This window comes from Sphingobium amiense (genome assembly GCF_003967075.1).
Classification (GTDB): Bacteria; Pseudomonadota; Alphaproteobacteria; order Sphingomonadales; family Sphingomonadaceae; genus Sphingobium; species Sphingobium amiense.
On sequence record NZ_AP018665.1, the window covers coordinates 109,730 to 165,621 of the forward strand.

The following is a 55,892-nucleotide window of genomic DNA, read 5'->3' on the forward strand; positions in this document are numbered from 1 at the left end:
GACGAGTCGACACAAAACCGACATAGCCATTCGGCGCTACTTGCCTAACTTCCAGAAGCTCCGCGAAGACGGCTTAGAGCCGATTCGCAGTCTCGGGGTGTCGAAAAAGCGCAGCCCTGGGCATCGGTATGGTCAAGCGGTCCGACGCAGAGTGGAGCGGCTCTCGCCATAAGGTCCTTCCCGGCAGCAACGGCTTCAGCAATCCAAGTCGCCCACGTGGAGGGATGCATCGCCAGCGCCAGACTTTGTTCAGGCGGAAAACGGATTGAGACGCTCCCAGGCACCACTCGCCACGACACCTTACTTGCACGTAAGTAAGCTATCGGATAAGCCTGCGGAGGTTTTGAACAATCGCCTCCACAAGGGCCGCGGCATTCTTGGAAGAGAGTCTGCGGAGGGGGACGAGCGAAACTGCAGCCGAGGGGCCGTCGTCACGGCTTCCGGCTGCCACGCCTTTGAACGGGGTGCGCCCTCTTGCGAGTTGATTCGGCGGCGCCCGATGAGTCCGACTGTTGCAGGCATCAATTATACGGAGGCGACATATGGGTGAATTGGCTTTCATGGTCGGAGCGGCGACCGGCATCGGCGAAGCGACTGTCCGACAATTGGCCGCTGAAGGGGTCAAGATCGCCCTGTGTGACGTCAACAAGGCAGCCGGCGAAGCACTCGCCCAGGAAGTTGGCGGTGCCTATCTACACTGCGACGTTCGCAGCTACGATTCAGTCGTGAACGCCGTGACCGCTTGCGTCGAACAATTTGGCGTTCCCGATTTCGCGCATCTCAATGCCGGCCTGATGACGGTCCCGAAGGACGATCCATTTCTGGCGCTCGAGGATGTCACGCTCGAGCAATACCGAAACATCATGAGCGTCAACGTGGACGGGGTGTTTCACGGCTTGAAAGCGCTCATTCCGCTCATGCGGCCGAAGTCCGGAACGATCACGGTCACCGCGAGCGTTGTCGCTTTTGAGCCGGTCCCTATCGATCCGCTCTATGTCGCCACAAAACATGCGCTGGTCGGCCTTGTCCGCAGCGTGGCGCAGGCAAACGAGGGATCGGGCTTGCGGGTGAATGCGATTTGCCCCGGCGTCGTCGACACCCCTCTCCTGCCGCCTCCCTTCCGTGATCCCTCAACCACGATGCCCGCTGAGGTGATGGCCCGGGAAGTTGTTTATCTGCTGCGCAAGGGGGCGAATGGTGAGGTCCGCGTAAAGAACTCGGCGGACCAGCACTCCTTCGTCATGCCGATGATCGACATCATGAAGGGCGCTCTGGAGAACTCACTGAACCGGTCAGGGTTTGGCACCCCTGCCTCCTAGTCGACAGCTTACATCTAGGGTTCGGCGGGGTGATGGCATCATCGACGCCTGCTGCCCCGGAGTGAAGAAGCCGCCGCTGGTATCGGCTACGCTTTTTGTGATAGCATCGGCCGACGGGGGGCGCGATCCACGAATATCGGCAATTCTGAATGACTTCCCGGCATTCAGGTCGTGCGACGCTTTCATTCCGAGTCATAGATAAAAACTTAGGATTGGGGAGACAAAGGTGAGTGCTAGCCAAGAAATCAAGTCGTGGGACACCGACTATGAGTGGAAGGTGGTGCTCCTGCTCGCCTTGGGGTTCGGTCTGGTTGGGCTGGATAGATGGATCCTGGCACCCTTATATCCCTTCATCGCAGCCGATTTGGGTCTCGCAGAGGGCGATATTGGCTACCTCGCCGGCGTCCTCGGCATCGTGTGGGGGCTTTTCGCGATATTCGCCGGGCGTTTGTCAGACCGCATAGGACATCGAAAAGTTCTCATTCCATCGATCATCCTGTTCTCGCTGATGTCGGGATTTTCCGGGCTAGCCCACAGTCTGACTTTCCTGGTGGTTATCCGGTCGCTGATGGGAGCGACGGAAGGTGCCTTTTGTCCAACAAGTTTCGCAGCGACGGCTGCCGCCTCGAAACCGGAGCGGCGCGGCTTCAACCTGGGCCTGCAACAAAGCGGCTTTGCCTTGTTCGGCTTTGCCTTGGCGCCGATGGTCGCGACACAGTTGCTCACCGTTGTTCCGTCATGGCGAGAGGTTTTCTGGGTCGTCGCGATACCGGGCTTCCTGGTCGCACTTCTTTTGTATTTCGTCCTGCGCGATCCTGGAAATGCACCTGCTGCCGGTCTGGTGGGGATTGAGGAAGCAGCACCCGTCAAATGGATGGAAGCTCTGAAAAGCCGTAACATCATTGTCTGTATGATGGCGCTGATATGCGCAATGGCATGCGTCTTCGTTCTTGGCGCAATGGTACCGATCTACCTGATGAACGTCATCCGACTGTCTCCGCAGGAAATGGGCATCGTGACGTCGGCCATGGGTTTCGGCGGGTTTATCGGGCAGTTTAGCTGGCCGGGACTCTCGGACAAGTTCGGCCGCAAACCGCTCGCCATCATCGGTTTTCTGGCTGCAGCGGTCTCGGTATATTGGTTTTCGCAGATCGGTGCCGACACAACCTTGCTGTTCGTCGCCCTGTTCATAACTTCCTTCTTCTGCCTCGGAAACGTCGCCTTGATAACCGGTCCCATTGCCACTGAATCGGCTCCAGCAGGGTTGGTAGCCGCATCGATCGGCATTGTGGTTGGCGCAGGTGAGATATTCGGCGGCGGTGTTGCGCCTGCTATTGCCGGGTTTGTGGCCAATAATTTCGGGCTACCGAGCGTCCTCACCGTCGCTCTGACAGGCGTTTCCATTGGGGTGTTCGTCTGCTTGCTCCTCAAGGAAACGGCGCCTCTGAGGGTCGGCAACCGCCCCGCGACGACTTGACCTACTAAAGCCGAACGTGGTGCTTGGTGCTGGGTGAGCGCATCGGCTCGGTCGGAATGGTTCAGCAGGTTCCGGCGGCTGCAGATCTCGCGAAATCGTCTTGAGGTGCGAGGCCGGCGCCGTCGGCGAATGAATAATCCAGGCGACGGGCGAGTGTCCGTCGCCTGGATATTGCGCCTTATAGCGGCATCAGGTGCCCCGCCCGGAGAAGCCGAGGCTGCGACGCTTGCGCCCATGGAATGCATTTGCGTCTTCGCTGAGCGCCCACGCCGGACCGAGCCTTTACCCCACTCCGATCAGGGTCTTTCCACAAGGTGTTGACCTTGTTCGACCCGCTCCGAAACGATCGAGCCAGAGAAGGGGAGCTAAGCTATTCGGCCAGTCCCAAGCGTTTGGCTATATTGTTCTTCTGCATGTTTGATGATCCGCCAATGATCGGCATTCCGATCAAATCGATCACGATCTGTGGCATATCGAATTCGTCGGACAAGCCGTAAGCGCCAAGGACCCTCTGGCACGCGAGACCGATTTGAACTGAGACGTCGGCAACGAACAATTTGGCCATGCTCGTCTCAACGGAAGCCGGGCGGCCCTGGCTGACAAGCCATGCCGCATGGTAGAGCATATGACGACAGGCCTGCAATCGCGTACGCGCGTCCACCAGTTCATGGCGCACTGCCTGGTGCCCGCTGATCGGCCTGCCGAACTGTTGCCGTTCCTGGGCATACTGCCAAGCTTCTTCCACCGCGGCCTGCGCCAGGCCGTAAGTGATTGCGGCGACTTCAACCTTCTCGACATCGAGCGACTGTCCCGCCAGCACGCGCCAGCCTTCGTTCCAGGCCTGAGGACCGCCCAAGATGTTCTCCGCGGAAACCCGCACATCGTCAAAATGCACATCAAAGCTGTGGGTGTAGACCATGTTGCGATGGCTCAAGGCCGCCCGGGTGATGCCGACCGCATCTGTCGGAACGAGCACCAGGGTCAGATTACGATATTTACTCCCCTCAGGATCGGAGTTCACGAGGCAGATGATATAATCTGCCCAATCCGCGCCCGTGCACCAGCGTTTGGAGCCGTTGATGACCACCGTGTCGCCACCATCCTCCAGATGGGCGCGAGTCTGCACCGATGCGAGATCGCCGCCGACGTCGGGTTCGGAGAATCCGTAAGCGAACTGCACCTTGCCTTCCGCTATTTTCGGTAGCAACACCGCTTTCTGTTCCGGCGAACCGCTCTCGGCGACGTTGCCTCCACCATAGAAGGCGCAATGAATATAAGGCCCTGCGAGAAAGGAACCGCACCGGCTTAATTCCTCGATCACGGCCGTTGCCGCGTACCAGTCCGGCCCCTGGCCGCCAAACTCCGCCGGAACCGTCAGAGCGCAGACTCCCAGTTCTGACAGCTTTGCGAAAACGTCGCGCGGCCACGCTTGCGCTCGCCGCCATTCCTCCCTTTTCGGCCGCGGCGCTTCCTTTTCGATGAAGCGGCGCAGGGTTGCGCGCAACATCTGAATGTGATCGGGTTCATCAGAAAAATACATAGTCATTCGCCCCGTCGTCTGTTTGCAGGCTCGCTCGGGCTCTCACCAATAAGCCAACGGCGCACTGGAGCTGCTACCGACCTCGTCACGCCGGCGATAAAAAGGATCTTCTGGTGGCCGAGTTTGCGACCGTTTCAGGCAATCATCTTTGCCGTATACCAGTATATGCCGAAGATCATCACGGAGCAGGTGATCACCCAGCAGTTGAAGAACCATCGAAACCCGGGCGGCACCGTGCCAAGGTCCATGAAGTGGTACAGCACCAAGCGCACCTTGAAGCCGGCGATAGCCATCACGACGGCGACGGCCAACATTCTGGCATGGTGATATTCTGCCATCAGAAAGCTGGCCAGCGAAACCGCGATGAGCAGCGCCCAAATGCCTGTCAGGCGTATAGAGTGTGTCATGTGAGTGAGCCTCTACCAAAGCAGGTAAAGCATTGAGAACAGGAAGATCCATAACAGATCAACGAAGTGCCAGAACAAGCCCCCGGACTCCAGCCAGATGGCAAAACGAGGGTCTGTTGCTTCCCGCGACGAGGTGCCCCAGGCCAGATAGGCCAGAACGACCATGCCAAAGAGATAATGAACGAAGTGAAGGCCGGTGAGCGCGAAATACAGCGTGAAGAAATCATTCGTAACGAGCGTGATGCCCGACCCGAATTTCTCAGCATATTCGGTGATTTTTATCAGGCCGAAGCAGCTGGATACGGCGATCGCCGCTACCAGCAGCCGTCGGGTTACACGTTCGCCCTGGCCCCTACGATGTGCGTTCACAGCAAGCGCTACCAGCAGGCTGCCACTGATCAATATCAACGTATTGACGAAGCCGAGCCACGGATCCAGGTGCTTGGCGGAAGCCGAAAAAAGGCCCGGCTGCGCCAGCCGCTCGACCATGAATACAAGAAAGAAAACCCCGAAAATGACGCTGTCAAGGACGATAAACGCCCAGATCGAGGGGTAGGTCTGGAGGGCAGACTTGCCCTCCGAACCTTGTAAAGTTGTCTCAGACAACGAACGTTCCCTTCTTCGAACCAAATGTCCCTAGGCGCGCCGCGGCTCAAGTCCGGATGCTGCTGGACTCGCGATGCTCCCGAACCAGGCGCCCGCTTGCTCGTACGATCGCAATCGACACGACAAGCCAGTAGAAGAAAAACACCGAGAACTGAGCATAATAGTTCAGCGAACCGCTGCGTGACAGAGGCCCTTCGTAGACGAAAGGCATCAGCGAGAGGAGCAGGAACGCGACTCCATCGGCGATGGAAACCCAGCACACCCAGCGCGGAACCAGCGGCTTTTCGCGCCGGTCGGACATCAAGCACACGCCCATGGCGACCATGCCAAGGGTTGTGAGAGAATAGGACGTGTCGAACAATATCCATGACCAGTCATACAAGAGCATGAGGGTTTGAGGTTCCATGACCTCCGGTCGATACGAAATGGTCAGCCACATGCTGCAGGGCATGATGAAGATCATGACGGTGAGCGCCCAGCTGAAATACGCCATGGTGGATAGGACGTTGTTGTCCTTGTTTTCCCGCTCCACGACCTCCATGACCTTCGCGACCGCCACGCCCCAGACGAAATATAGGATTGCCAGCAGCATCATGATTGCCATGCCGATGCGAACTTCGGTCGCGTTGGCGATTATCTTTTGTGCCACTTCGTCGGCGCTCAGACCTGCCGAATAGGGCGGTATATTGTGGCCCAGCACACCCCAGAACAGGACGGTCGCCGCGAGCATGAAGGGGCCGCCGGCCCAAGCGCTCGCACGCACATATCGATAAGGCCCAGTCGGCCCGAAGCTGCGATTTTGGCCATGTTGAAGAACAAAGATTGAACATGGCGATCTACCAGGCTCGCTCTTGTCCTCCAATCTCGTAAACATCGGTCTCGATCGAGCACCTGTAGCTCTCTGCGATGTTGAACATCTCTGTCTGGAGAGATGCGATCTCATCATCGAGGCTGACGCCATCGGCACCCTGATCATAGGCGACGGTCAGCGTGTAATCGCAGTTCCCGGTCTTTTGCATCTGGTAATCCCGCTCCAGCATCGCCTCAATGCGCTCGCGAGCGGGCTTTCTGCCACGACCATGCTTGTTGAAGTTCTCGATGGTCAGATGCAGGGCGATGGTGACAGAAGGCGGCTTTTCCGGCAGCCCGATCCTTGAAGGAATGACGTCAAGCGCCCGATAGACGGTCATTCTTGAGATCTTGAGGTCGCGCGCGACGCTGGCCTTGCTCGCGCCGGCGGTGATCCGGCGTCGGATTTCATCGTCATCGATGTTTTTCTTCCGGCCTTTGTAGACGCCTTCGGCGCGCGCCGCCTCGATCCCGGCGCGCTGCCGGTCCTTGATGAACGTCAGTTCCATGTCCGCGACCATGCCCAGAATGGTGATCACCATCCGCCCCATGCTTCCGGCCGTCGTCACCTCCGGCTCAAGCACCCGCAATGAGGCTCCCTTCTGGTCGAGTTCATGAACCAGATTGAGAACATCGCGTGTGGAGCGACCGAGCCGATCGAGACGCAGGACGACGAGTTCGTCATCGGCGCGCAGGAACTGCATGATCGTCTCAAGCTCCGTGCGTCCAGTGCGCGATGCGCCCGAGCCTGTTTCGGAGCGGAGGATTTCACAGCCCGCTGCCTTCAACCGGGCAACCTGGATGTCGAGATCCTGGTCGATGGTGCTGACGCGGGCGTAGCCGACGCGGGTCATGGGCAAATCCGTCACATTAGGGTGGCTTTGCCCTCGTACAGTAACATTGGTGACGGAACCACCCTTTTGTGACATGTCGTATATGTCACTTCCGATCGTCACGTTCGGGTGCACCCAAATGGTGCGAGCGGAAAGGCCCCGGTCAGGCAGCAAGCCGCCCAAAATCGATCCGGCTATTCAGATCGAGGTCGAAGCGGCCATAAGGATTGACGTGGCTGTAAATCAGCGGTGTGAGGCCGCGATAATCATCCGGCGTCATCCGGCCCGTCCATTTCGGTTCCACCAGCACGCTCTGAAGCATTCGGGTGTTCACATAGACAAGCGACGCTTGCAGCAAATGTAGCGCCAGGACCGAGAGCTGCTGCTCATCGATGCGGTTAGTGGCGATCTCGCCGCCCTTGCCGAAGAAAACGAACCCATTGGCACTGTTCCAGTTTTCAACGACATTCAGGCCTTCATGAATTTCGCGGCGGAAGGACTCCTCGCGCAGATACCGGCACAGGAAGATCGTCTTGACCGCGCGGCCCAGCTCACTCAACGCCTTGTAGGTCGGGTGCATCACCTCGGAGCGGCTAAACCGGCGCAGGATCGCCTCCGGGTCGGCGGTTTTTGTCTGCATCGCGGCTGCATATTTGACCATCTCGTCATATTGCTGCTCGATCTCATCCCAGTTGATCGGACTGGAGAGGATCGGCTGCAAGTGGGGAAGCCGCGTTCGCATGCCGACATCGGGAAGAGCCAGCTTCTGGCGAGCGATCGCTTTCAGGCGGGGTGCAAGCTCAAATCCGAGAAGCCGGCAAAATGCAAAGCCAACCGCGCTTTGGCCATGACTATCAACATATTGTCGCTGGATTTCCATGTCGGTGCAATGGCGCAGCACGCCCTCGATCATGGAGGCGACCTCGGAGGAAGAGCAGCGCTTGAGCTGGGAATAGACGCATGTCGCGCGTCGTTCGACATGCCAGTAGATCATGACGCCCCGTCCACCATAACGCGCATGCCATTCCGTCATCAGGTTGCGATCCCAGGCTCCGAACTTTGTGGAATCTGACGCACAGGCCGTGCCGGCGTCCCCCCAGACTGCAGCATTGCGGATTGCCAGGGTCGCATTCGCAACCCTGGCACACGCCTCCTTGAGCGCCGCGGCATGAACGAAGCGGCGATGGACATGCAGCAGCTCTTCATAGCTGACATCGGGGGTGGCGCCGGCGATCCGCTTGAGCCCGGCATTCGTTCCCAGGCCGTAGAGGCATAGCAGGAGACGTTGATCCAGCGCGGTTTTCGGCAGTGCAACACGCGAGGCCGATGTTTCGAACGCTTCGAGAAGTCCCGTATCAAGGGCAGCCTCCTTCAGTACGTCGAGCAGCCCGGTCATCGGCCAGCGTTGGCCGATCTCGGTCTTGATCGAGGCGAGACCCCTGGGTTCGGGCAAGGGTTTGAACGGGGTGAGAGATATACGGTTCTCGCCGCGCCACAGCAGCCGAACCTTGTCGTTCCGGGGAATATTGGCATTGAGGAGCAACAGTTCCTGAGCAAGCTCTTCCCGGATGGCGCTTGAAAATGCACGCGCATCCGCCGTCAGGTTCAATCCTGTGTAATATGCTTCTCGCCGCGCATCGAAGTCCTTGGGAAGATCGTCATCGGGATTGCGGTATCGGTCCGCCCCGACAACCCAGATTTCCTTAGAACGGATGCGATCGCGCAGTTGCGCGAGGACACAAAGCTCATAACTGATCCGGTTTACGCGCCCCTCTTCATCAATGACGGAACTGCGCCATCTCGCCGGAATGACCTCGTCGACCGGCACTGCGTGCGGCGGCACGTAGCGGCATCCATCATCCACTTTGCTTCTGATCCAGTCCAGGGCCGCCAGCACCGGACGCCACACGGCGTTGTTCGACCGGAACTCCAGTGCCGAAAGCAGGCTTGGCAGCATACGGCGATAATGATTGGCCCATGACCTCCGCATCACCTTGTAGATCCGCCGATCCAAGGCGCCCTTTGCCTGGCTTTCCTTGATGATCGCCGCCAGTTTGTCCTTGCCGGCGATTGGGAAAATGACATCGCAGATGCGCCCGGATGGATCGTCGATCGAAGCGCTGGCAATCTCGACCAGGAGTCGCTCCTTGCCATAGACCCGCTCGATGTCTTTCGCGATATCGCCCACCACCTTGCGTTTCGAGCGCGATCCGATCTTATGGACCGTCTCGATCAGCAGGTCGACCATCGCATCCGTAAGCTGAGCTTCCCGCGCCATCAGATAAACGGCATAGAGCCCGAGCTGGCGCGCCGGTACATGCCGGCGCATCTCCGAGGCTTTCTCGCCGGCAACCCGGCGAACGATCTGATCGACCCATGCCTTGCCCGTGACCGATAGGAAATCTCGGGGAAGAGCAAGCCGTTGGATAAAGGCGAGTTTGGCGGTCACGCCAAGAATGTTTTCGAGCGTCGCCTGACCTGCATCCCCCTTCATCGTGTTGAAGCCGGTCGGGCCATCGGGATCGGCGAGCGAGGCTTCCAGCAAGGCGACCGCATCCGGCGCAAGCCGATCGCGGACTCGGGCCAACAGGGCCTCCAGATAGAGGTGTCGTTGCGAACGGACGAGGCGTTCCAGCTCCTTGCGCGACGGCCCATAGATACGGCGGTCGCGGCACCACAGGAAAACATGCTCGAGCATGGCATTGATCGGCTGCCCGCCCGCACAAAGATCGTCGGAAATCCACCTCGACAACGCCCTGCGATCCGTCTGCGTCATACGGCGGAACCCGAGATGCCGCAAAATCTCCGCGCAATGCCGGCGGGCGGTGCGCCCGGAAAAATCATAGTGGTTCACGGATTTGGCATCGAGACCAAGTTGCTCCGCCAGATACAAGACACCGTCGGAGGGTATCGACGCATGATCCGGCACAAAGAAGCCATGCCCGGCGAAAAATCTAAGCTGAACCGCCAATCCCAGTCGTGCCGTCTCCGCTTTGCCGGTCACGAACGCGATGTCCGAAAAACTCAGGCTCCAGGAGCCGATCAGATCCCCACTCGAAACGCCAAGGCTCATAACGCCGCTCCCTTATCGGAGCGGAACGTCGTTCCTCGCATGGGCGATCGTCAACAACAACCAGCCCGTTCCCGACGTGTTCTCCAAGATGACCAAAATCGCAGCTTCGGGCCGACTGGGCCTGATTCCGATAACCTCACCGCGCATGTTGATGAGCGGCCCTCCGGAATTGCCTGGATTGATCGGTGCATCGGTCTGGATGAGGCCGACCGGGCTTTGCGGCGTCAGGCCGCGGCCCAGCGCACTGACGATCCCTGCCGTGACGGTTTGCCCGAGGCCGAAGGGATTGCCGACTGCGACGACATAGTCGCCGACCTCGGCGGTATCGGCACTGGCAAGCGGCGCGGCTTTCAGGTTCCGAGCCGGAATCTGCAAAACCGCGATGTCCGCGTCGGGACTGACGCCGACCAGCCGGGCTTCCAGCTTGCGCTGGTCCTGGAGCATGACAACGATCATGAGGCCGTCCTTGACGACATGAGCGTTGGTCAGAACCAGCCCGCGTGCGGCATCGACGATGACCCCCGAGCCGGCGGACAGGCGCGGCTCGAGCGCCACGTCCGGGACCCCGAAATGACGGCGAAAATAGGGATCGCGAAGCAGGGGATTTTGCGCATAGGGGGAGGGATAGGCCACCGCGATGTTCACCACTGCCGGCGAGATGCGCTTGACCAGCGGAGCGACGGTGAGTCGGCTGATCGGCACCGGCTCTGCTGCGGGAACGGGAGGGATATCCCGCGCTGCGCCGCCCCATGAGAACCCCCAGCCGAACAAGAGGTCAGCCAGCAAGGCACAGCCGAGGGCGCCGATAAAAAGCCCCCCACGCTTCATGACAGGCCCGCGTGGTGATGCGGATCGGCTGCGGTGCCTCTGCCTTGAATGGGGCCGGGGTCTGCAAGCACTGGATAGTTTCCACAACAGCGGGCATGGGGCCCCGTGGGCCAGCAGCAAAGCGGCGCCATGGCACTAAGCTGGAAGGCCTGAAGGGCGGGCTGGACGGGGCGCCGGCGGGGCTTGTCATGGGTGATGAAGCTTAGCCCGCGCCCACGGCAATAGGCCTCCGCAGCCTCGCGCGTGGCAAATTCGAGCATCAGGGAAGAGAGTGGATCTCCTGCCCCGGTCCATCCCGTCAGCGGATCGGGCAAGGGCGCGAACCGCTCCCTAAAGCGCATCCGCCAGCGGCCCCGCCGCGCGCGCCCGGGGTGGTCGGCATAGGGATCGGGCTCGATGATCGCCTGCGCATCAGGCGGCAGCGCGCTGGTATAGCGCTGCCATGTCGGCTGCATGGCGATCGCATCTTCATTGTCGTTGGCCCCTTTGGGAGTCGGCCGCACCCCGGGGGCGGCGGGTAGCGGACTGGTCAGACTTGGTTGCGTTGCCATCCTATCCTCCAAGATGAGGGCGGCCCGATCAGGCCGCCCTCTCTTCCTGGTCAGTTCTTGTTGATCGGAATGCGCCGGACGCTGTCGACGTCTCCCTCCTTGCGCGGGATGGTGACGGTCAACACGCCGTTGCTGAAGCTGGCCTGCGCCTTGTCGGGTTCCACGCCCTTGGGCAGGTGAATCCGCCGTTCGAACCGGCCATAGCTCCGTTCCGAATAGCCGCGATCCTTGTCCTCGAGCTCGGACTTCTTCTCGCCCTTCAAGGCGAGGACGCCGTCCGCGATCGAGAGATCGACCTGCGACTCGTCCATGCCGGGCAGTTCGGCCGTGACGCGGATGTCCTCGTCGGTTTCGCTGAGTTCGATACGCGGATAGTCGATGACATGGCCCAAGGCCGTGAGCGACGACGGCAGGCCCCGCCACAGATCGTCGAACAGGCGATTCACATCGCGGTGAAGCGACATGAGCGGATGGGTGGTCCGATCCCGCTCCGGCTCAGCGCCTACGACCGCGGGTAGCCGGTTTTCCTGCCGGCTCCAGGGAATGAGATCACGAAGAGACATGATGATCATCTCCTTTTGAGGCTGGATTGTGGGGTATGGCCTGCCGGCCGCCGTTTCCGAAGGAACGACGCCGGCAGAACCACTTGGAGCGCGAGATCAGGCCGCCTTGGCTTCCTGGTGCTGCGTCTCGATCTGCGCGGGCTCGGGGGACGACCCGCCGATCGCGATACGCCGGGGCTTCATCGCCTCGGGCACGACGCGCTTGAGGGCAATGGTCAGAAGACCATTGTCGAAGGAAGCCTCGCCGACTTCGATATGATCGGCGAGCTGGAAGCGGCGTTCGAAGGCCCGCGCGGCAATGCCGCGGTGCAGATACTCGCTCTTGCCGTCGTCATCGGCGCGCTTGCCCGTGACGGTGAGCTGGTTCTGCTGCGCCACGACCTCGACGTCCTCGGGACGGAAACCCGCCAGGGCGAGCGTGATCTGATAGCTGTCCTCGCCGTTCCGCAGAATGTCGAACGGTGGATAGCCATCGGAGCCATCGCCCCGCATGCCCGTCTCGAGCAGATCGAAGAGTCGGTCGAAGCCGACGGTGGAGCGCCGATAGGGCGCAAAGTCAAAATTGGTTCTCATTTCCAAATCCTCCGGTTGAGCAATTTGGGCATGAGAAGCGCCGGTACAGTAGAGCCGACGCTCTCTATGTCCAACCGGACCCGAACGGCGTCCGGCACCCCAGACGTAATTTCGGCAAACGCAGATTCAAGAGATAAAAAAGGAAAGGAAACAGAGGTCTGAAGAAATTTGGGCTCACTGAACCTGCGGATTTAGTCTCTGGCGATCACCCATCGGGATCCCGCGAAAACGGGAGCTGCGCACGTAGGCCGAACACTGCGGGATCAGGATAATGTTAACCAGACTCGCTTACCCTTGCCGCAAGGCAAAGGGTTCGTGTGCGTATGAATGGGCAGTGGTTCTGCTGATCGTCAATGCGGTGGTGGCAGGCCTCTTTGCGCTCAGCTATTTCCTGATCGCCCGCATCAGTCGGGGACAACGTCCGGTCATCGCGTTCGGGGTCAGCTACCTTTTGGGCATGGTGACGCCGATCAGCGAGATTGCGATCCGGCTGACCGATTATCCCGCGCCCTTCATGCTGGCGAGCTACATGGCGCTGTTGGGCGGTTTCCTCGCCATGGCGGCCGCGCTCAGCATCTTTCATCGCAAGCGCCCACCCTGGACAGCGATCGCCACTCTTGCCGTGCTGGGCCTGATCACGCGCATTGCGATCTGGGGCGGGACGCGAGACGATCTCATTTATGAGCTGGCCTTCCAGCTGCCCTTGGCCCTCGGCATTCTCCTGTGCAGCCATACGGCCTTTCGCACCGGCAAGGGCCAGCTCAACCACACCCTGGCCGGGCTGTTTCTCCTGAGCGGTCTCAACTTTTTCATCAAACCCTTCGTTGCTGCCGCCCTGGGGTCGGGACAAACCGCAAGAGACTATGCCGGGAGCGCCTATGCGCTTTATTCCCAAGCCAGCACGGCCATCCTACTGACGGCTGCCGGGCTCACCGTTCTGCTGATCGTCATCCAGACGACCATTCAGGAATATGTGCGCACGGCGGAGACCGATCATCTCTCAGGCCTCCTCAATCGCTGCGGTTTCGACCGTCAGGCGCAGGCGCTGCTGGCATCGGCTCCAATCGGCAAGCGCCAGCTCTGTGCCGTGATGATCGACCTCGACCATTTCAAACGGATCAACGACTGCTTTGGGCATGATATGGGCGACCGGGTTATCCAGGCCTTTGCCGATATCCTGCGCAGTACGGCGCCCAAGTCCGCCCATCTTGCGCGCACCGGCGGCGAGGAATTCGTGATCCTGCTCAATCGGGTCTCCGCGCCCGCGGCTGGCCTTATCGTCGAGGCCATGCGCGCCCATACGCGCGAACATGGCCAGGCCGACCTGCCCACTTTCAGCTTCAGCGCGGGAATTGCGCAATACCAGGCGGGAGACAGCCTAGCCGACCTCATGCGCCGCGCCGATCAGGCATGCTACCGACCCAAGACCTTGGGACGTGATCGTATCGAGACCGACGACGGGATAGCGAAGGCAGTGAATGCCTGAAGGCCAGCACCCGGCCCTGGAACCACTTCGATTTTTGAAAGACAGCATGCGCCGCCTTCTCGCCCTTACAATCGCCCTCGTCTCGTCGAGCTTTCCGGCCCTTGCGCGGGCCGCCGAGCAGACCGCCGCGGCTGCCCCTATCATCGTCACCGCGCAGAAGATCGAGCAGCGCGACCTAGAGTGCCGATCACCCTTTCGGTCGCGACCGCGCCGCGCCTCCACGAGCTCGGGGTGACGGACATCGGCGAACTCTCGGCCTATGTGCCGGGCCTCAATATCCAGATCCAAAGCCCGCATAGCCCCGGTGTCGTGATCCGCGGCATCACGTCGGACAATGGCGCCGCGCAGCAGCCGCCGCGCGTCAGTGTCTACTATAACGGGGTCGACATCTCCCGCGCGCGCGGCGCCTATCAAGGCCTCTTCGACCTTGCACGGATCGAGGTTGCCAAGGGACCGCAGGCGACGTTGTTCGGCACGGCCGCCACGATCGGAGCGGTCAGCCTGGTCCCCAATCTTGCGCGGCCGGGTTTCTCGGCCGGCCTCACGAGCGCCATCGGCAATCTCGGCGCCCCGCGCGAGGAAGGCTTCATCAACATCGGTTCCGAGCGGATCTCCGCTCGCGTCGCGGGGCAGTGGAAGAAGCGCGATGGCTACGTCCCAAATCTCGCGCCGGGCCAGGATGATCTCTATGCGCAGGACCAGCTCGGGCTGCGCGGCGCTCTCCATTTTCAGCCGACGGAGAGTCTTTCCGCGAATCTCGTTCTTACCTACGACCGGCAGCGCAATTCCGGAACGCCCTTCCTGTCGCGGCGGCTTGGCTCGACGGCGGCGCAAGGTATCTTCGGGGCAGCCTATCTCGGTGGCTCGCCAGCGTCCGGGGCAGTGCTCGGGGGCGATAAGCTCGGGATCGACCGCCACGTCTATGATGTGAACCTCTCGGTGACCGCGAACATCGCCGATGGCTGGTCCTGCACGACGACCAATGGCTATCGCCGGTTCAATTCGCGCGAGGTGCTCGACGCCGACGGGTCGGCAGCATGGTATCTGGAATTCGCCGAGCAGGCCAAAGGCTGGCAGGCAAGCCATGAAGGCCGTTTCACATATCGTGACGCTCAATGGCGGGCGATCTTCGGCTGGAACGCTTTCATCGAAAACGGATCGCAGACAGTCCCCTTCTCCACCGAGGTCGGCACCTATCTGCAGTGCACCGCCAATCTGGTCCCGGGGCTTGGCTGTGTCGATGCGAACAACCAGGTCACTGCATCGCGGGCAACCGCGCTTCTGTCGCGAGGGCTGGCGACCGTCATTCCCTATTCGAGCTGGTACCGCAACTCGGGCCGCAATACGACCTGGTCGCTGTTCGGCGATGTGAGTTGGAAGGCAGCGCCGCGTCTGGAGTTTCTAGCCGGCGCTCGGCTGCTGATCGAGGACCGGCGCTCGGGCTATACCGCGCAGCAGCCCAATGCGCCGCTCTACGGCCGCCCGCTGCTGCCACTTGTCGACACGGCCGGGGCCACCTATACCGCCAAGCGCAGCTTTACCGCTCTCCTTCCGCGCTTCAGCCTGGTCTATCATCTGTCGCCCGCGAGCACGCTGTTCGCCACCATCTCGCAAGGCCGTCGCTCACCCGCTGTGCAGCTTTCGGCTGCGACGGGGCCTGTACCCGACCTGTCGATCGTCCCGGCCGAGACGGTCTGGAACTACGAGGCGGGTCTGAAGATCGCGCGCGGCGCCATCAGTGGCGCGGTTTCGGTCTATTATGACCGCTATCGCAACTTCCAGGTCACTGTCATCGATGTCTCGAGCGGCGCGGTCCGCATCGACAATGCCGGGTCGGCGGGCAATGCGGGCGTCGAGGCGGAACTGGACGTGCGTCCGGTCCGGGGCGTTCGCTTCTTTGGCAACATGGCTTACACGGGCGCGCGGATCGACGATCGGCCTGCCAACGGTATCTATGCTGGCGATCGCTTTCGGCTCCAGCCCCGCTGGCAGGCGTCGGCAGGGATAGATGATCGAACACCCCGTATCAGATGTCGTCAGCCTCTTTGCCGCGCCGAACGTCACCTACCGCTCCAAGCTCTATTTCGAACTGCCCAATAGCGAGGCCATCAGCCAGTCCGCAGTGACCCTGATCAACGCTCGGGCGGGAGCGCGCCTGTGGAGCGACCGCCTCTAGATTGCCGGGTTCGTGCGCAACCTTACCGACAGGCGCTACCTGCTCGACGCCGGGAATGTCGGCGGCTCGTTCGGCTACCCGACGTTCATTCCGGCCGAGCCCCGCACCTGGGGCATCGAGATATCGGCCCGCTACTAGCGGCGGAGGCAGGCAAAGCGCCCGAGAGGGGAGGTGAGGCGGGTGGCACCCTCTGTGCATCCGCCCGCGGTCAATGGCCTTTGCGTGCCTGGTTCTCCCTGCGTCCGCCCAGTTTCGCGATGCGCTGCTCATCATCGATCCGGTGCATGGCGCGGCTGAGCTTTTCGAAGGCCCGAACCTCGATCTGGCGGACGCGCTCACGGCTCACTTTATAGACGAGGCTCAGATCCTCGAGCGTTTTGGGTTCATCGATCAGACGACGCTGGACCAGGATATCCCGCTCGCGGTCGGAAAGCGTGCCGAGCGCCTCGAACAGCATGTTCTGGCGGCGCTGGCGCTCCTGCGCGCCGGCAAGCGCCTCGTCCTGGAGCGGACTGTCGTCGGTCAGCAGGTCCTGCCACTGATCCTCGCCCGTTTCCCCGAGCGGCACGTTGAGCGAGGCGTCGCCGCCCTGCATCATCCGCCGGTTCATGCTGGTGACTTCGGTTTCCGAGACCCCGAGCGTGTCGGCGATCTGGCGGACCTGATCAGGTTTCAGATCGGTGTCGTCATAGGCCTGGAGGGAGTTCTTGATCCGGCGGAGATTGAAGAACAGGCGCTTTTGCGCGGCCGTCGTGCCGAGCTTGACCATGCTCCAGCTGCGCAGGATGAATTCTTGGATCGAGGCCTTGATCCACCACAGCGCATAGGTCGCAAGACGAAAACCGCGATCAGGGTCGAATCGCCGGACCCCCTGAATCAGGCCGACATTGCCTTCCGCAATGAGGTCGGCAACAGGCAGGCCGTAGCCCCGGTAGCGCATTGCCGCCTTCGCAACCAGGCGAAGGTGGCTGGTCACGAGCTTGGCGGCCGCTTCCGGATCGCCATGCTCCTTGAAGCGCTTGGCAAGCATATATTCGTCTTCGGGCGAGAGGATCGGGAATTTCCTGATCTCCGCCAGATACCGGTTCAGTCCATCCTCACTGGCCGGCGCCGGAATAACGGCGTTCTTGAGTGCAATGTCTGTCATGGCTCTTCACGCAATTACCTGTTTGGCGGGCGAACCTTGCCGCCGGCCAGTCTGCGTGGGTCCTGTGTCCAGGGCCCGCAGCTGTCGCGACGCGGCCAGGCTCTGCCTCGGCTTAACCAGTATAAAATCACTTCAAAGCGTTTTGAATATCCTAATGACGTAAAACCAGCGCCGCAGGTTCCCATCCGGATGCGGCAGACCCGCTGGTGGGGTTCAGCGCTCGCCATGCTCAACGATATCGGCTTGCCGTTGCCTTGCGCCCTTTGTCGATCACGCCACCGATTAGCGTGCAGACGAACGGGGTGATTCAGAACGGCCATGGCTTGCAGCACAATGGCCGGGCAGCAACTTCAATTTCGATTGAGTCCCATTTCGCGGCTTTGGAGCTTGCGTTTCCAGAGTTGCTCGATGCTCCGAATCTCGTCGACAGTCGCCGCCGATCCACTGACTTCCAAGATGCTGACCTGATAGTCGCCTGGCTCGCTGCTCTTCAGGCAAAGATTGCCACCATGACCGTCCTGAGCGTAATTCATCCAGCGGCCGAAAAACCCGCCTTCACCTGTCGCCGAGCCTACATATTGCTCTTTCGTTTTGGCTGAGGTGAGAAGGTAAATTCCGCGTGCGGCCCGCAGCGCTGACACCCATGTCGCCGGCAGGCTCTGCACCTGCGATACGTTCGTCACGAAGTGCGTGTACCCGGGAAAGGCGTCTTCACGAAATGCGCGCGTGAGCTCGATGATCGGCTTGTTCTGACGGTCGGGACGCTGCACCCCTTTGCGCGCGCCCGCGCCCCATTCAATCCAGAGCCGACCGATATAGGGCTCCAGATGCGAGGTGAGCGCCGTGCGGTATTGGTCGAGCGTATCGGCGGTCAAGGTGACGCCGGCGACTTGGTGGAGCGGGTCCAGCCAGCCTGGAGGCGCGGCGCCGATATGCTCCGCCGTGTAGATTCCGGCAAACAACGAGCCTCCTGTCGGCGGCGCGACAAAGCTCGCCCAGATCGGCGCGGCCAGGCTGGCCCGATTTCCGGCGGTCTGGACGCTCTGATAATCCTCGAAGGCCGGTCGGTCGTCGCGCCACAGGCCATAAGGCGTGCGCCCCGTCGACGCCTTGGTCTGGTGCCGCAGGAGGCGAACATCGGCCGGGTCAAGCCCGGCCTTTTCGAGAAGATCGGTGAACAGCAGCATTTACAGAAACTTGTCGCCCGCGTGGTCATCGAACATCGCAGCGTCGCGCACATAATCCGCGACCGTATCGAGCGACTTGTGCCGGCTGTGGTCCTTCATCTTGAAGAGATTGGCGCGCTGGGATGCTGCCTCTGTGAGAAACCCCGCGCGAAGTGAATGGCCTGAGTAGAGGGCAGGATCGAGGCTTGCCGCAGTCGCGCAGGCCTTGACGAGCCGCGCGACCGTCTTGTCGGTCATCGGTTGATCGGTAAGCCCGTCCAACCGGGTCAGCCGCCGAAAAAGAGGCGCCTGCTGTGCCTCGCCGGCCTTCCTATCAGCGCCGTCGAGGGCGGCGACGGACATCCAGGCCTTCAAGAGCCGGATCGGCTGTATCACCCGGCCCTCGGGGATGGCCACAACTTGTCCGAGTGCTTCCTGATCGCGCTTCGATTTCGGGATGGTAATGCGAACGCCCTTGGCGGTGAAGACGAGATCGCCCAGCTGCATCGCGGCCAGCTCAGAACGCCGGAACGCTCCGGCCATGCCGATCGCCAGGATCGCGCGGTCCCGAACGGCTCGCAAACCATTGCCCTTTATCGTGGCGAGCATGGCCTTGAGGACATCAGCCTCCGCCGGCGCCTTCTGGACCTTCTTGCGCGCATAGCGTCGGCGAACGCCCGCCATCATCTGGGCAATGATGCCGGCCGCGTCGCGCGCCGTGGGTGAAGCGAAGTCAGCCTCTTTATGGTGATGATTGATCGCCGCAACGCGGCGTCCGATCGTGACGGGCGCAATACCAGCTTCGGCCTCGACATGGGCAAAAAGCGCGACGATGTCGGGGTGGGCGGGCAATGCCTCGACGTTGCGCGCATCGCAGAATGCGCAGAAGCGTTCCCAGTCGCTGGCATACGCTTTTTGGGTCGAGCTGGCCTTTGCAGCAGCCAGCGTTTCGCGCGCACCCCCAATTTCCGCGAGAAGATCGGCGGGAAGATTGATCGATAATGGAAGCAGGTCGCGTGCCATCGCGATCAGCCTAGCAGAGCCCACTCCCGGCGTAAATCCTATGTCCGAGAATCATATTTATCGGACATAGGTGGACGGGGTGGATCCCGGACACAATGAGCCGTCGCACGCTTATCCAGCCCCCGGCCGAGTGGCTTGATGGCGCAACTGGTGGCACAGCGGCTCGCCGGCGGAATAAGCGCGGATGCTTTCCAAGGTGGTCTCAGCGATAGCTGTCAGCGCTTCTTCGGTGAGGAAGGCCTGGTGGCCCGTCATCAGGACATTGGGAAATGTCAGCAGGCGCTGGAGGATGTCGTCGTCGATGATCTCACTGGAAAGATCGTCGAAGAAGATGCCCGCCTCCTGCTCATAGACATCGAGCGCAACACCGCCCAGCCGGCGCGCCTTGAGCGCCTCGATCAGCGCGGCACTGTCGATAGGCGCACCGCGACTGGTATTGACCAGAACCAGATCGGGCCGCGCTGTCGCCAGGACGCTGCCATCGATCAGATGGCGGGTCTCGGGCGTGAGCGGGCAGTGCAAGGTGATAATATCCGCTTCGCGAAGCAGGTCCTCGCGCTCGACATAGCGCACGCCGATTGCGACGAGCGCTTCGTCAACGACAGGATCGCTGGCCAGGACCTCACAGCCGAAGCCAGCCCGCAAGGATCGAGCGACAAGCCCGCCAATCTGTCCCGTTCCCACGACGCCGGCGACACGTCCGTGCAGGTTACGGCCGACAAGGCCATCGAGCGCGAAATTGTTCTCACGAACTCGGGACCATGCGCGGTGGATCTTGCGATCGAGCGCCAGCAGGAGACCGATCGTGAATTCGGAAACCGCGTGCGGCGAGTAGCCCGGCATCCGCACTACGGCGAGACCGAGCGTCTCGGCCGCCACGAGATCGACATTGTTATAGCCTGCGCAGCGCAACGCGACGAGACCCACCCCGCCTTCGGCCAACATCTCGAGCACCTGCCGGTTGGCGATATCGTTCACAAAGATGCAGGCGACGTCAAAACCGCGCGCGAGCTGCGCCGACGTGGGCGACAAGGCAACGTCAAGGAAATCGAGATCGAACCCATAGGCCGCGTTCGCCTGGGTCAGGAACTGCCGGTCGTATTTCCGCGTGCCAAAGATCGCGATGCGCATGTCCGCCTCCGAGCGCGGACCTGTCCGCGAGAGCAAAGAGGATGGGCGACCGCACTGCCGGCGGAAAGCCTTTCGCGCGTATCGTTCGAATTTTACGCATTTTGTCGCAAAAGGCGGAACTCCGTTAATCACTTTCTGAAATGGGGACGGTTCAAATTCCTCCAGTTTCGATTGGCGATGTTCCCCTTTCTCTTTTGCCTGCGCGATCAACATGACGCGCCCTTGGTCATCCTCGCGGCTATAGTCTGTCTCCTGACGGCGGCAGCAACCGTTCGCCTGTGTCGCCAGGCGGCCTGGACAGACACGGGTTCGCGCAGCTTGTGGCTGACGATGGCGGGGTTGACTGCCGGTCTTGGGATCTGGGCCACGCACTTCATCGCGATGCTGGGCTACGATCCCGGCATCGTCATGGGCTATCATGTCCAACAGACCGTGGTCTCGCTCTTGGTCGTGCTGGCAGGCGCGACAGCGGGCCTCTTCATTGCGACACGCGCGCCGCACTGGCTCGGCTCGCTTCTTGCCGCTTCGGTTATGGGCGGCGGCGTCACGGCCATGCACTACCTTGGCATGGCGGCGCTCGAAATGCCTGCGCTCATTCGCTGGAAGGCCGATTATGTCGCGGCCTCGGCCGTGTTCGCAATCGTCCCGCTAGTCTTGGCGCTGCCCCTTGCGCTGCGCGGCAGATCGCTCGCCAAAGGCGCAGCGGCCGCTGGTCTGATCACCGCCGCCGTCGTCCTGCTTCACTTTACCGGCATGACCGCGATCACGCTGATCCCGTCGCGTGGCGAATTCTCCCCCCTCAGCATGATGTCTCCCCGCGCCATGTCGCTCTGGATATTTCTCGCGGTCTCCTGCACGATCGCTCTGACCGCGGCGGCGGCGATCACGAGCCGGCGGACGGGCATCAAATTGCGCCGACAGGAACGCGAGAATCAGCTTCGCGTCCAAGGCATGAAGGCCCAACTCGACCTAGCCCTTGAGAATATGCACCAGGGCCTGTGCCTATACGACGGCGACGGTCGGCTTTTGCTCTGGAACCAGCGTTTCCTGGATCTATACGGGCTTGGAAGCGATGCGCTCCAATGCGGAATGACGGTGGGACAAGTGATCCGCACCGGCATTGCCAACCATCTTCCCGTTACCGAGGTCGAGCAGCGCGCAGCAGAAATCGAGCGTAACCTCAACCAGGCCCTGAGCGCTTCAGGAGACGCACCCGCAATCTCGGAATATCCCGGCGTGGTGGTGAGCGTACGTTCGCGCGCGCTTCCCGACGGCGGATGGGTGAGCACCTTTGACGATATTACCCAGCAGCGCCGTTCGGAAGAACGAATCCGGCACCTGGCGCTGCATGATGGCCTGACCGGCCTGCCCAACCGGCGTAGGTTCAACGATGTCGTCGACCGCGATCTGGACGTTACGGCGCGAGCCGGTTCGCGCCTGGGACTGGTCGTTGTCGACCTCGACAATTTCAAGGATATCAACGACAGCCGCGGCCATTCAGCCGGAGACCAAGCATTGAAGATGGTCGCCGCAGCGCTCAAGGACGCGGTTCGCGAGAATGAACATGTCGCCCGGCTGGGTGGCGACGAATTCGCCGCCGCAATTCTGTACCGGGAAGATTATGAGCTTGCCGACTTTGTGACGCGCCTGAGCACCGGGCTGGCGGCGATCAATGCCGGCAATGCGCACGATCTGAGCGTCCATGCGAGCCTTGGCATCGCAACCTATCCGGCTGACAGCCAGGATCGCGAACAGCTGTGCAATCATGCCGATCTGGCCATGTACCGGGCAAAAGGGACGGTAGGCGAGCGGATCTGCTATTACGAAAAAGGCATGGACGAGCAGGCGCGCGAACGCCGGCAACTCGCGGCCGATCTTCGGGGCGCCGCCGCGCGCGGTGAGATGACGATCCTCTACCAGCCGCAGCGTTCGCTCAAGGACGACAGGGTAAACGGCTATGAAGCTCTGCTGCGCTGGACCCACCCAAAGCGCGGCCTGGTCCCCCCTGACATCTTCATTCCCGTTGCTGAAGAAACCGGCGAGATCTTGGCGCTTGGCGAGTGGGTGCTGCGGCAAGCCTGTGAGGAGGCGGCCCGCTGGGGTGACGGACTGACCGTGGCCATCAACCTCTCCGCCGTGCAGTTGAGCCAGGCGAGCCTGCCCGAGAGCGTGGCCCAGACCCTTCTGGAGACCGGACTCGCACCAAGGCGTCTCGAACTGGAGATCACTGAAACCGCGATCATCGCCGACAAGCCGCGCGTCTTGCATATTTTGCGTAGACTCAAGGCGATGGGGATCGCCATTGCCATCGACGATTTCGGCACCGGCTATTCCTCGCTCGATACGCTCAACTCGTTCCCCTTCGACAAGATCAAGATCGACAAATCATTCGTCATCGGGTCCGAAGAGCGGCCGCAGGCCAGAGCAATCATCAGGGCGGTGCTCGCGCTGGGCCACAGCCTTGGCGTCCCTGTGCTCGCCGAAGGGGTTGAGACCAGTGGGCACGTCGATCTGCTGGTGGCTGAGGGATGCGACCAGGTCCAAGGCTATCTCTTCGGACGCCCCGGCCATGCACCAAGCCTTCTTGCGAGGGAGCAGGCCCGACTGGCCGCCGGTTGATCCGCAGGTACGTCGCGCAACGACGCGGTAGCGTCGCGAGCGTCCTGAGAGCGCGATGTCGGAAGCGCGGGCGAACCGTCCCCTTAGCTGCCAAGCTATCGGTCGAGAAAGGACTGCGAGCCGAAGCGGCAGCCCCTTTTGCGAAGCTGCCGTACCTTAGCGCGACCCGATGCTACTCCGAATTTGCATCCTTTTGCCCATATATCACATCATTTCCCACCCTCAAAAGCTAGTTTTGATGTATAAATCATCACAATGATTGACGGGTGCCGTCTTTAGGTCGGGTGGCTGGCATCAACCGATGACATCTCCCTCTTTCATCCTACATCACGCCCAAATCCAACTAGCGACTGGATAAGGCTCTTGAATTCATGGAAGAACAGCTTGCTCAGACATTCCTTCTGATCGCGGCTGCATTTGTGGCAGTTGCCATCCTGGCGAGGCTCCGCCTGTCGCCGGTGTTGGGCTATCTCGCCGCCGGCCTGCTCCTGGGCCCCCATGGCATAGGCGCAGTAACCGACAGCGAAGGCACCCATTTTTTCGGCGAGCTCGGCATCGCTCTCCTCATGTTCGTGATTGGCCTTGAATTTTCCGTGCCTCGGCTGCTGTCCAGCGGGGGCGCCATGATCGGGCTCGGGTTCGGAACCGTGGCAGGCGCAACACTGCTGGCGGGAGCTGCGAGCCATTTCCTCGTAGGATTGCCGCTTCTGCCAGCGGCCCTCCTGGGCGGCGCCATCGCCATGTCATCGACCGCCATCATCCAAAAGCATCTCGTCGACACCGACGCGGTATCGAGCCGCCACGGCGTGGCTGCGACCGGCATAGTCCTGTTTGAGGACCTGGTCGCTTTGATCCTGCTGTCGCTCATTGCTGCCCTTCCAGACGCGGCCAACGAGGTCGAGATGGAAAAGGTACTGCTGCGCATGGGTGTCAGCTTCGTGGCATTGGCGGGCGTGGCGCTTCTCGCACGGCGCACGCTTGGCCGTTTGCTCGGGTGGGTCGCGAGATCCGGCCCGGACGAAACCTTCCTGCTGGGCGTGCTGACGCTTGTTGTGGGCGCGTCGCTTGCAGCGGAAAAGATCGGACTGTCGCTTCCTATCGGCGCCTTCGTAGTCGGGATGATGGTCGGCGAAAGTGACTTCAGGCACCAGCTCGAAGAGGAAATCCGGCCATTTCGCGATCTGCTGCTGGGCGTCTTCTTCGTGACGATCGGCATGTCGGTCGACTGGTCGCAGATCCTGGCCCAGCCGGCTGTCACCTTTCTCGTTCTGGCCGCGATCCTTGTCGTCAAGTTCCTGGTCGTCTTTGGCGTCACCCGTCTCTCAGGCCTCCCGGCAAGCAGCGCGGTCAAGACCGGCTTGCTTCTGGCGCATTCGGGTGAGCTTGGGCTACTCATCGTGGGTCGGTCGCTCGATAGCGCCCTTCTGTCGCCCGCGATCGGCCAGCCCGTCCTGGGCGCGATCGCCGCGAGCATGCTCGTCGGACCGATCCTGGCGCAGTGGAGCGACCGGGCCGGAGATCTCATCCTGCGGAGCCGGGATCCGCTCGGCGCGGAGATCGAAACTGCGGTTCGCACAACATCTCAGGAGCTCAAGGGTCACGTCGTGCTTGCCGGCTGCGGCCCCGTGGGCCGTCTGGTCGCGCTCACACTCGAGGCGAGCGAAATTCCATACCTGGCGATCGAGCGAAACGTGGAGCGCCTTCGCCGCGCCCAACAGGACGGTCATAAAGCGGTTTTCGGCGACGCCAGCCGAGCGGGAATACTCAAGGCAGCCGGCGTCGATCGCGCCGCAGCCATCATCGTGCTTGTCAACAATTGGCATCGGTCGGTGCGCATCATTCGCGAAGCCAAGCGCCTGAACCCCGCGATCCATGTGATCGCCAGCCTCCGCGACGATGCGCATCTGGGTGAGCTGGCGCAGGCGGGCGCGGCACATGTCTTTCCCGAAAACTATGCTGCGGGGCTTGGGCTCGGCGCTCAGGCCCTGATGACGCTCGGCATGTCTGCGGACGATGCGACCGATAGGATCCGGGCTATGCGGGCGCAGCTCAGTCCGGACCTTCAGATCGTGCCGCGGTGAGTTGCCAGCCCGACCAACCACACTCAAACTAAATCATTACGACACCAACATAAAATGTGGAGATAGGCGAGCGGATGACTTACCTTGGATGCAGTGACAAACCAGTGAAGCAGGCTCCAGCCATGGTGCGATCTGAACTCGTGGCCCTCCTGGGCAAGGAAAACCCGGAACTCTCCGCGCAGGAGATTGAAAAGATCGTCGATCTCTTCTTCGAGGCGGTCGTCGACCAGCTAGCCGCTGGCGGGCGTGTCGAGCTGCGCGGGTTCGGTGCCTTTTTGACGCGGCTGCACGAGGCTCGCACCGGGCGAAATCCACGCAGCGGCTTGGCCGTGCCGGTCCCGGCCAAGCGATCGGTGCATTTCAAGCCAGGCAAGGCGATGCGGGAGCGGCTGATCGCCGCGGCGGCTGGCATGACCAAGGCAGCGCCCTCTTCCGCCGCTGCTTTCTCTACCGCGTCGGCCGAAGCGCGCGCTGCCTGAAATCCCTCTGGAGCGCCGGGGCCCTGTGACGCCCTTCGGCGTGAAATCGCTGGCCTGTCAGCCGATTGCGCGATGTTCGGGGTCCGCCAGGCGAAAGCAGGTAGCAAAACGGCCCTGGTCGGCGACGTTGACCCCTGCCTCTTCGAAACAGGCACGCCACCGCGCATGAACCCTATCGGCCATAGCGATAACGATCGCGCGCGCATCCTCCTCCCCCAGGTCGAACTGCGCGACCTGCGAGAGCGCGTTGGCAAGGCTGGCCTGGCGACCCTCGGCCCCCACGCCCAGCACGAGCCGGCGATCCAGGCCCACCTGCGGCTTGGGAACGACGTCATAGAGCGGCGACAGCCGCCACCCCTTCCCGTCCCACAGGAAACCATGATTGCGCAGGTGATCGTCGTCATTGGTGACGAGGATATTGAAGACCATGCGCCTGAACAGTTCCTCGAGATCCCGCCGGACCGCAGTGCCGTGCTGGCGTAGCGTCGCGCCCAGATCGGCATAGGCATAGCGGCTGACCTCGCTTTCATGCGCGCCCAGCATCGTAAGCCCCGATGCGAAGGAGGTGCGCAGCATCCGGTTGCCGTCCAGCCTGCGATCGAAACGTTCGATCAGATAGATGTCGCGGCCGAGCAGTTGCTCGAAGCGAAGCGACGGAACGTCGAGCCCGCATTCAGCGGCGAGCCGCATGGTGGCTAGCTCGACCCGGCACTCGGGAAAGGTGTCGTTGCGTGCTGGAAACTTGGCGATCCAGGATTGGCCCTCGATCGTCGTCGCCGCCTTGGGACGCGCACCGCCCAGCGACGAGCCGGCGGTCAAGAGGGGGCGCAGATTTTCGCTGAGCTGGTCGACCTCCTGCGCTTCTTCGGCGGCGGCGGCCAGTTCTGCCAGGGTGAACTGTTCGCCGGGCGCGTCGGCTTCGCCCCAGGGCGCGAGGCGCCTTGGCGCCTCTAGCGTGGGACCGAACGCCAGTGCGCCGACGCGGTGGTCACCGGACGCGAGCAGGAGATCCGCCTCGCTTGGCGTTCGCTCGCCCATCGCCTTGTACATGAGATACTGACCCCACCCGTCGGGCGCGGCGTCGCGGATCCCATTGAAGACGGCAAAGCCTTCCTCGGTCCGGAATTCCTGGCGCGTGCCGGCCGGCGGCAGCGGCAGGGTCACAGGATCGATCGCGACACGGTCGGGCCGCTCGAGATAGCGATTGCCGTATGCGAAGGTCGCGTAGCTGGCACGCGGCTCGCTGTGGAGGCGCAAAAGGCCCGCAGGGACGGCAACGCCGTCCAGATAGACGAAAACGAAGGTTTCGATGTCGGCCATGGCTTAGAAATCCAGCGGATCGTCGCGCCGCGGCGTGTGGATGCTGTGCGGCAGGCGGCCGATTTCCTCGCTGGTCCCGACCCTGTCGGTTTCAGGGGCGACGAGCGATTCCAGGCGAGCCGTCATACCCAGCACGAAGAGAGCGCTCGCCAGCGCGGCGAGGCCTACGGTCGGATCGCCGGCTTCGAGACGCTGCAGCGTCTGCACCGACACCAGCATACGCTCGGCCATCAGTTTCTGCGGGATGCGTCGCCGCTTGCGTGCGGTGCGCAAGTCTTCGCCCAACTGGCGAATGGCACGCTGGCTTTGTGGCGGCAGACCGCTGGAGGCTCGAGAGGCGCGGGGCATGGAAAGTGCATGACATATCATGTGCAAATGAGCAATTAAAATGATATGTCATGCCGAACAGAACGGTTTTCCTGCCCTGCCGTCCTGCTCAGGCGCGCAACGCGCGCGCAGCCGCATCGGTGATCGTGTAAACCGCTTCGCGCTGCGCACCGCGATTATGATGATCGACGCGAAAGCCCTGATAATGCCTGCGCACAAGGCCGGCTCTTACGAGGTCCGAGACAGCGCGGCTGACATTGCAACGGCCCGAACGGCGGATGCGCACTTTCACCTCCTCCTGGACCACACGGGCCGCCTCCTGCGGATCGTCAGGCAGTGCCTTCTGCGCCTCAAGGCCCGACCGCACCTGGTCGACGATGGCGAGGCGGCGCGCATCGCGCTGCGCAATGGGGACGAGAGAGTCGCAGAGCCAATCGCGCAAAGGAATGCGCTCGCCATCCACCTGGACGTAAGGACCTGCACTGCCGCTGTTCCGCCCCGCCGCCTTGGCGATCAGGTTGAGCACCATGAAGGCATAGCGCGGCCGCCGCGAAACATCGGCGATGCGCTCGATGAGGGCAGGCAAATTCAGGTCGTCGGACGGCGGCTGCCTGACCGGATCGACGGAGGCGAAGAGGTCGGGTTGCTGGAACATAAGATGAATCTATCACGCGCGCGCGCAATGTGAATCCCCAGCGGACAGCACATCCAAGTTTTTCCACCCGTGACATTTTACCGAGCCGGAACCGCCGTGGGTTCCACTCAAGCGGGTTCGGTGATCCGTGCCAGATCAGCCCGATGCCGCCAGACGACACCGGTCGGCTGATAGTCGATGACTCCCTTGCCGCCGAGATCGCTGGCAAGGCTGGCCATCAAGCGGGTGCCGAACCCGCCTCGCTCGGGCGCGCATACGGTTGGTCCGCCTCGCTCCTCCCAGCAGATCGTGAGGAATGACTTTCCCTCTTCCGCATCGATGGTCCAGGTAAGGTCGACCTGCCCGCCCGGCACCGACAGGGCGCCATATTTCACCGCATTGGTGGACAGCTCGTGGAGGGACATGGACAGAGCCAGCGAGGCCCGTGCCGATAGAAGAAGGTCAGGCCCCGCAATCCGGATCGCGCCTGTGCGAGCGCCATGAAGCGCCGTTGTTCCTTCGGCGACAGCGCCGATCGGCGCCACCGTCCAGTCGGTGCGGGTTAGCAACTCGTAAGCGGCGCCCAGGGTCTGGAGGCGCTGCCCGATCGCGGTACTCGCCTCCTCCATCGAGGGCGCGCTGCGGAGCGACTGGTGGACGATGGCATTTACCACGGCGAGCGTATTCTTGACCCGGTGCTGGAGCTCGCCAGTCAGCAGCCGCCGATGCATCTCGGCATCCTTTTCCGCGGTGATGTCCCGCACCGTGCCGACGAACTTCTGTTCGCCGCCCAGACCTACGGCAAGCGCGCCCTTGGCGTGGATCCAGCGCTCACGGCCATCACGAGGATTGACCGTGCGATATTCGACGCTGACCGTGCCTGCGCCCCCAGGGGCCAGCGCCTCGGCGATAAGGGCAGCGACCCGCTCGCGATCCTCGGCATGAACCCGCGCGAGAAACGAGGTTTCATAGTCGAGCGCTTCGTCAGGTTCGTGGCCAAGCAACTCCCGGGTGCGCGCGTCCCATTTGAGCGAACGCAGCGCCGGGGTCGATTCCCAGGCGCCGAGTTCGCCTGCGTCAAGGGCAAGGCGGGTCCGCTCCTCGCTCGCAGCGAGCTGCGCGAGCGTTTCTTGCTGCTGGCTGAGCGACCTGCGCAATTCCAGCTGCGTCATGACCTGGCGCGCCAGCACTTCGAGGGTGAGCCGCTGGAAGGGCGTGATGCCCTCCGGGCGAGGCTGCCGATCAAGAACGCACAGCGTGCCGATGGGCAGACCGTCGGGTGTCTTGAGAAGCGCCCCGGCATAGAAGCGAAGACCACCTTCGGCCGTAACCAGGGGATTGCAATCGACCCGCGGATCGAGCCGTGTGTCGGGGATCACCATCATGTCCTCCTCGAGCAGCGCATGCGCGCAGATCGAGACTTCCAGAGGGAGTTCGCGCGCGCCGATGCTGATTTCGGCTTTGAACCACTGCCGCGCGGTCGCGATAAGGTTGACCACGGCGATCGGCGCCCCAAGCGCCTCGGAGGCCAGACGGGCGATGTCGTCAAAGATCGGCTCGGTTGGCGTATCAAGAATGTCATAGCGGTCCAACGCGGCAACGCGCTCGTCCTCGCTCCAATTTCGGCCGGACGTGCTAGGGACCCTGGAGATGTTCGTTTGTACCATCCCGACTGAGTAGCAGCTTTAGGCGGTAAAGTGCGGCAATTCGCCGCAGCCAGTGCATTTCAGAGAAAGCCATAAAGCTTAATAGCCAACATCCGCGCACAACTCCCGTGCGTTGAGGCTTCTAGGGGATATTGCCTCGCTCGCTCCGCCTCACATCTGATACCATCCGTGACACTTTACCCCGACCTCTGGGTAAAGTGTCACACGCGACATCAGGATTGCAGGAAGACAGCACGCAGGCCCGCAGCCGACTGACCCCGAGACGTGGCCCAGTGAACCGCCTCAGGCCGTCGATCGACCTGGTCTTCGGGATGCCCAAGGTCACGCAGCTTCTTTCTGATGGAATCGCTTGATCCTTGCGACCGAACCGTCACGATGCAGGAACCTTTGTAGCGGTGCGGGGAACGGCATATGGGCAGATGGACAGGCATCGGCGCGCTCGCGGCAGTTGTATGGGCGCCGCCGCTTGTGGCCCAATCGGCAGGCATGACCCGCGAACAGGCGAAAGCCCTCTATGGCGCGGGCGGCTTTCCTGTCGTCACCGACGCCGTCGGGCCGACGAACCGCTGCGGCAAACCGGCAAGGCCGCGCCTTACCTTCGTCGATATGAACGGTGATGGACGCAAGGAAGCCCTCTTTATCGACAGCGGAGATTGCTACCAGCAGGAGAAGCGCTGGTATGCCGTCGCCACCCAGGGCCCGGATGGCCGCTGGCGCCGCATTCTTGAAGGGGAAGGCTCCGTCGCGGCGTCGGGTACAGCAGTCAACGGCTGGTTCGTGCTCAACGCAACGCGCGGCGGCGTGACGACGCGGCTCACTTATGATGGCAATGTCTACGCGGACGCACGTATGGCTTCACAGGCGGCGCGGGCCGCCCCATCGGCGGCTCGAAATGCGACCTCGGGTCCAGCCGCCGCCGCGCCCGCTGGAGACGCCGCGATCTTTCTTGCCGCCGGCTTCCACCTCAAGAAGGGTCGCTGGGAAAGCGGCTGCAACGATGGCGACGAGGACAATGGGCCAGGGTCTTATGGACCCGGCACGATCGAGGAGCGGCGCGACTTGAACGGCGACGGCAGACCCGAGGCCATCATCACCGAAGGCGGCACCTATTGTTATGGCAATACGGGCGCCGCCTTCTGGGTGATGAGCCAGCAGGCCGACGGCCGCTGGAAGCGCATGTATAATTCGGTCGGGATCGCCGATATTCGTCCCACCAAAGGCGCAGACGGTTGGCCCGATATCGGCATCGGCGGCCCCGGCCTTTGCATGCCGGTCGTGCGATGGAACGGCCGGGCCTATGTCGACTTGCGGGTCGAGGGCAAGGGATGTGCCCGTTAAGCCGACACGGGATTGCCGAAGCGATTGGCGCTCCGCGAGCCCGGCTCTATGCAAAGCCATAGCTGGGTGATGATCCCAAAGGCCGCGATGGCCATGGCGAAAGGCGCGTCGATCGCCAGCGGGTCGCCGCGCAGCGTCGCCCAGACCAATCCGACCGTATTGAACCCCGATAATCCAACGTCGTGGAAACGCTTGACCGTAATGGCGATCCCCACCCAGACCGCCAGCGCGCTAATGACGACGACCGCGACATTGATGGTGGCGGCATAGCGTAGCGCGAGCAGCGGGTTGAAAGGCAGGAGATCGAACGCGATCGCCCAACCTGTGGCCACAACCGCCAGGAACGGGGCGCGGCCCACTCGACCTTTCGGAGACAGCAGGATTTCGCCAATGTCCATGCTTTGTCCTTTCTCAGTCGAGCGCCGGTGGATCGGTGAGGTTCACGCGCGTGTGAAGCTTTCCGCCCGGACGCCGATGCAGATCGATCCCGTTTGAGGTGGTGGCGGTGAAGGTCATGGGTTTGACGACGGTCTCGTAGGTGGTCGAAGGTCCGAAGAATCTTCCACGCCCATGCCATTTGTCGCCCTCGATGATCCCCATGCGGTAGGTGCCAGGCGGCACCGGGACCTCCGCATGATCCTCACGACGGACATAGACCGAGATCACATGACGATCGCTCGCACGCTCGAAGAGCTGCACCACGGCGTTGGCATCAGCCGTGCTCACCCGTAGCTTTGAGGTCGCGTCCTTGCGCTCGATGCCTCGAGCCACGGTTACGCTTCCCGTCGCGGGAAACAGCAGGGACGGTCCTGCATCGGAAAGCCAGCCGGAGCGTTTCGCCTCCCGGTAGGCGGGATAAAGAAACGTCACGGCCGACAGCAGCATGATCCACTTCTGCATGGGATGGACGACGACGCGCGGTTCGGGCGTGAGTTGGCCACGCCGCCTGCGCGCGCGCATATAATCGCGATCCGCGAGACCCATAGCCGTCAATTCCAGCCGTCGCGGCGGCCTTCGCCGCCATCGCGCAGCGTGCGCCCATCGAGCGCGGAACGCCGGATTTCGAGCTCGACGCTCTCGCCGTTGCGCCGGGTACGGAAGTCGCTGGGGTCGATATTATTGGCCTTCGCGAAATCCTCGGCCGCCTTTTCGCTGCCGAACTTGCCGGCATCGTCATAATCCCATCCAGACATATCCTCGTCTCGTCTTACAAATCGAGGCCCAGACTGCGTTCGGGCAGCGGGGGCAGCAGATCGGCTTGTTCGGGCTTGAGGCGCGGCGCGCTCAGATCATCAGACTTCGCCCTGGCGGCCACCTGCCCTTCGGCCGGGGGCACCGGCGGAAAGCCATCGAGTCCTTCGGCCGCTTTGGGACCAGGTCCGCCTTCGACAGGTCCCGGATCGAATGGGCCGGATGCCTGCGCCCTTCCCGGACCGTCGATTTCGAGCCGGCCCAGGGTCTCGAGCGCAGAGGTCTTGTTCCCGGGGTTGTGGTCGAGTTGCCGCTCGAGCTTCGCCTTGTCGTCGACCACCATGGTGAGGTCGTCGCGCACGCGGGTGACGCCGACGTTGAAGAGGCGCTGGTTCGACAGGTTGCGCTCATGGCTATCCATGACCGTGATCGCCTTGTCGGTGGTGATCCCCTGCGCCATGTGCATGTTGAGCGCATAGGCCAGGTCCACCCGGCTCAGCATGGGATCGCCAAACGCGAGCACGAGCCGGTCCCTCCCCGCCGTCTCGACTGTCACGCTGTCGCGATTGACGGCGACAACCCGGGCGAGCGAGGCGTTGGTCAGGCCGCGCGGCTTGTCGTTGGCCGTCCAGCGTATGCGGTCACCGGCCCGCAAGTGGAGATCCTTCTTCTCGGTCAGCTGGAGGCGATCGCGTGTCTCGGTCGGCGACAATTTCAGCGGATCGAAACGTATACGGCGGCGGCCTTCGCCCAGCTCGACCTTGCCATTGGCGTGGACAGCCAGGACGTCGTAGCGCCCGGCGCGGAGCCCTATGTCCTGGCCGCCGCCCCGACCGACCTCGAGCGTCATGCCGGCGCGGTAGGTGGCCGCGTAGCGCAGTTCCTCGCGCGTCGTGTTGACCCGCTCATAGACCGTGAGATGGATGCCCTCCCCTTCCAGCGATCCTTCGGCGGCAAGACCCGCCTGGATCCTCTCGTTGATCGCCGCACGTGCCTCGCGTCCCGAGGCAAAGACCGCGGTCGCCTGGCGCTCCGCGGGATCGAGCGCCAGCCAGAGATCGGCGGCATGTTCTGCGGGCTGGGAGGCTTCGATGACCTTGTCGCCCAGCACCCGCATCGCCTCGCTTGCCTTGCCGATATTGGCAAGCGCGGCGACGGTGCGCAGGACGTCGGTCCGCTGGCGGATATTCTCGTCCATGCGCGCCAGCGTGCCGCCCGCCGCCTGGATCATGGCGAAGGATTTGCCCGCATCGATCGAGGAGAGCTGCTGCCGGTCACCAACCAGCACGAGCTTGTCGACGCCAAGCGTCTCGACGATGGCGTGCAGCTTGAGCATATCGTTCGACGACACCATCGAGGTCTCGTCGACGACCAGCATCGATCCGGCATGTGCCGCCCGCGCCGCATCATAGCCCGGGCCCTGCGGTTCGGCGACATACCGTTCATGGGCAAGCACGAAAGAGGCGATGGTTTGCGCAGGGACGCCTGCGCCTTCGGCCAGGTCGGCGACCATCTTGTTCTGGAAGGCAAGGCCGGTGATGGCGCGTCCTTCCGCCTCCGCCACGCGGGCGACGGCCTGAAGCATCGTCGACTTGCCGGCGCCGGCGATGCCCTGGATCGAGACCGTGCGGTCGGCCGAGCCGAGGATCAAGGTAGCGGCGGCGAGCTGGCCTGTATTGAGGGGCTGCGTCGCTGCGGCCTGCAGGCGGCCCGGCGCCTCGGACGCGTCGATGATTGGGTTCGCCTGTCCGCGGCCCGCCTCTACCTGGGTCAGGATCTGGGTTTCCGTGGCTAGTGCCTGCCGGGTGGTGACGAAGTCAGCTGCGCGCTCCTGTCCCCTGAGCAGCGTGCCGCGCGCGACGAGTTGCTGGATCCGCTGTTCGATCCGATCGATCGTCACGTCCTTGAGGCCAAGGTCGAGCGCGGTCTTGGCAAGGCGATGGATGGGAAAGGCCGCCTCGCGTTCGCTATGAATACGGACTGCCGAGGCGACCGCGAGCTGGGCCCGCGCGATGGCGGGCGACTGGGTGACGCGGGCAAGGCCGCGATCGACCAAAGGATCCGCGGGCCGGACAAGGTCGCCGAGCTTTTCGCGCCCGGCGGCGATCGCCTCGGTCACCGCCTTGTAGCCGCGTTCGAGCGGTCCGAGCGCCCCATGGCGATCGGACCGCGCCAGGGCGCCCTCGACGAGGGCCTTTCCGTCAAATCCGAGCGACGCCGCCTTGTCGATCCATTCCTGTTTGAGGGCGTCGCGATCCTTGACATTGAGCTTGGGATCGCGGGTATTGGTGGTGATCTGGTCGCGGCCCTTGTGCGAGACGATGCCAAGCGCCGCCGCCTTTTCGAGGATCGCTTCGCGGCGCTGGCTGTAGGCATCAATCACCTTGCGCGGTACGCCGGCGATCTCGAAGGTGCCGTGCTTGCCGAGCGCCTCGATCCTGAAACCGAGCTGCTCGATGCCTTCGCGCAGATAGGCGTGGTAGATCGAGCCGATGACGGTGTTGTGGCTCCAGATCTTGTCCGCGTGGAGCGCTTGCCATTTGCCGTCGGGCAGACGGGTCAGGTTGGCGATCACTGCATGGATATGCCCCTGGGGATCGAGGGCACGGCTCGTGTCGTGCTGGAAGAGGGCATAGACGAGGTTGCCGGTCGCGACAGGGACGGTTCGCCCGCCGATATCCTTGCGACCTTCGGCGAGGTTTTTCTCGACCCAGGCCATCGTCTTCTGGACCGCCGCCATGTTGGCGGCGAGAATGCGCTTGTCGCCCGCCACATAGGCCAGGATCGAGGCTGACTTGGGCATGGAGAAGGTGAGGTCGAGGCCGGCCCGGCGGTTCTCTACTTGAGCCACCCCTTCTCCCGAAGGCAGGATGCCGTTGAGCATGCCCTCGAACGCATCCTTACCCACTTCTCCCGACAGCCCGAGCGCCCCCGCGCCCTCCCCGCCCCAGGCGCTGATCTCGGAGGATCCTTCGACGGTGTAATAGTCGTCCTTCGCGAAATAATTCGCGGCGCCCGAAGCCGAGCGGACCGAGGCGACCGACAGCATGTCAGATCCCCATGTCCATGCCGTCGTCCTCGCGCCCGAACGCCTGCCTTAGCTCGACCAGCGTCTGATCCTCGACCTGGGGCACTGGCGCAGGTTGACCCCGCCCGTCGCGATCGCGCGGCACGGTCTGAGGATCCCCGGTCGCAGCGCGCGCCGCCTGTGCCCTGTCCGCGGCGTGCGTGGGGGTTGCTGGCCGCTCGTCGCTCTCGGCCGCACGCTGCGCCCGGCGGGCCGCTTCATCATGCTCATCCTCGACCTCGGCCGACAGGATATTGGCGGCAAGTTCCTTGGCCAGATTGACGGGATCGGCAACCTCCCCGATCACCTGCGCGGCGCCATCGCGCCCGCCCGCTTCGCCCCCATCGCTCCCCTCGAACGCCTCCTCTCCGCGCCTTGATCGCACCGGCTGGAGATTGGGACGGGCGATGAAGCCCTGGGCGACCTGGGGGTAGTCTTTCCACTGGAGCTGGATGCGCGCCGCGGGGAAGCCATCAGGGAATTTCACGAAACCATGCATCGAGGGCAGGTTGGTGATGTCGTCCGCGATGACGAGCGGCTCGACCTGCTTGCGCGGCGTCAGCGTCGAGGCGTCGCGCGTGTTGTTGTAGCCGTAGCTATAGGCTTCATCCATCTGCCGTACTTCGCGGTTGCCGATGTAGCGCGCGCATTGCTCGGCGGTGTCGAGATCGGCGGTTGCGAGCATCAGCTTGGAGCGCGCGAGCGAGGCGAGATTGCGGGCACCCTGCTCGCCATAGACCTCGATCAGTTTTTCGAAGCTGTGGATCCCCAGGATCATCGCGCCGCCGAACGCGCGGGCGGTCTGGAGACCATTCTCGATCGCGGGCAGACGATGGAGTGCGCCGAGTTCGTCGAACATGAACCAGGTGCGCAGATCGCGGGTGCGCGGCATGGTCATGAGGCGGTTGATGGCGATGTCCATCCACAGCGTCAGCAGCGCCCGGTTCATCGCCAGATCGACATAGTTCGAGGTGATGAACAGGATCGCGCCGGGCTTCTTCTCGGTCGTGGTCCAGTCGCGGATCGAGAAGCGTGGCCCCTCGTCGGGAAGGAAGCGCAGCACCTGCGCATTGGTATTGAAGACCGCGCGGATCGATTCCGCCATGCGTGCGGCTTCCGGCGCGGTGAGCGGGTCCGCGATCGTGTTGGCAAGGAAACGGTGAACCCGCTTCAGGTCGGCCGTCATCAGGTTCTCGGAGAGCGCGAGATTGGTCGTCGCGCCGCGCTCCTGGAGCCGGATGCACATCTCGATGAAGAGGGTGCGCGCCGCGAGCGCCCAGAAGGGTTCGGCAGAGCCGCCGTCCGAGGGAATGAGCGCCGCCGCTGCGGCAGTGAATTCGCTATGCGTGGTGCAGTCGTTGAAGATCGACCAGGCCGGGCAGCGCGCGTCCATCGGGTTGAGGATCGTATCGCGCGCGGAATCGTAGAAGGCTTCGACATAGGCGCCGGTGAGATCGAAGATGACGGCCGTGTCCTCGCGGGCTCGCACCTGCGAAACCAGGCTCCTGAGTTCGGTCGTCTTGCCCGATCCGGTCGTACCGATGAGCATGGTATGCGACTGCTCGGTGCGATGCGGATAAGGGATGCCCGCAAGCGTATAGGGGTGATGGATGCCCGCCGCCTTGCGTGCACGAAACGGCATGTCGAGAATCTTGGCCGGGGCGAGGCCGGGCAGGCGATCCTGCGCCTCCTCTTCGAACTTCGCGTAATTGTGCTGGCTGATCTCGTTGAGAAGCACGTGGCGGGCGACCAGCATGGCTCCGCGCTCGTGGCGTTCCTGAAGGATCGTCTTGCCCCGCTGGCGCGAAAGATCGACGAACCAGAGTGCGACCGGGATGGTGATGAAGATGGATACGAAGAAGGCCGCCAGAAGGCCTTTCATCGCGATCTTCCAGGCCTGGATGACCTCGGCGATATAAGGCACCGCGGGCATCACCGTACGCATGACCTCGCCGCTCGGCAGGGTGACGTTGACGCGCTTGTTGGGGTTGAGGTCGACCCAGTTCCAGAGCGCGGCATAAATCTTCATGCAGATGAGCTGGAAGCCGTGCTCGTCGAGCTTGATCGACATGATCACGAACCAGGCGGCCGCGAAGAGGAAGAACCACATCAGGATGGGCAGTTTCGCACCCGAGAACCACATCAGAAGTTCGTGGGTGAGAAGCTGCGAGCCGCGGGTAAAATTGCCCGAATTGCGCTGCACCCGTCCGCGCGCGCTGTGATGGGTCAAGGGGATGGCCCGGCCGTCTGTGCGGATATCGTTTTTACGCGCCATGATACTGCTCCAGGCGCTTGTCGGTTTCCGCGACGATGCGGTCGCGGAATTCGGGAAATTGCTCACGGATGATGATGTCGAGGGCGAGCTGCTGGAACTCGCCGATGCGCGCGAGACGAAGCTGGCTGGCAGTCAGGACCGAAGCCCCGCCAAGATAGGCATCGATGGCGCTGCGGATGACGTCGGACGGCCGACAGTGACGCGCATCGGCGACCGCGACGAGACGGTCGAACCGGTCTCGCGCCATGCGCAGCGAGACGATCTTCGAACTGTGGGACAAGCCAGCCTCCTAGCAGAGAGGCTGGTGGAGCTTGAGAGCGCGATGACGCTTATAGAGGAGAGTGCACCCCTTCGCAAGAATAGGCGCAGGCGGGAAGGCCGCTGTAAACAGCGATGACAGCTAAGATATTGAATTAGAGCCCATTATTACTTCGGCCGCGCGCGTCATACAGTGTAAACATCCGCCCCTCTGCCGTAACCCGTTGGATTTCGGGCTTATTTCCTGCAGCTTGCTGCGTAGGGTGTGCTAAAATCCTGAGAGCTCGCCCCGTTGCCCTGGGACGTTCGGGTCGTCGTCTATGAGGGGATGGAACCGGCCTCCGGCGGGTACTGCTCCGCCCTTTGTGGCGGAACTAGCTTGGGTCAGGCCGGCAGGTGCGGCGCTTTGAGGCGCCAGTGCGGCATAAAGCGGCGCGGTGGTACGAGCGGTGACACGTCGTCGATCCCGATCGGCCCTTTGGGCGTCCGCCTCAAATCCGCAGGCGAGGTTCTTTTGCTCCGACGCAAGAGGAACCCGCAGGCCCGCCTGCGTGAGGTCTCCGTCGCTTTGGCAGCGGGGGCGAAACGCCCCCGCCCCAGGCGAGGATCGTCACCCGAATGGGCGGAGACGAGGCGTTCGCATCGGCTCCGTGAGCTTGGCCGGGGACAGGCCCGCAGGGGTCGGCGGCGGCCTAGTGAATAGAGCCGTCATCGGGCTCGTCCCGATGCGCCCAGCAACCCCTTTCCTGTCTTCCGCCGGGCCTCTCCATCGCTTATAGGAGAGGCGCGTTCACAGCCCGATCAGCTTGAACGAAAGGCCTTCCTATGGCGAAATCCCTGGACGATGAACGCGCGGCCATTGCCGCAGACGAAGAGCGGCTGGCCGATCGCCGCAAGCGGCTCGCGGAACGCGAGCGCGATGCGGCGCTGGCGGCCCTCGACAAGGCGGGGCTGTTCAAGCTCCCGCTCGATAGGATCGAGGCCTTCGCCGCGCAGGTGAAGAAGCTCGGTTTCGAGGAAGTCACCAAGCGCCTCGCCGCCTGAACGACCCTGCCGCGCCGACCGGCGCGGTACGGACGCGGGGGGCTCGATGCCCCCCGCGTCCGTCTGTCCCGAGCAGCAAAAAAGGAGAGGCCTTGCGGCCCCTCCCCTCGGTTTCAATATTCGTCCGATAGACCGCCCGGCACTGTGTGCACCACCCGGTCGACGAGCGTCATCGGCAGCGCGTCATAGTCGCCTTCGTCGATGCTGATGTAGCGGCCCTCGCTCTCCTGGATGACATGCTGGTCGAAGAAGCTGTGGAGCGCGCGGCGCTGTGCGCAGGCGACGGCGGCGAAGAAGGCGGCGTTGTCGGCGGCGGCGCTGGTCATCTGGGTCTGCATCGTCTTTCTCCTCTTGTCTTGAAGGACAGGGGAGTGGCCGTCGGCCGTCCGGGATCGGGTCAAGGACCGCCGGCATCGCCGGCGGCCGCGAAGCGGGCGACGGGGGTACCGATTTTGTCCTGGTTGCCGTGGAGCGAAGCGGAGCGGTGGCCAGGGCAAAATTGGGGGGACCGTCGATCCTTGAGGCGGTCCCGGACGGCTGACATCATGGGAGGTCTGTGAGAGATATTTTCCTCTCGTGGGGGCGCCCCGGCCGAGGCGAGCGGCCCGCGGACCGAAGGGTCCGCTTGGGGGTCGCGAGCGAGCCGGGCGAAACAGCGCGGAAATGGCCGGTGAAGCGGGAATCCGCAGCAACGGGCGGCGGTTCAGAGCGGGTTCATGGGCATCCCGCCAAGAAAAAAGCGACCCCTGATGATGCAGGGATCGCCTCAAGTTTGGGTTGCTCGCAACAAAAGCCGCGAGTCCCTCGGGTCGCACCGTGTTTGTAGCATCAAATGATGCAAGAATAGTTGGCGAATTGCGTCGGCTTTGGCAGCTATTTGCCTAAAGCATCAGGCGGGCGGGATCGCGACTTGCCGCCGCCGCGTCGAAGCCCCGCTGCCAGGCTTGATCTCTCGCGCTGCCCCGCCGGTAGCCGCTCCCGCCATGACCCATGACGAAGGCGCGCCAGCCGGCCTTTTCCGCTTCCCACAAGACTTCGACCGGCGCGGGACCGAGCAGCGTCAGAAGATCGAGCCGCGGCGCGCGTTCGGGTCCAAAAGGACGTGCCCGGCGTGTCATCGCGCCCCGCCCTGCTCTGCCGATTCCAGCGCGCTCATACCGGCGCCGTCGACCGCGCCCTGCCCGCCGATTTCGAGCACAATGTCGCCGCTCATCGGCAGGCGGCGGGTGCGGATCTGGGCCCGCGTGAACTGCGCTTCGTCGAGGACCGCGATCACATCGGCGTCATAGTCGAAGAGCTTGGCGAGGGCGGCCACAGCCAGCGTGTCGACGCGGGCGCTCAGCGCATAGTCCAGCGCGTGCTCGTCGCCCTCCTTTTGCCGCAGGAGGTCGAGACCCTGCCGGAGCGCTTCGGCCTCAAGATAGGTACGCAGGCGGGCATAGTGTCGCGCGGTGATGCGGGCCACGAGCGGGCGATATTGGACGGTGAACGCGGCGGCAGCTTTGCGAAACGGGATCGACATGGGAGCTCTCCTTGTCTGTTGGCTCGCGCCTTTCCACCCCTCTTTTCTTTGGGCTTTGCGGGCCGGTCCCCAGAGCCCGCCGATAGAGGTTTCAGGGCCGCCATCGGCGCGGCGCGACGGGGTTCGATGCCCCGGCGCGCCGCCCTGCCAGACGAAAAGAAGGAGGAGAGGCCCCGGCCTGAGCCGGAGCCTCTCCGATGGGCTCATGCCCGCTTGGCCGTCCGCTGGTGGGCGAGATTGACGACGTGGAGCGGAACCCCGGCCTGGCGCAGCTTCTGGGCGAGGTTCATCTGGATGCCGGAGCCCTCGCAGATGACCGCTTCGACGGGCTTGAGGTTCACCAGCCGGTCGTTGCGGACGAAGGCGGCGCGGTTGCCCTGGCTGCGGTCCAGGCGGAACTGGATGACCTTGACGCCGCGAGCGGCGGCCCAGGCGTGGGCGATGGCATCGCAGCCCTTGGCCTGCGCGGTCGTGGCCAGGATCATCTCGGGGATGCGCGTCTTGATGCGGTCGAGACCCTTGTAGAGCAGGTCATGATCTTCCCACACCTGGCCGCCAGAGAAGATGACCACCGGACCATCGGGCGCGAACTGTTCGCGGCGCGTCCGGGCGCGTCCTGCCAGATAGTCGCGCGCGTCGATCATCGAGGCGCTGAGCGCGGAGGATACCCGGCTGCCCTTGACGGGCGAGAAGGGCTTGCCGGTTTCGACCCGGTAGACTTCGGCGGCATGGTCGCGCATGCATTCCATCGCTTCGCGGCATCCCTGCAGCGTCTGGCAGAGCAGCTGCGTGTCCTCGAGTTCCGTCGCGTAGATTTCCGAGGGGTCGTAGTGGCGCGCGAGCTCCCCGAGCGCCTTGGCGGCGTCATCCTCGCGGCCCTCGATGCGCTTGGCCACGACATGGAAGCTGTTGGCAAAGCCCCAGGCGAGATCGGCGGCATAGGCCTCCATCCTGGTGTCGCGCAGGACGTCGAACATCGTCTGCATCATCATGTCGACCGCAGCGCGGACCTGCTCCGGGTCGGGCATGTCGAGCGCTTCGGGCGCCTCGACGATGGAGAGCTTGGCCATCTCGCTATGCTCGATGAAGGCGGCTCCATAATTGCGGCTGGCGTCATCATTGTCGCGGCTTGCGGCGATGAAGCTGGCGAGATCGGCGAAGTTGGTGAAGTTGGTCATGAGTGCCTCCGTGTGAGTGTCTCATCCGTTCGATGAGGCCCTCCTCCGGGCGTGCGGCGGTCCAGCTGGTCAGGGACGGCGGCCGGTCTCCGGTCGACGCCGCTTTGCGGGGAGTGGGGGAACCGATTTTGTCGGGGTCGGCGCGGCACGCGGCGGCGCCGTCAAAATTGGGGGGACCGCTCATCCTTGACGAGCGCCGATCCCCGCACGCCACACTTGGACGACTAGAGAGAGATAAATAGAAAACGGGGGGATCCGGTTGGCACCCCGCAAGGTGATCGTCACCCGGCAGGGCGGAGACGCGGCGCAGGCGCGGCTCCGGGAGCGCCAGCGACTAGAGCGCCGGTCCCGGCCGACGGCCGGGATGCGCCGCCCCATTCCTTTTTACCGCGCCCCGCCGCGTCGGCGACGGGATATCCAACCCGGCTCGGACTATCGAGGATCGCCCTGCCCGCGAGATCGCTGGCGCGGACCAGGCGCGAGGGCTATTTTCGAGACCGGACGCCAGGGACTCGGGCGTCAAATGCGGGACACGAAGATCATGGTCAAAGGCAAGGGCAGCGAGCGCGCCGCGCGGGCGCTGTGCGAGGCGGAGGGCCTGGCTTGCGACATCCGTTTCGAGGGCGCGCCGATGTGGCAAAGCTTCCTGCCGCAGGTCCGGACCGTCCTCGCCGCGATCGCGGACCCGGGCGTGGCCCATGGCGAGGAATGGACGCGGATCATCGCCCATCTGCGGGCGCAGGCCGGGCCGCGCTGAGGGCCCGGCCCGGTATCCGACCTAGCCGCCGGGCTTGGCGGCGCGGTCGGTGTTGCGCTTGTCCGCGACATAGGTCTGGCCGTTGTCGCCCTTCATGATGACGAACAGGCCGGTCGCCTCGAACAGCCGGGGGAAATTCTTGACCCCATAGTTGCGCGGATCGATTGGTGCCTGGCGCTTTACCGCGCTGCCGGCCGCCGCCATGTGCGCCCAGCCATCGTCGCGGGCGGCGGCCTCGACCGCGCCGCGCAGGGTGGTGATGAGCTTGCTGTCCTGCGCGAGCGACTTGGCGCCGGGCGTCGTCGGCGCTTCTGGCGGAGCGGCAGGCGCGGCGGCAGCCGCCGGCGCAGTGGCAGGCGCCGCCTTGCGGCGACCGCGCCCCTTCGGCTGCGCAGCAGCCGGAGCCTCGACCTCCGCTTCGGCAGGCGGGGCGCTGTCCTCGAGGCCGTCAAGGAAGAGGAAAGTGGTGCAGGCGTTGACGAAAGGCGTCGGCGTCTTGCGCTCGCCGAACCCGTAGACCTCATGGCCATTGGCCTTGAGCTGCATGATCAGCGGCGTGAAGTCGGCATCGCTCGACGCGATCGCAAAGGCGTCCAGGTCCTGGGTATAGAGCAGTTCCATCGCATCGATGACGAGCGCGATATCGGTGGCGTTCTTGCCGGTGGAATAGCTGAACTGCTGGATGGGCCGAATCGCGAAATCGTGGAGCTTTCCGGTCCAGCCCTTGAGCGTCGTCGCCGCCCAGTTGCCATAGGCGCGGCGGATATTGGCAGTGCCATATTTGCTGAGCTCGGCGAGGATGGCGCCAATCTTGGCATGGCTCACATTGTCGGCATCGATGAGCAGCGCGATGCGGCGGCTGGGTGTGGCGGCGAGGGGCGTGTCGGGTTCCAAGAGCGGTCCTTTGTGCAAGAGTGCCGCAGGCGCGCGGGGGATGCGCACCTGCGGCCAGCGAAGGGCGGCGCATGGGCGCCGCCCGGCGCCTGTCAGAAGAAATGGAGCCGGTCGGCGATGACCTCGGCGCCGTAGCGGGCGTTGCCGTCGCGATCTTCCCAGCTCGAATAGTGCAGATAGCCCGAAATGGCGACGACGTCGCCCTTCTTGCGCGTGGCCGCCGCCTTGCCCTGGCCGTTGAAGCAGGTAACCTTGTGGAACTCGCTGGTCTTGGCCGTGTAGCCGGTCGCCTCGTCGATATAGGTCTTGCCGTCCTTGAGCTTGACCCGGTCGGTCGCGACGATGAGGGTGACGGGACCATTGCCCGAGGGGGTCTGCGGATCCTTGGCGACGCGGCCGGTGAGATTGACTTCGTTCATGATGAGCCTCCTTGGGTTGCCGGCGTTCCTTCCCGCCGGTGACACCGATTGGCGGCGTGGGGCCGGGACCTGCACCGACGCGCGCAGCGCGGGAGGGGAACCCCTGGAAGGCGCTGGCGCGGGCCGCCGCGCAGCGGCAACACGGGCGCCTGGAACGGGGTTGCCGGGCCCATCCCCTCGCCGCAGGTGTCACGTCAACGGCGCGGAAGGGACGCTGGCAGCCCAGGCCGGCGGTGAACGGACAATTGTCAGGCCGCCCCCAGGATCGGCTCCCCTTGCGGCAATGGCCCTGGCACCCGGCGCGGCGGGCGAGGCTCATGCGCCGGCAGACCGGCCGGACGCGGGCGCAGGGCGAGCGACCAATGGCGCGCCGACGGGTTCCCCTGGGATACCATGCGGTCCGGGCGGCCCGGCGATCTTGCGCGAAGCAGGCGGCCCTCGCCCGCCCGGGCTATCGGCTTGAGCGAGAGCACCGCATCAGCGCGCGCGCGCCGTCAGGGCTGGACGATGGCCTCCGACCAGGTGCCGAGCACCGCCCCATCGGCGGGGTTCTCGATGCGCACCTCGTCGAGCGCGATGGCAAGGAGGCAGACCGGGCGCTGGTCCGGCCCGGCGGCCTGGGTGCAGCGCAGGCTGCCGCCATCCGGAAGGCGGGCGACCCGGCCGATGAGCCGGATACGGAGCCCCTTCGGCCCGGGCGCTGCGTCCGGCGCCAAGCGCTTGACCAGGGCATAGGCCCGCCCGGCCCGCGCTGTATCGGTCCGTCCTGCCTCGCTGCGCCATTGCGCAAAGGCCAGCGTCTGCTCAGGCGGGAGCAGGGGCGCAGATGCACCCTCGCTTGCAGCCGGTCCGGGAGGAACGGGCGGACAGGTCTCGGCGCTAGACCAGGGCCGCTCGATCCAGAAGCCCTCAAGCCGGGCCTGCCCGGCCGCTTCCCCCGCCCTGGCGTCGACGCCCGTATCCCCTTCGCCGCTCGTCCCGTCCCCGCCCTTATCCGGAGCAAGCCCCCAGTCGGCCAGCGACCAGCGGGCGGGCGCGACATGAACGCGCAGGGTCTGCTGCGCGGCATCATAGCGCCAGCGCAAGGGCGCGGCGCTGTCGGCAGCGGCAGGCCCGGCGCAGCCGAAGGGGAGAACGAGCTCGAACCGCTTGCCCTGCAGGCCGGTCGGCAGCACCTGCCCCGATGCGGCGGCATCGGCCGCCTTGGCGGCGAGCGCGAGGAGGTCCGCGCGGCCCAGAATATGCGGCGGTTCAGGCTGAGCCGCCGGCGACGGCGGCGCGGACTGGATCGCGGGCGGCGGCGCGCTGTCTGGCCTGGGCGACGTGCCGCGCCCGAGCAGGAATCCCCCGCCCGCCAGCGCGAGCGCGGCCACGAGGCCGCCGGCAATGGCAAGACGGCTGGTCCTGAGATTGGGCTCGCGCATGTCCGGGTGATACCAAATTGCAAGGCCGGCTCCACCCCGCCCGGCCTGTTTCTTTTGGCCGGACGTTGACAGGGGCGGACCTGGGTTCGAGGCAGGGACGCGATGACGATCGATCAAATTCTCACCTTGCTCGTGCTGGTCGGCGTGGTCGGCGTGATGATCTGGGACCGGCTGCGTGCCGACGTCGTGGCGCTTGCGGGCGCGGCGATCCTCCTCATGACCGGGGTCGTGCGGCCGGTGGACGTGCAGGGCGCTTTCGCCAGTCCCGCCATCATCGCCCTCGCCTCGCTATTCGTCATTGCCTATGCGCTGGAGCTCTCAGGCCTGCTCGATCGCGCGATCGAACTCGGCGTCGGTCTCTGCCGGCGCCTGGGCGCCAAGGGGGTGTGGCTGCTCCTCTCGATGATCGGCGGCCTCTCCTGTTTTCTCAATTCGACTCCGATCGTGGTGCTGGGCGCGCCGGTGATCCGCGATATCGCTCGCACCCTGGGACAGTCGCCCAAGCGCTATCTGATGCCGCTCTCGTACATCACCGTCCTCACCGGCTGCTGCACGCTGGTGGGCACTTCGACGAACCTTCTCGTCGACGACATGGCGAGCATTGCCGGACAGGCGCGCTTCGGCATTTTCGAGATCACGCCCGTGGGCCTGCCGATCGCCCTGGCCGGCGGGCTCTATCTCTATTTCGTCAGCGGTCGGCTGCTGCGGGCGCATGAGAGCGACGAGCGGGACCGCGAGCCCGGACCGCTCGAACCCATCCATATCGGCAATGCCCAGGTCGGCGACGCGACGCTGTTCGCGCAAAAGCGCCCCTTCCAACCGCTCAAGGCCGCGATGGCCTTTGCCATCTTTGCCGGCGCGATCGCGCTGGCGGCGTTCGGGGTCGCACCGATCGCGGCGACGGCGCTCAGCGGCGCGGTCCTTCTGATCCTGCTGCGCGTGATCAGCGCCGACGAGGCCTATGGCGGACTGCGTCCGGAAATCCTGATCCTCATAGCGGGCATGGTGGTGATTGGCATCGCTATGGAATCGAGCGGGCTGGCGGGCGAGGCCTCGGAGTTCCTGATTTCCAGCGTCCACGGGCTGAGCCCGCTCGTCGCGCTGATCGTCCTCTACTTCGCCACGATGGTGCTGACCGAGCTTCTGTCCAACGCGACCGTGGCGGTGCTCGTGACGCCTGTCGCCGTGGCGCTGGCCGACAGTCTCGGCGTCAGCCCACGGCCCTTTCTGGTCGGGGTCATGATGGCCGCGAGCGCCGCCTTCGCGACCCCCTTCGGCTACCAGACCAATGTCATCGTCTACCAGATGGCGGGCTATCGCTATACGGACTTCGTCCGGGTCGGCCTGCCGCTCAACCTCCTGACCGCGACCGTGGCGATCCTCGCGATCCAGGCCTTTTTTCCGTTCTGAGCCGGACTGGATCGGCTCTTTCCAGCCGAAACAAAGACAGGACCCGCTGCGCGGGGGAGCGCGGCGGATCCTGCCAGGGGCTTTCCGCGCCGGAGGCGCGGCGCGGAAAGGGAAGAGGATGGTTGCGGTCAGTCGGCGGTTTCGACCGCGCGCTGACGGCGGCCGCGGCGGCCCTGGGCGGGTGCCTGCGCGTCATCGCCGCCAAAATCGTCACCGGCGGTCGAGGCGCCCAGCCCCTCGGGCTCGCTGTGTCCGGCCTGGGCGGCGTCGTCGCCCGGCAGCGGCGGCAGGCCGTCGTCGGCGGGCATCGCCATTTCGGCGGGGAGTTCGCGGCGGCGCGAGGGGCGCGACCAGACGACATTGTAGGAGCCGTCCTGCTGCTGGAACAGCGAGACGTAGAGCGGCTGGGCGAAGCTCGGATCCTCGATCTTGCCGTTGTAGAAGATGAGGCCGCTCTCGCGCGAGGCGAGCTCGAACAGCGCGCCGACGCGGACCCAGGCGCGCGCAGCCGACAGCGCCATCACTTCGAACTTGGGCGCATTGGGATTGGCCGAGTGGACCGGGCGGAGCGCGATGGTGAGCTCGACGGTCAGGGTGGAGACACGGCCGACGAGGTGGCCGGCGGCGTTCTTGGCGATGGAACCGATGTTCATGGGACTTCTCCTTGGAAAGCGTCCTCGAACCCCTTGTCCGGGACGCCAGTCCTCTCTCCCCCTCCTCTCCTCGGCCGCTGGGCCGAGCAGGCGCCGCCAGGCGCCCATCATCGCCAGCCCCTTTGGCGGGCGATGGCCCGATCAGATGAGCGGCGCGGGCATGGCCAGCCATTCGGGCTGGTCGTCGGTGATTGGGATGTCCAGGCGTGACGCCTCGGCCTCCGAGAAGATGCTTGCATCGGCGAGCCGCCCGAACCCGGCCTCGCGGTTCCAGAAGCTGAGCCCATGGGTCGCATGACGCGTGACCAGCACATAGCCGTCCGCGCCTTCCTCGATCGCGCGCCCGATCGCCCGGTCCAGGAGCGCGCTGCTATGGCCGAAGCTGACGCCCTGCTCGGTAATCGCAACATAGCCACCGCCAAATTGGCCGGGCACGAGGCGATCGCAATCGAGCGAGAATTCGAAACCGAACGGCAGGGCGGATTTGGCGGCGGCGAAGAGAAGGTGTCCGACGGCGTCGATGGCGAACTGCTCCCCGGCAAAGTGCAGGTGGACACGGCCCTCGCTGCGGGGCTCGCATCGGGACAGATCGCAGTCGAACGTCGGATAGGTGGGATCGACAAACAGAGCCGGGAACGTCTCGAACGGATCGTCGCCGCCCGGGGGGAAAGCCGCGGCAAAGGCCGAGCCCAGGCCCGAATAGGCCGCAAGGCGCGCCGCCGGCTCGTCCCCGAGATCGCCCAGCAGATCGCTCGCTGCAAAGGCGCAGTCGATGAGCGCAGCCTCGACGGGCGTGACTTCGATGAGGAAGCTCGCCTTGAGATAGTTGTTCGCCATGATCGTCTCCTTATGGTGAGAAAAGTGCAGGCCCGCTGGCCGCACGCGCAGTGCCGGGCTCGTCGCCCGGCTGAACAAAATGGGAGGAAGATCCTATGCAGGCGTGGATAGCCGCGCTCTCGACCTATTCCGCGACGCGCGAGACGATCCTCCAGCACCGATTTCTCGCCGATGTCGGCGGCGAGCTATGGCGCCGCGGCGAGTTCGATTTTTCGGTCTCGCACAGCGAGGTCGACAATAGCGGCTATGACCTCATCATCGAGGCGCGCGGCATAATGCGGCATGTCCAGCTCAAGGCGATGCATGGACAGGCCAGACGGCGCAGCTTCGACATTCAGACCCGGTTGGGCGCCAAGCCCAATGGCTGCGCCGTGCTGATCCGGCATGATGCGCGCAGCCTCGCGGTCGAGGCCTATCGCTGGTTCGGCGGACCGCCCGGCCAAGGCCTGCCGCCGTTAGGGGAGAAGGTCACCCGCCATGCCAAGGGCAATGCGCTCGGCCATAAGGCGGACCAGCCGGCGCTGCGCGAGGTGCCACTCGCGCGCTTTGCGCCCGTCAGCGATATCGCGGCGCTGGTGGTTCTGATGTTTGGGCCCTGGCCCGAGGCGGGTTAGGCCGCGTTCGCGGCCTGGGGCGCGTGCCAGCGCGCGATGATCGCCTGCATCTCGTCGCCATAGCCGAGCGCATCGATATAGAGGGCGCCCGGATGCTGGGCGACAAAGCCCACGATCGCCGCGATGTCGCGCGCCACGGCCGTGTCCAGCGCGAACAGGTCGGCGACCGGGAAGTCGCCCAGCTCGGGTCCGTTCCACCAGGCCATGAGAAAGCGGGCGACCCGCCGCGCCTGCCCGGTATCGGACAGGGCGAGGGGAACGAGCCGGTCGCGCGCGGCCAGCGCGCTGCTGCGGTCGGTGGGAATCGTTGTCATGATGATACTGTCTCATCAAAGCCCGGCCGGGCCAAGGGCTCTTGGGGGAAAGGAGCGGCATCCCCCACGACGAGCGGCGGCACAACGAAGTCGGCCGCATCGAAATAGGCGAGCACGGCGTCGAAGCTTGCCAGGCGTTCGAGCGCCGCGCGGCCGATCACGACATAATCGTCTTCGTCGACCGGGTAGGAGATGGGTTCGCCTGCGCCCGTGAACACCACGCGCTCTGCGCCCCATTGCGAAGGATAGGCGCCCGACCAGCGCGCAAAGGCGATGCCGTGCTCGGCGCACCAGGCTTCGAGGGCCTCGAACCGGCCGTTGGCGACTTCGTGGGCGAAGAGGCTGAGAGCAGTGCCAGGAATATGGTGGTCGGCCTCGAACGGCTCGCCGTCCCATTCGGTCGACAAGGCCTCGGCGGTGATGAGCGCTGTGAGCGCCTCATAGGCGTAGGGTGAGAGGGTGCCGCCGAGCGTGATCGACGCGGAAACGCGGTTTGCCATGGGTGAGCTCCTGAAAAGAAGGTGGTCGGCCTCGCGCGAGATCATGCGCAGAGGGCCGCGAGGGCTTGGGCCGCGCAAGCGGGATAGGCGGCTGCGATATTGGCATGGAGATGCGCGAAGTCCGGGATCGGAAATTGCCCTCCGCTGGTCGGCCGGGTCGTCATGAGCGCGCCGATGACGATCTCCTCGAGCCCGGCGCGCCGCTCCAGCACGTCGCCGCCCTGCGCATAGCGGATCGGCGCGGTGAAGCCCGCTTCGATCCAGGTCGTCAGGCCGTTTTCGGCGGCCTCGACATAGGCGGCGACCTCGGCCCGGTCCTGCGCGAAGCGCCAGACCTTGAGACCGAGGGTCAGGTAGCGCCCGAAATCATGGGCGTTGCCGATAGCGACGAGCGCACAGCCCTCGGGCGGAGGACCGAAGCGGGCCTGGATGGCGGCGCGATAGCTCTCCACTTCGAGGCGGTTGCACGCATCGAAGTCGGGCGTGTGGCCGATCTGGGCGCAGTCTTCATTCGCCGGCGCCGCGCCGATATCAAAGATGCTGAACATGAAATCCTCCGGGGGATTGGGGGGCCTGGCGTCTGACGGCAGACCCGCGCTGGGAGCGGATCTAGTCGATCGCGCCGAAGATTTTCGCGGCCTCGGGATGGTCGCCGGCATAGTCGCGCAGGCGGTGGTAGGCCTCGGCGAGATGATCGTCTTCGACCTCGAAGGAGAGGTGCGAAAAGGCGAAGAGCGTGGCGATGATGCCCGCAGCGTCGGCGGAGACGGTGCCCTCATAGCCGTTGCTGTTGCAGCAGATGCGATAGGCCGGTCGTCCGGCGGGGACGAGATAGAGCGGGTGCCCCGCCCGTTCCATGAACTGCCAATAGCCGCCGCCATAATCGGCCGAGAGCCACTGCAGGAAGGAATAGACCAGCGTCTCGCCCTGGAAGAAATGACGGCGGCCAAAAAGTGCAGGGAGAAATGCGCCGCGCCGCGCGTCGGGTACGAGGGTTGCGGCGTTGCAGGGGGCATCGGCGATAGCGGGGAGAGTGTCTGTCATGGGGAACTCCGACAAAGGGACCGGCCCGGACGCTCCTTTTTGCGGCAGGACCATCATCACCGCTCCCCCTCCCCTCACAGCGCCGCGCGAGCGGCGGCAGGACGACAGGGCCCGCTTCGCAGGCGTGCGAGGCGAACCCTGTCGGGGGCAGAGGCGATGGCGATCAGTCCGCGAAGGCAGGCGGGGCCGAGCTGGCGCCCAGCACGTCGGGTTCGCTCTGTCCGGCCTGGGAGGCGTCGTTGCCCGGCAGCGGCGGCAGGCCATCATCGGCGGGCATCGCCATTTCGGCGGGAAGTTCCCGGCGGCGCGAGGGGCGCGACCAGACCACATTGTAGGAGCCGTCCTGCTGCTGGAACAGCGAGACATAGAGCGGCTGGGCGAAGCTCGGGTCCTCGATCTTGCCGTTGTAGAAGATGAGGCCGCTCTCGCGCGAGGCGAGCTCGAACAGCGCGCCGACGCGGACCCAGGCGCGCGCAGCCGACAGCGCCATCACCTCGAACTTGGGTGCGTTGGGATTGGCCGAGTGGACCGGGCGGAGCGCGATGGTGAGCTCGACGGTCAGGGTGGAGACACGGCCGACGAGGTGGCCGGCGGCGTTCTTGGCGATGGAACCGATGTTCATGGGACTTCTCCTTGGAAAGCGTCCTCGAACCCCTTGTCCGGGACGCCAGTCCCTCACCCCCTCCTCTCCTCGGCCGTTCGGCCGAGCAGGCGCCGCCAGGCGCCCATCATCGCACGCGCCTGCCCGTGGGCGATGGCCTGAAACTGGCCCGTCTTGTCCGCGCCGTCCGGTCTTGAAGCCTAATGCTGCGAACCGAACAGGATTCGCTTGACCTCAATCTGGTGCTCGCCGTCGCGCTGCCCGGCGGCTGCGTCCATGTCTGCGCGCAGACGTCTGGCCAGATCATCCGGTATAAGCGCATAGGGCGCGACAAGCGCGATGGCGGCCTCGGGATCGAGCAGTTCGCCCGGTTCGGTGCCGACCCACAGCAGGATTCGCCATCCTCATCCCCCTCCTCAATATCGTCCCGCACGCTCTCGGCCTCGGGATCGTCGGCCTCGGGGGTATGCGAGAAGACCTGCGCGAAGAGGGTCTGGAGCGGGCGGTCGAAACCGACGACGGCGCGCAACACCTCTGGGCACTCGGGGCGGGGCGCAAGCCTATGACGGCTCATGATTTTGTCCTCCTCGCAAATTGCTTGAATGGTTGGCGCTGCGACATCGCCGCCATATCTTCCCAGGTTCAATCCCAAGAAGGAGACAGCCATGGGCAAAGCCACCGAAGGGCATATCGATATCGGCATCGACGAGAAGGACCGCGCGGCCATCGCCGAAGGTCTCTCCCGTCTCTTGGCCGACACCTATACGCTCTACCTCACCACCCACAATTTCCATTGGAACGTGACCGGCCCGATGTTCAACACGCTCCATGACATGTTCATGGTGCAATATACCGAGCTGTGGAACTCGGTCGATCTCATCGCCGAGCGCATTCGTTCGCTGGGACACAAGGCGCCGGGCTCCTACGCGCAGTTCAGCGAACTGGCATCGATCGACGATGCGCCCGCCGATCCGCCCAAGGCGCTCGACATGGTCGCCATCCTGGTGACGGGCCATGAGGCGGTGGCGCGCACCGCGCGCTCGATCTTCCCCCTGGCTGACAAGGCGAGCGACGAGCCCACCGCCGATCTTTTGACCCAGCGGCTGACCGTGCACGAAAAGACGGCCTGGATGCTACGCTCGCTGCTGCAGAACTAAGCGACTGACCGTTATCCGACAGGGTGCCCGGCCTCTGTGCGCCCTGTCGGACGAGGCGGCTCCCAATTTGCTCGGCCTGGGAAACTCAAACTGTCCCCGGGGGTTTGTCCGTCATACCTGCCCAGCGTCCGGCGTGGGCGGGTTCACCGACATGACCAGTGACAGGAGCTCCCATGCCCAGGAAACCCGCGACCGATACCGCTGTGATCGTTCCGGCCGACATCGCTCCGGGGAAGCCGGTGTCCGGGGAATCCCGGCAGAAGGCCTCGCCCGTGCCTCCCGACGCACAGCTGTCCGAAAGCTATGCTGAAAAACAGGGCGACGGCGGCGAGACCCATCAGGTCGCGGCCGACGGCGCGCCGGCGCTCACCACGAGCCAAGGGGTTCCGGTCGCCGACGATCAGAACAGCCTGAAGCAAGGCGCGCGCGGTCCGACGCTGCTCGAGGATTTTCATTTTCGCGAGAAGATCTTTCACTTCGACCATGAGCGGATCCCCGAGCGCGTGGTCCATGCCCGCGGCTATGGCGCGCACGGCTTTTTCGAGCTGACCGACAGCCTCGCCGACATCAGCCGGGCGGACATCTTCCAGCGCGTGGGCGAGCGCACGCCCGCCTTCGTTCGCTTCTCGACCGTGGCGGGCTCGAAGGGTTCGTTCGACCTGGCGCGTGACGTGCGCGGCTTCGCGGTCAAGCTCTATACCAAGGAAGGCAACTGGGATCTGGTCGGCAACAACATCCCGGTCTTCTTCATCCAGGATGCGATCAAGTTTCCCGACCTCGTCCATGCGGCAAAGCCCGAACCCGACCGCGCCTTCCCGCAGGCGCAGACCGCACATGACAATTTCTGGGATTTCATCAGCCTGACCCCCGAATCCATGCACATGATCATGTGGGCCATGTCGGACCGGGCGATCCCGCGTTCATTCCGCACGATGGAGGGCTTTGGCGTCCATACCTTCCGGCTTGTCAGCGCCGAGGGCAAGTCGACCTTCGTCAAGTTCCACTGGAAGCCCAAGCAGGGCCTGCAGTCGGTGCTGTGGAACGAGGCGGTCAAGATCAACGGCGCCGACCCGGACTTTCATCGCCGCGATCTGTGGGAAGCGATCAATGGCGGTGACTTTCCCGAATGGGAGCTCGGCGTCCAGCTGTTCGACCAGGCGTTCGCCGACCAGTTCGATTTCGACGTGCTCGACGCGACCAAGATCATTCCCGAAGAGATACTGCCCGTCCGGGTCGTGGGCCGTCTGGTGCTCGACCGGGTGGTCGACAATTTCTTCGCCGAGACCGAACAGGTTGCTTTCTGCACGCAGAATGTCGTGCCGGGTATCGACTTCACCAACGACCCGCTGCTCCAGGGGCGTAATTTCTCCTACCTCGATACACAGCTCAAGCGCCTGGGCTCGCCCAATTTCACGCATATCCCGATCAACGCGCCCAAATGCCCCGTCGCCCATTTCCAGCAGGACGGTCATATGGCGATGACCAACCCCCGGGGGCGGGTCAATTATGAGCCCAACAGCTGGGGTGCGACGCTCGGCGGACCGCGCGAGGATCCGGTCCGGGGGTTCCGAAGCTTCGCCGAGGAAGCGGATGGCGCCAAGCTGCGCATCCGCCCGGAAAGCTTCGCCGATCACTACAGCCAGGCTCGGCAATTCTATGTGAGCCAGGAGCCGATCGAGCAGAAGCATATCGCTGATGCCCTGGTTTTCGAGCTCAGCAAGGTCGAACGCCCGGACATTCGCGCCCGTGTCGTCTCGCACCTCATCAACATCGACGACGGCCTGGCCGGCACCGTCGCGGACGGCCTGGGCCTTCCCGAATTGCCCGCGCCCGCGCAGGCTGCGCAGCCGACCCGGAGCGATTTGCCGCCGTCGGACGCGCTGTCGATCGTGAAGAACGGACCGCCGAGCTTCAAGGGCCGCAAGCTTGGCATTCTCCTGAGCGACGGCGCCGATGCCGCGCTGTTTGGCGGCCTCGTCAAGGCGCTCGACAAGGTGGGCGCGGTCTATGACGTGATCGCCCCCAAGATCGGCGGCGTGACGCTTGATGATGGCACCAAGGTTGCGGCCAAGCAGAAGATCGACGGCGGAGCTTCGGTGCTGTTCGACGCGGTGGCCATCGTCGTCTCGGCCGACGGCGCTGCGCTGCTTGCCGATGACGCGGCCACGCAGGACTTCGTGCGCGATGCCTTTGGCCATTGCAAATATATCGGCCTCACGCTCGATGCGCAGCCGATCTTTGCCAATGCCGGCATCCTCGAGAAGCTCGACGATGCCTGTATCGAGCTTGGCGCCGCCAAGGATGCGGCGGCCTTCGTCGACACGATCGCGGCGCTGCGCTTCTGGCCCCGCGAACTCAAGGTCGACATGGATGCCAAATGAGCCCGGCGATCTGCCGCCCCTGCCCTCGCCCGAGCGGCTGCGCGAACTGATGTTCGATGCGGCGCAGCTGGGACGGACCGACGTGCTGCCGGCCCTGCTGCATGCGGGCTGCGCGGTCGAGGCAAAGGATGAGCGGGGCTATACCCCGCTCATCCTGGCGGCCTATCATGGGCATGACGAGGCCGTGGCGCTGCTGCTCGATCACGGCGCCGATCCCGAGGCGGGTGATGCCGCGCGCGGCAATACCGCGCTGATGGGCGCGGCGTTCAAGGGCTTCACATCGGTCGCCCGGCTGCTTCTCGAGCGCGGGGCAGACGCCGAGACGACCAACAAGGCCGGCCAGACTGCCCTCATGCTCGCCGCGCTGTTCGACCGGCGAGAGATTGCCGATCTCCTGGTCGCGCAGGGCGCGGACCCCGAGCGGTGCGACGCCGCGGGCAACTCGGCGCTGTCGGTTGCGCGAGACCAGAACAACGCCGCCATGGGCGAGCATTTGCGCGGCGCTTGTCCTGCATCTCGGCCTGGGAGTTGGCGGGCAGAAAGCGCCATTCTCACATCGTAGGAGGGCGTGGGAGCGTGCAGGGGCGACCATGTCCGATGGTATTGGGCGCTGCATCGCCGTCATTGGCCGCCCTTATCGCGGTCTGCCCAACGCGGTCTGCCCAACGCGGTCTGCTCAAGGAAGCGCTGGCTGATCTGGGGATGCGATGCGCGGTCGGCGACAGGGGGCAGTAGGACGCGGAGAAAAGGGCGGCTGCTCTTGTCGGGCGGTGCCCGGGAGACGCCGCAGGCGATAGGCGCGTTCGATGGCTGCGACGGCGTGGCCGGCCAGCAGACACTGGGCTTCGAGCGAAAGGGGCGCAGCGCCCACGAACGCGAGGGTGACACCGGCGTCGCCGCGGCGCTCGAAACGAAGAGTACCCTGGGCGCAGACCGCAAGTCCTGCTTCAAAGTCGAGCGACCAGAGCCCGGGTGTTGTGTGCGAATCCATGCACACTTGTACCGCAAAATGACGAAAGGCTGGTTATGGCGACGGCGTTCAAAACCCTAGACATTGGTCGCATGGCGCTTGACCCCGCCAAGGCGTCGCGCGAGAGCGCGGGCGTCACGTGCTCGTGCGCCGGATCCGGTGCGCGACA

55 protein-coding genes and 1 pseudogene (1 of these 56 cut by a window edge) are annotated in these 55,892 nt (G+C 64.0%); 17 read left to right on the forward strand and 39 right to left on the reverse strand.

Annotation, left to right across the window (positions count from 1 at the left end; genetic code table 11):
• The first annotated feature begins 542 nt into the window (after positions 1–542).
• Positions 543–1,319: an SDR family oxidoreductase gene (locus SAMIE_RS20875; protein WP_066522062.1), complete on the forward strand. Its 777-nt coding sequence runs from the start codon at positions 543–545 to the stop codon at positions 1,317–1,319.
• Positions 1,320–1,545: 226 nt separating this feature from the next.
• Complete coding sequence (locus tag SAMIE_RS20880) at positions 1,546–2,796, forward strand: MFS transporter (RefSeq protein ID WP_096362255.1); 1,251 nt, start codon at positions 1,546–1,548, stop codon at positions 2,794–2,796.
• 370 nt (positions 2,797–3,166) lie between these two features.
• Here SAMIE_RS20880 and SAMIE_RS20885 read toward each other — a convergent pair whose 3' ends face one another.
• The 10 genes from SAMIE_RS20885 to SAMIE_RS20930 all read right to left on the reverse strand — a co-directional run bounded on the left by SAMIE_RS20885 (position 3,167) and on the right by SAMIE_RS20930 (position 12,619).
• Entirely contained in the window at positions 3,167–4,336 is a 1,170-nt protein-coding gene (locus tag SAMIE_RS20885; RefSeq protein ID WP_233423709.1) for an acyl-CoA dehydrogenase family protein, read from the reverse strand.
• A 134-nt stretch (positions 4,337–4,470) separates the two neighbouring features.
• Complete coding sequence (locus SAMIE_RS20890; protein ID WP_066522072.1) at positions 4,471–4,743, reverse strand: cytochrome C oxidase subunit IV family protein; 273 nt, start codon at positions 4,741–4,743, stop codon at positions 4,471–4,473.
• A 12-nt stretch (positions 4,744–4,755) separates the two neighbouring features.
• Positions 4,756–5,349, reverse strand: coding sequence for a cytochrome c oxidase subunit 3 (locus SAMIE_RS20895; RefSeq protein ID WP_066522074.1), 594 nt, complete (start codon positions 5,347–5,349; stop codon positions 4,756–4,758).
• Positions 5,350–5,395: 46 nt separating this feature from the next.
• Positions 5,396–6,079, reverse strand: a complete 684-nt coding sequence (locus SAMIE_RS20900; RefSeq protein ID WP_126516953.1) for a hypothetical protein — start codon at positions 6,077–6,079, stop codon at positions 5,396–5,398.
• A 106-nt stretch (positions 6,080–6,185) separates the two neighbouring features.
• Positions 6,186–7,052 (reverse strand): recombinase family protein, encoded by an 867-nt coding sequence (locus SAMIE_RS20905; protein ID WP_006961816.1) that lies wholly within the window; start codon positions 7,050–7,052, stop codon positions 6,186–6,188.
• Positions 7,053–7,194: 142 nt separating this feature from the next.
• Positions 7,195–10,104 (reverse strand): Tn3 family transposase, encoded by a 2,910-nt coding sequence (locus tag SAMIE_RS20910; protein ID WP_006961814.1) that lies wholly within the window; start codon positions 10,102–10,104, stop codon positions 7,195–7,197.
• A gap of 12 nt (positions 10,105–10,116) precedes the next feature.
• Positions 10,117–10,806, reverse strand: a complete 690-nt coding sequence (locus SAMIE_RS20915; protein WP_232037454.1) for a trypsin-like peptidase domain-containing protein — start codon at positions 10,804–10,806, stop codon at positions 10,117–10,119.
• Between the two features lie 122 nt (positions 10,807–10,928).
• Positions 10,929–11,483 (reverse strand): NADH dehydrogenase ubiquinone Fe-S protein 4, encoded by a 555-nt coding sequence (locus SAMIE_RS20920; protein WP_083952596.1) that lies wholly within the window; start codon positions 11,481–11,483, stop codon positions 10,929–10,931.
• 50 nt (positions 11,484–11,533) lie between these two features.
• Positions 11,534–12,046 (reverse strand): Hsp20/alpha crystallin family protein, encoded by a 513-nt coding sequence (locus tag SAMIE_RS20925; RefSeq protein WP_066702638.1) that lies wholly within the window; start codon positions 12,044–12,046, stop codon positions 11,534–11,536.
• 96 nt (positions 12,047–12,142) lie between these two features.
• Positions 12,143–12,619, reverse strand: coding sequence for an Hsp20 family protein (locus SAMIE_RS20930; protein WP_008829907.1), 477 nt, complete (start codon positions 12,617–12,619; stop codon positions 12,143–12,145).
• Between the two features lie 334 nt (positions 12,620–12,953).
• Here SAMIE_RS20930 and SAMIE_RS20935 point away from each other — a divergent pair, with 334 nt between their 5' ends.
• The 3 genes from SAMIE_RS20935 to SAMIE_RS24015 all read left to right on the forward strand — a co-directional run bounded on the left by SAMIE_RS20935 (position 12,954) and on the right by SAMIE_RS24015 (position 16,419).
• Entirely contained in the window at positions 12,954–14,105 is a 1,152-nt protein-coding gene (locus SAMIE_RS20935; RefSeq protein WP_232037455.1) for a GGDEF domain-containing protein, read from the forward strand.
• Positions 14,106–14,285: 180 nt separating this feature from the next.
• The gene (locus tag SAMIE_RS20940; RefSeq protein WP_232037456.1) at positions 14,286–16,205 is read left to right on the forward strand and encodes a TonB-dependent receptor; all 1,920 of its coding nucleotides are present in this window, start codon (positions 14,286–14,288) and stop codon (positions 16,203–16,205) included.
• An 88-nt stretch (positions 16,206–16,293) separates the two neighbouring features.
• Complete coding sequence (locus SAMIE_RS24015) at positions 16,294–16,419, forward strand: hypothetical protein (RefSeq protein ID WP_267886522.1); 126 nt, start codon at positions 16,294–16,296, stop codon at positions 16,417–16,419.
• Between the two features lie 70 nt (positions 16,420–16,489).
• On the opposite strand, the gene rpoH is transcribed toward SAMIE_RS24015, so the two are convergent.
• The 4 genes from rpoH to SAMIE_RS20960 form a co-directional block, all read right to left on the reverse strand.
• A complete protein-coding gene (gene rpoH, locus SAMIE_RS20945) occupies positions 16,490–17,428 on the reverse strand; it encodes an RNA polymerase sigma factor RpoH (RefSeq protein WP_066702595.1) in 939 nt (312 codons plus the stop codon).
• Positions 17,429–17,778: 350 nt separating this feature from the next.
• On the reverse strand, positions 17,779–18,615 hold the full coding sequence (locus SAMIE_RS20950) for a GIY-YIG nuclease family protein (protein WP_066702598.1): 837 nt from the start codon (positions 18,613–18,615) through the stop codon (positions 17,779–17,781).
• Positions 18,616–19,617, reverse strand: a complete 1,002-nt coding sequence (locus SAMIE_RS20955; protein ID WP_066702604.1) for a site-specific integrase — start codon at positions 19,615–19,617, stop codon at positions 18,616–18,618. It abuts the gene before it with no gap.
• 111 nt (positions 19,618–19,728) lie between these two features.
• On the reverse strand, positions 19,729–20,748 hold the full coding sequence (locus SAMIE_RS20960; RefSeq protein ID WP_066702607.1) for a 2-hydroxyacid dehydrogenase: 1,020 nt from the start codon (positions 20,746–20,748) through the stop codon (positions 19,729–19,731).
• 177 nt (positions 20,749–20,925) lie between these two features.
• On the opposite strand from SAMIE_RS20960, the gene SAMIE_RS20965 reads away from it, so the two are divergent.
• The 3 genes and pseudogenes from SAMIE_RS20965 to SAMIE_RS20975 all read left to right on the forward strand — a co-directional run.
• Positions 20,926–23,367, forward strand: coding sequence for a bifunctional diguanylate cyclase/phosphodiesterase (locus tag SAMIE_RS20965; protein WP_066702611.1), 2,442 nt, complete (start codon positions 20,926–20,928; stop codon positions 23,365–23,367).
• 371 nt (positions 23,368–23,738) lie between these two features.
• A complete protein-coding gene (locus SAMIE_RS20970) occupies positions 23,739–25,448 on the forward strand; it encodes a cation:proton antiporter domain-containing protein (protein ID WP_066702614.1) in 1,710 nt (569 codons plus the stop codon).
• Positions 25,449–25,570: 122 nt separating this feature from the next.
• Positions 25,571–25,840, forward strand: a pseudogene (locus SAMIE_RS20975) (HU family DNA-binding protein); the annotation flags it as partial.
• Between the two features lie 144 nt (positions 25,841–25,984).
• Here SAMIE_RS20975 and SAMIE_RS20980 read toward each other — a convergent pair.
• From SAMIE_RS20980 to SAMIE_RS20995, 4 genes are all read right to left on the reverse strand, one after another.
• Positions 25,985–27,247: a type II toxin-antitoxin system HipA family toxin gene (locus SAMIE_RS20980; protein ID WP_011950483.1), complete on the reverse strand. Its 1,263-nt coding sequence runs from the start codon at positions 27,245–27,247 to the stop codon at positions 25,985–25,987.
• Between the two features lie 3 nt (positions 27,248–27,250).
• Positions 27,251–27,595, reverse strand: coding sequence for a helix-turn-helix domain-containing protein (locus SAMIE_RS20985; RefSeq protein WP_107917698.1), 345 nt, complete (start codon positions 27,593–27,595; stop codon positions 27,251–27,253).
• Between the two features lie 88 nt (positions 27,596–27,683).
• Positions 27,684–28,229, reverse strand: coding sequence for a hypothetical protein (locus SAMIE_RS20990; RefSeq protein ID WP_008829885.1), 546 nt, complete (start codon positions 28,227–28,229; stop codon positions 27,684–27,686).
• 107 nt (positions 28,230–28,336) lie between these two features.
• The gene (locus SAMIE_RS20995; RefSeq protein ID WP_226952288.1) at positions 28,337–29,800 is read right to left on the reverse strand and encodes a sensor histidine kinase; all 1,464 of its coding nucleotides are present in this window, start codon (positions 29,798–29,800) and stop codon (positions 28,337–28,339) included.
• 486 nt (positions 29,801–30,286) lie between these two features.
• Between SAMIE_RS20995 and SAMIE_RS21000 the strand changes: the two genes are divergently transcribed.
• Positions 30,287–31,213, forward strand: a complete 927-nt coding sequence (locus tag SAMIE_RS21000; RefSeq protein WP_011950486.1) for a hypothetical protein — start codon at positions 30,287–30,289, stop codon at positions 31,211–31,213.
• On the opposite strand, the gene SAMIE_RS21005 is transcribed toward SAMIE_RS21000, so the two are convergent.
• From SAMIE_RS21005 to SAMIE_RS21030, 6 genes are read right to left on the reverse strand one after another with little or no spacing between them, the layout of a single operon-like run.
• A complete protein-coding gene (locus tag SAMIE_RS21005) occupies positions 31,210–31,611 on the reverse strand; it encodes a DUF805 domain-containing protein (RefSeq protein ID WP_066702618.1) in 402 nt (133 codons plus the stop codon). The two genes, SAMIE_RS21000 and SAMIE_RS21005, sit on opposite strands and share 4 nt — an antisense overlap.
• 13 nt (positions 31,612–31,624) lie before the next feature.
• Positions 31,625–32,197, reverse strand: a complete 573-nt coding sequence (locus SAMIE_RS21010; protein ID WP_011950488.1) for a hypothetical protein — start codon at positions 32,195–32,197, stop codon at positions 31,625–31,627.
• Between the two features lie 5 nt (positions 32,198–32,202).
• Complete coding sequence (locus SAMIE_RS21015; protein WP_041380143.1) at positions 32,203–32,406, reverse strand: hypothetical protein; 204 nt, start codon at positions 32,404–32,406, stop codon at positions 32,203–32,205.
• A gap of 14 nt (positions 32,407–32,420) precedes the next feature.
• On the reverse strand, positions 32,421–35,453 hold the full coding sequence (gene mobF / locus SAMIE_RS21020) for a MobF family relaxase (RefSeq protein ID WP_066702621.1): 3,033 nt from the start codon (positions 35,451–35,453) through the stop codon (positions 32,421–32,423).
• A 1-nt stretch (position 35,454) separates the two neighbouring features.
• A complete protein-coding gene (locus SAMIE_RS21025) occupies positions 35,455–37,746 on the reverse strand; it encodes a type IV secretion system DNA-binding domain-containing protein (RefSeq protein ID WP_048938240.1) in 2,292 nt (763 codons plus the stop codon).
• Positions 37,736–38,026, reverse strand: a complete 291-nt coding sequence (locus SAMIE_RS21030; protein WP_008829877.1) for a hypothetical protein — start codon at positions 38,024–38,026, stop codon at positions 37,736–37,738. Before SAMIE_RS21030 ends, SAMIE_RS21025 begins: the two co-directional genes overlap by 11 nt.
• 803 nt (positions 38,027–38,829) lie before the next feature.
• Here SAMIE_RS21030 and SAMIE_RS21035 point away from each other — a divergent pair.
• The gene (locus tag SAMIE_RS21035; protein WP_008829876.1) at positions 38,830–39,048 is read left to right on the forward strand and encodes a hypothetical protein; all 219 of its coding nucleotides are present in this window, start codon (positions 38,830–38,832) and stop codon (positions 39,046–39,048) included.
• A gap of 113 nt (positions 39,049–39,161) precedes the next feature.
• Here the strand turns inward: SAMIE_RS21035 and SAMIE_RS21040 are convergent, their stop codons facing one another.
• From SAMIE_RS21040 to SAMIE_RS21055, 4 genes are all read right to left on the reverse strand, one after another.
• Positions 39,162–39,386 (reverse strand): hypothetical protein, encoded by a 225-nt coding sequence (locus SAMIE_RS21040; protein WP_011950492.1) that lies wholly within the window; start codon positions 39,384–39,386, stop codon positions 39,162–39,164.
• A gap of 543 nt (positions 39,387–39,929) precedes the next feature.
• Complete coding sequence (locus tag SAMIE_RS21045) at positions 39,930–40,166, reverse strand: hypothetical protein (protein WP_048938241.1); 237 nt, start codon at positions 40,164–40,166, stop codon at positions 39,930–39,932.
• Complete coding sequence (locus SAMIE_RS21050; RefSeq protein ID WP_066702624.1) at positions 40,163–40,570, reverse strand: hypothetical protein; 408 nt, start codon at positions 40,568–40,570, stop codon at positions 40,163–40,165. Before SAMIE_RS21050 ends, SAMIE_RS21045 begins: the two co-directional genes overlap by 4 nt.
• 203 nt (positions 40,571–40,773) lie before the next feature.
• Positions 40,774–41,748, reverse strand: coding sequence for a DUF2493 domain-containing protein (locus tag SAMIE_RS21055; RefSeq protein ID WP_008829872.1), 975 nt, complete (start codon positions 41,746–41,748; stop codon positions 40,774–40,776).
• A 523-nt stretch (positions 41,749–42,271) separates the two neighbouring features.
• On the opposite strand from SAMIE_RS21055, the gene SAMIE_RS21060 reads away from it, so the two are divergent.
• Positions 42,272–42,505, forward strand: coding sequence for a hypothetical protein (locus tag SAMIE_RS21060; RefSeq protein WP_232037457.1), 234 nt, complete (start codon positions 42,272–42,274; stop codon positions 42,503–42,505).
• Between the two features lie 21 nt (positions 42,506–42,526).
• Here SAMIE_RS21060 and SAMIE_RS21065 read toward each other — a convergent pair whose 3' ends face one another.
• The 3 genes from SAMIE_RS21065 to SAMIE_RS21075 form a co-directional block, all read right to left on the reverse strand.
• Positions 42,527–43,399 (reverse strand): NYN domain-containing protein, encoded by an 873-nt coding sequence (locus SAMIE_RS21065; protein ID WP_048938244.1) that lies wholly within the window; start codon positions 43,397–43,399, stop codon positions 42,527–42,529.
• Positions 43,400–43,491: 92 nt separating this feature from the next.
• On the reverse strand, positions 43,492–43,818 hold the full coding sequence (locus tag SAMIE_RS21070) for a single-stranded DNA-binding protein (RefSeq protein ID WP_048938245.1): 327 nt from the start codon (positions 43,816–43,818) through the stop codon (positions 43,492–43,494).
• A 494-nt stretch (positions 43,819–44,312) separates the two neighbouring features.
• Positions 44,313–45,242: a hypothetical protein gene (locus SAMIE_RS21075; RefSeq protein ID WP_048938246.1), complete on the reverse strand. Its 930-nt coding sequence runs from the start codon at positions 45,240–45,242 to the stop codon at positions 44,313–44,315.
• Between the two features lie 102 nt (positions 45,243–45,344).
• Between SAMIE_RS21075 and SAMIE_RS21080 the strand changes: the two genes are divergently transcribed.
• Positions 45,345–46,652, forward strand: a complete 1,308-nt coding sequence (locus SAMIE_RS21080; RefSeq protein WP_048938247.1) for an SLC13 family permease — start codon at positions 45,345–45,347, stop codon at positions 46,650–46,652.
• 128 nt (positions 46,653–46,780) lie between these two features.
• On the opposite strand, the gene SAMIE_RS21085 is transcribed toward SAMIE_RS21080, so the two are convergent.
• Both SAMIE_RS21085 and SAMIE_RS21090 read right to left on the reverse strand, forming a co-directional pair.
• Positions 46,781–47,305, reverse strand: coding sequence for a DUF736 domain-containing protein (locus tag SAMIE_RS21085; RefSeq protein WP_048938248.1), 525 nt, complete (start codon positions 47,303–47,305; stop codon positions 46,781–46,783).
• 141 nt (positions 47,306–47,446) lie between these two features.
• The gene (locus SAMIE_RS21090; protein ID WP_048938249.1) at positions 47,447–48,142 is read right to left on the reverse strand and encodes a hypothetical protein; all 696 of its coding nucleotides are present in this window, start codon (positions 48,140–48,142) and stop codon (positions 47,447–47,449) included.
• A 95-nt stretch (positions 48,143–48,237) separates the two neighbouring features.
• Between SAMIE_RS21090 and SAMIE_RS21095 the strand changes: the two genes are divergently transcribed.
• Complete coding sequence (locus SAMIE_RS21095) at positions 48,238–48,756, forward strand: hypothetical protein (protein WP_048938250.1); 519 nt, start codon at positions 48,238–48,240, stop codon at positions 48,754–48,756.
• On the opposite strand, the gene SAMIE_RS21100 is transcribed toward SAMIE_RS21095, so the two are convergent.
• The 5 genes from SAMIE_RS21100 to SAMIE_RS21120 form a co-directional block, all read right to left on the reverse strand.
• Positions 48,753–49,070: a DUF7673 family protein gene (locus SAMIE_RS21100; protein WP_048938251.1), complete on the reverse strand. Its 318-nt coding sequence runs from the start codon at positions 49,068–49,070 to the stop codon at positions 48,753–48,755. The two genes, SAMIE_RS21095 and SAMIE_RS21100, sit on opposite strands and share 4 nt — an antisense overlap.
• Positions 49,067–49,570: a hypothetical protein gene (locus SAMIE_RS21105; protein WP_048938252.1), complete on the reverse strand. Its 504-nt coding sequence runs from the start codon at positions 49,568–49,570 to the stop codon at positions 49,067–49,069. Before SAMIE_RS21105 ends, SAMIE_RS21100 begins: the two co-directional genes overlap by 4 nt.
• Before the next feature lie 41 nt (positions 49,571–49,611).
• Positions 49,612–50,118, reverse strand: a complete 507-nt coding sequence (locus SAMIE_RS21110) for a hypothetical protein (protein WP_048938253.1) — start codon at positions 50,116–50,118, stop codon at positions 49,612–49,614.
• A gap of 61 nt (positions 50,119–50,179) precedes the next feature.
• Positions 50,180–50,614, reverse strand: coding sequence for an antirestriction protein (locus SAMIE_RS21115; protein ID WP_048938254.1), 435 nt, complete (start codon positions 50,612–50,614; stop codon positions 50,180–50,182).
• A 163-nt stretch (positions 50,615–50,777) separates the two neighbouring features.
• Positions 50,778–51,236: a DUF736 domain-containing protein gene (locus SAMIE_RS21120; protein WP_048938255.1), complete on the reverse strand. Its 459-nt coding sequence runs from the start codon at positions 51,234–51,236 to the stop codon at positions 50,778–50,780.
• 182 nt (positions 51,237–51,418) lie between these two features.
• Here SAMIE_RS21120 and SAMIE_RS24060 point away from each other — a divergent pair, with 182 nt between their 5' ends.
• The 4 genes from SAMIE_RS24060 to SAMIE_RS21140 all read left to right on the forward strand — a co-directional run bounded on the left by SAMIE_RS24060 (position 51,419) and on the right by SAMIE_RS21140 (position 55,315).
• Positions 51,419–51,781 (forward strand): hypothetical protein, encoded by a 363-nt coding sequence (locus tag SAMIE_RS24060; protein ID WP_066702628.1) that lies wholly within the window; start codon positions 51,419–51,421, stop codon positions 51,779–51,781.
• Between the two features lie 99 nt (positions 51,782–51,880).
• On the forward strand, positions 51,881–52,372 hold the full coding sequence (locus SAMIE_RS21130) for a Dps family protein (protein WP_048938256.1): 492 nt from the start codon (positions 51,881–51,883) through the stop codon (positions 52,370–52,372).
• Between the two features lie 173 nt (positions 52,373–52,545).
• Entirely contained in the window at positions 52,546–54,753 is a 2,208-nt protein-coding gene (locus tag SAMIE_RS21135) for a catalase (RefSeq protein ID WP_048938257.1), read from the forward strand.
• Positions 54,743–55,315: an ankyrin repeat domain-containing protein gene (locus SAMIE_RS21140; RefSeq protein WP_048938258.1), complete on the forward strand. Its 573-nt coding sequence runs from the start codon at positions 54,743–54,745 to the stop codon at positions 55,313–55,315. The genes SAMIE_RS21135 and SAMIE_RS21140 overlap by 11 nt, the downstream gene beginning before the upstream one ends.
• A gap of 543 nt (positions 55,316–55,858) precedes the next feature.
• Here the strand turns inward: SAMIE_RS21140 and SAMIE_RS21145 are convergent.
• Positions 55,859–55,892, reverse strand: partial view of a hypothetical protein gene (locus SAMIE_RS21145; protein ID WP_036529763.1) — the 3' portion only. Its footprint extends 161 nt past the window's final position; only the last 34 of its 195 coding nucleotides appear in the window; its start codon lies beyond the right edge, outside the window — the gene reads right to left on this strand; its stop codon occupies positions 55,859–55,861.

Coding starts and splice junctions, on each gene's coding strand:
- SAMIE_RS20875 (WP_066522062.1), top strand. CDS start 543: ATGGGTGAATTGGCTTTCATGGTCGGAGCGGCGACCGGCATCGGCGAA.
- SAMIE_RS20885 (WP_233423709.1), bottom strand. CDS start 4,336: ATGTATTTTTCTGATGAACCCGATCACATTCAGATGTTGCGCGCAACC.
- SAMIE_RS20890 (WP_066522072.1), bottom strand. CDS start 4,743: ATGACACACTCTATACGCCTGACAGGCATTTGGGCGCTGCTCATCGCG.
- SAMIE_RS20900 (WP_126516953.1), bottom strand. CDS start 6,079: ATGCTCGCGGCGACCGTCCTGTTCTGGGGTGTGCTGGGCCACAATATA.
- SAMIE_RS20905 (WP_006961816.1), bottom strand. CDS start 7,052: ATGACCCGCGTCGGCTACGCCCGCGTCAGCACCATCGACCAGGATCTC.
- SAMIE_RS20910 (WP_006961814.1), bottom strand. CDS start 10,104: ATGAGCCTTGGCGTTTCGAGTGGGGATCTGATCGGCTCCTGGAGCCTG.
- SAMIE_RS20920 (WP_083952596.1), bottom strand. CDS start 11,483: ATGGCAACGCAACCAAGTCTGACCAGTCCGCTACCCGCCGCCCCCGGG.
- SAMIE_RS20925 (WP_066702638.1), bottom strand. CDS start 12,046: ATGTCTCTTCGTGATCTCATTCCCTGGAGCCGGCAGGAAAACCGGCTA.
- SAMIE_RS20930 (WP_008829907.1), bottom strand. CDS start 12,619: ATGAGAACCAATTTTGACTTTGCGCCCTATCGGCGCTCCACCGTCGGC.
- rpoH (WP_066702595.1), bottom strand. CDS start 17,428: ATGACAGACATTGCACTCAAGAACGCCGTTATTCCGGCGCCGGCCAGT.
- SAMIE_RS20950 (WP_066702598.1), bottom strand. CDS start 18,615: ATGCTGCTGTTCACCGATCTTCTCGAAAAGGCCGGGCTTGACCCGGCC.
- SAMIE_RS20955 (WP_066702604.1), bottom strand. CDS start 19,617: ATGGCACGCGACCTGCTTCCATTATCGATCAATCTTCCCGCCGATCTT.
- SAMIE_RS20960 (WP_066702607.1), bottom strand. CDS start 20,748: ATGCGCATCGCGATCTTTGGCACGCGGAAATACGACCGGCAGTTCCTG.
- SAMIE_RS20965 (WP_066702611.1), top strand. CDS start 20,926: ATGTTCCCCTTTCTCTTTTGCCTGCGCGATCAACATGACGCGCCCTTG.
- SAMIE_RS20970 (WP_066702614.1), top strand. CDS start 23,739: ATGGAAGAACAGCTTGCTCAGACATTCCTTCTGATCGCGGCTGCATTT.
- SAMIE_RS20980 (WP_011950483.1), bottom strand. CDS start 27,247: ATGGCCGACATCGAAACCTTCGTTTTCGTCTATCTGGACGGCGTTGCC.
- SAMIE_RS20985 (WP_107917698.1), bottom strand. CDS start 27,595: ATGCCCCGCGCCTCTCGAGCCTCCAGCGGTCTGCCGCCACAAAGCCAG.
- SAMIE_RS20990 (WP_008829885.1), bottom strand. CDS start 28,229: ATGTTCCAGCAACCCGACCTCTTCGCCTCCGTCGATCCGGTCAGGCAG.
- SAMIE_RS21000 (WP_011950486.1), top strand. CDS start 30,287: ATGGGCAGATGGACAGGCATCGGCGCGCTCGCGGCAGTTGTATGGGCG.
- SAMIE_RS21005 (WP_066702618.1), bottom strand. CDS start 31,611: ATGGACATTGGCGAAATCCTGCTGTCTCCGAAAGGTCGAGTGGGCCGC.
- SAMIE_RS21010 (WP_011950488.1), bottom strand. CDS start 32,197: ATGGGTCTCGCGGATCGCGATTATATGCGCGCGCGCAGGCGGCGTGGC.
- SAMIE_RS21015 (WP_041380143.1), bottom strand. CDS start 32,406: ATGTCTGGATGGGATTATGACGATGCCGGCAAGTTCGGCAGCGAAAAG.
- mobF (WP_066702621.1), bottom strand. CDS start 35,453: ATGCTGTCGGTCGCCTCGGTCCGCTCGGCTTCGGGCGCCGCGAATTAT.
- SAMIE_RS21025 (WP_048938240.1), bottom strand. CDS start 37,746: ATGGCGCGTAAAAACGATATCCGCACAGACGGCCGGGCCATCCCCTTG.
- SAMIE_RS21035 (WP_008829876.1), top strand. CDS start 38,830: ATGGCGAAATCCCTGGACGATGAACGCGCGGCCATTGCCGCAGACGAA.
- SAMIE_RS21040 (WP_011950492.1), bottom strand. CDS start 39,386: ATGCAGACCCAGATGACCAGCGCCGCCGCCGACAACGCCGCCTTCTTC.
- SAMIE_RS21045 (WP_048938241.1), bottom strand. CDS start 40,166: ATGACACGCCGGGCACGTCCTTTTGGACCCGAACGCGCGCCGCGGCTC.
- SAMIE_RS21050 (WP_066702624.1), bottom strand. CDS start 40,570: ATGTCGATCCCGTTTCGCAAAGCTGCCGCCGCGTTCACCGTCCAATAT.
- SAMIE_RS21055 (WP_008829872.1), bottom strand. CDS start 41,748: ATGACCAACTTCACCAACTTCGCCGATCTCGCCAGCTTCATCGCCGCA.
- SAMIE_RS21060 (WP_232037457.1), top strand. CDS start 42,272: ATGCGGGACACGAAGATCATGGTCAAAGGCAAGGGCAGCGAGCGCGCC.
- SAMIE_RS21070 (WP_048938245.1), bottom strand. CDS start 43,818: ATGAACGAAGTCAATCTCACCGGCCGCGTCGCCAAGGATCCGCAGACC.
- SAMIE_RS21075 (WP_048938246.1), bottom strand. CDS start 45,242: ATGCGCGAGCCCAATCTCAGGACCAGCCGTCTTGCCATTGCCGGCGGC.
- SAMIE_RS21080 (WP_048938247.1), top strand. CDS start 45,345: ATGACGATCGATCAAATTCTCACCTTGCTCGTGCTGGTCGGCGTGGTC.
- SAMIE_RS21085 (WP_048938248.1), bottom strand. CDS start 47,305: ATGAACATCGGTTCCATCGCCAAGAACGCCGCCGGCCACCTCGTCGGC.
- SAMIE_RS21090 (WP_048938249.1), bottom strand. CDS start 48,142: ATGGCGAACAACTATCTCAAGGCGAGCTTCCTCATCGAAGTCACGCCC.
- SAMIE_RS21095 (WP_048938250.1), top strand. CDS start 48,238: ATGCAGGCGTGGATAGCCGCGCTCTCGACCTATTCCGCGACGCGCGAG.
- SAMIE_RS21100 (WP_048938251.1), bottom strand. CDS start 49,070: ATGACAACGATTCCCACCGACCGCAGCAGCGCGCTGGCCGCGCGCGAC.
- SAMIE_RS21105 (WP_048938252.1), bottom strand. CDS start 49,570: ATGGCAAACCGCGTTTCCGCGTCGATCACGCTCGGCGGCACCCTCTCA.
- SAMIE_RS21110 (WP_048938253.1), bottom strand. CDS start 50,118: ATGTTCAGCATCTTTGATATCGGCGCGGCGCCGGCGAATGAAGACTGC.
- SAMIE_RS21115 (WP_048938254.1), bottom strand. CDS start 50,614: ATGACAGACACTCTCCCCGCTATCGCCGATGCCCCCTGCAACGCCGCA.
- SAMIE_RS21120 (WP_048938255.1), bottom strand. CDS start 51,236: ATGAACATCGGTTCCATCGCCAAGAACGCCGCCGGCCACCTCGTCGGC.
- SAMIE_RS24060 (WP_066702628.1), top strand. CDS start 51,419: ATGCTGCGAACCGAACAGGATTCGCTTGACCTCAATCTGGTGCTCGCC.
- SAMIE_RS21130 (WP_048938256.1), top strand. CDS start 51,881: ATGGGCAAAGCCACCGAAGGGCATATCGATATCGGCATCGACGAGAAG.
- SAMIE_RS21135 (WP_048938257.1), top strand. CDS start 52,546: ATGCCCAGGAAACCCGCGACCGATACCGCTGTGATCGTTCCGGCCGAC.
- SAMIE_RS21140 (WP_048938258.1), top strand. CDS start 54,743: ATGCCAAATGAGCCCGGCGATCTGCCGCCCCTGCCCTCGCCCGAGCGG.